This is a genomic window from Paenibacillus sp. VTT E-133291, from assembly GCF_002264395.1.
Taxonomy (GTDB): domain Bacteria; phylum Bacillota; class Bacilli; order Paenibacillales; family Paenibacillaceae; genus Paenibacillus_AQ; species Paenibacillus_AQ nitricinens.
In genome coordinates, this window is record NZ_NFVA01000012.1 from 1 (window position 1) to 57,388 (window position 57,388).

At 44.1% G+C, this 57,388-nt stretch carries 60 protein-coding genes, 1 other RNA gene and 1 pseudogene (1 of these 62 cut by a window edge); 23 read left to right on the forward strand and 39 right to left on the reverse strand.

What is annotated here, in order from left to right; translation table 11 throughout:
• Positions 1 to 213 precede the first annotated feature (213 nt).
• A complete protein-coding gene (locus CA598_RS07610; RefSeq protein ID WP_094876125.1) occupies positions 214 to 660 on the forward strand; it encodes a YhjD family protein in 447 nt (148 codons plus the stop codon).
• 73 nt (positions 661 to 733) lie between these two features.
• Here the strand turns inward: CA598_RS07610 and CA598_RS07615 are convergent, their stop codons facing one another.
• The 3 genes from CA598_RS07615 to CA598_RS07625 form a co-directional block, all read right to left on the reverse strand.
• The gene (locus CA598_RS07615; protein ID WP_094876126.1) at positions 734 to 952 is read right to left on the reverse strand and encodes a hypothetical protein; all 219 of its coding nucleotides are present in this window, start codon (positions 950 to 952) and stop codon (positions 734 to 736) included.
• Between the two features lie 117 nt (positions 953 to 1,069).
• Positions 1,070 to 1,387, reverse strand: a complete 318-nt coding sequence (locus CA598_RS07620; RefSeq protein WP_036689410.1) for a hypothetical protein — start codon at positions 1,385 to 1,387, stop codon at positions 1,070 to 1,072.
• 111 nt (positions 1,388 to 1,498) lie between these two features.
• Positions 1,499 to 2,071 (reverse strand): xanthine phosphoribosyltransferase, encoded by a 573-nt coding sequence (locus tag CA598_RS07625; RefSeq protein ID WP_076283133.1) that lies wholly within the window; start codon positions 2,069 to 2,071, stop codon positions 1,499 to 1,501.
• 174 nt (positions 2,072 to 2,245) lie between these two features.
• Between CA598_RS07625 and CA598_RS07630 the strand changes: the two genes are divergently transcribed.
• A complete protein-coding gene (locus tag CA598_RS07630; protein WP_094874797.1) occupies positions 2,246 to 3,358 on the forward strand; it encodes a YkvI family membrane protein in 1,113 nt (370 codons plus the stop codon).
• Here CA598_RS07630 and CA598_RS07635 read toward each other — a convergent pair.
• From CA598_RS07635 to CA598_RS07645, 3 genes are read right to left on the reverse strand one after another with little or no spacing between them, the layout of a single operon-like run.
• A complete protein-coding gene (locus CA598_RS07635; RefSeq protein ID WP_094876127.1) occupies positions 3,345 to 6,590 on the reverse strand; it encodes an ATP-binding protein in 3,246 nt (1,081 codons plus the stop codon). The genes CA598_RS07630 and CA598_RS07635 overlap by 14 nt on opposite strands.
• Positions 6,580 to 7,890: a metallophosphoesterase family protein gene (locus tag CA598_RS07640; RefSeq protein WP_094876128.1), complete on the reverse strand. Its 1,311-nt coding sequence runs from the start codon at positions 7,888 to 7,890 to the stop codon at positions 6,580 to 6,582. The genes CA598_RS07635 and CA598_RS07640 overlap by 11 nt, the downstream gene beginning before the upstream one ends.
• Before the next feature lie 6 nt (positions 7,891 to 7,896).
• Complete coding sequence (locus CA598_RS07645; protein WP_094872315.1) at positions 7,897 to 9,033, reverse strand: glycosyltransferase family 4 protein; 1,137 nt, start codon at positions 9,031 to 9,033, stop codon at positions 7,897 to 7,899.
• 157 nt (positions 9,034 to 9,190) lie between these two features.
• Here CA598_RS07645 and CA598_RS07650 point away from each other — a divergent pair, with 157 nt between their 5' ends.
• The gene (locus CA598_RS07650) at positions 9,191 to 10,594 is read left to right on the forward strand and encodes an RsmB/NOP family class I SAM-dependent RNA methyltransferase (protein WP_094876129.1); all 1,404 of its coding nucleotides are present in this window, start codon (positions 9,191 to 9,193) and stop codon (positions 10,592 to 10,594) included.
• A 111-nt stretch (positions 10,595 to 10,705) separates the two neighbouring features.
• A complete protein-coding gene (locus CA598_RS32700) occupies positions 10,706 to 10,798 on the forward strand; it encodes a YjcZ family sporulation protein (protein WP_218832587.1) in 93 nt (30 codons plus the stop codon).
• 70 nt (positions 10,799 to 10,868) lie between these two features.
• Here CA598_RS32700 and CA598_RS07655 read toward each other — a convergent pair.
• From CA598_RS07655 to CA598_RS07665, 3 genes and pseudogenes are all read right to left on the reverse strand, one after another.
• A pseudogene (locus CA598_RS07655) lies at positions 10,869 to 11,460 on the reverse strand (class I SAM-dependent methyltransferase).
• Positions 11,461 to 11,475: 15 nt separating this feature from the next.
• Positions 11,476 to 12,117, reverse strand: a complete 642-nt coding sequence (locus CA598_RS07660) for a histidine phosphatase family protein (protein WP_094876130.1) — start codon at positions 12,115 to 12,117, stop codon at positions 11,476 to 11,478.
• A gap of 162 nt (positions 12,118 to 12,279) precedes the next feature.
• The gene (locus CA598_RS07665) at positions 12,280 to 13,212 is read right to left on the reverse strand and encodes a ketopantoate reductase family protein (protein ID WP_094876131.1); all 933 of its coding nucleotides are present in this window, start codon (positions 13,210 to 13,212) and stop codon (positions 12,280 to 12,282) included.
• Positions 13,213 to 13,377: 165 nt separating this feature from the next.
• Here CA598_RS07665 and CA598_RS07670 point away from each other — a divergent pair, with 165 nt between their 5' ends.
• Positions 13,378 to 13,947: a TetR/AcrR family transcriptional regulator gene (locus CA598_RS07670; protein ID WP_094876132.1), complete on the forward strand. Its 570-nt coding sequence runs from the start codon at positions 13,378 to 13,380 to the stop codon at positions 13,945 to 13,947.
• Here the strand turns inward: CA598_RS07670 and CA598_RS07675 are convergent.
• The 12 genes from CA598_RS07675 to CA598_RS07730 form a co-directional block, all read right to left on the reverse strand.
• The gene (locus CA598_RS07675; RefSeq protein ID WP_256989927.1) at positions 13,916 to 14,932 is read right to left on the reverse strand and encodes an ABC transporter ATP-binding protein; all 1,017 of its coding nucleotides are present in this window, start codon (positions 14,930 to 14,932) and stop codon (positions 13,916 to 13,918) included. The genes CA598_RS07670 and CA598_RS07675 overlap by 32 nt on opposite strands.
• A 22-nt stretch (positions 14,933 to 14,954) precedes the next feature.
• Complete coding sequence (locus CA598_RS07680; protein ID WP_094876133.1) at positions 14,955 to 15,737, reverse strand: ABC transporter permease; 783 nt, start codon at positions 15,735 to 15,737, stop codon at positions 14,955 to 14,957.
• Positions 15,734 to 16,555, reverse strand: coding sequence for an ABC transporter permease (locus CA598_RS07685; protein WP_094872305.1), 822 nt, complete (start codon positions 16,553 to 16,555; stop codon positions 15,734 to 15,736). The genes CA598_RS07680 and CA598_RS07685 overlap by 4 nt, the downstream gene beginning before the upstream one ends.
• Positions 16,556 to 16,604: 49 nt before the next feature.
• Complete coding sequence (locus tag CA598_RS07690; RefSeq protein ID WP_179281673.1) at positions 16,605 to 17,777, reverse strand: serine hydrolase domain-containing protein; 1,173 nt, start codon at positions 17,775 to 17,777, stop codon at positions 16,605 to 16,607.
• Positions 17,778 to 18,102: 325 nt separating this feature from the next.
• The gene (locus tag CA598_RS07695; RefSeq protein WP_094876134.1) at positions 18,103 to 18,393 is read right to left on the reverse strand and encodes a hypothetical protein; all 291 of its coding nucleotides are present in this window, start codon (positions 18,391 to 18,393) and stop codon (positions 18,103 to 18,105) included.
• Between the two features lie 146 nt (positions 18,394 to 18,539).
• Positions 18,540 to 19,013, reverse strand: a complete 474-nt coding sequence (locus CA598_RS07700) for a hypothetical protein (protein ID WP_094876135.1) — start codon at positions 19,011 to 19,013, stop codon at positions 18,540 to 18,542.
• A gap of 267 nt (positions 19,014 to 19,280) precedes the next feature.
• Complete coding sequence (locus tag CA598_RS07705) at positions 19,281 to 20,081, reverse strand: Cof-type HAD-IIB family hydrolase (RefSeq protein WP_094872297.1); 801 nt, start codon at positions 20,079 to 20,081, stop codon at positions 19,281 to 19,283.
• Between the two features lie 31 nt (positions 20,082 to 20,112).
• Entirely contained in the window at positions 20,113 to 20,877 is a 765-nt protein-coding gene (locus CA598_RS07710) for a pseudouridine synthase (protein WP_094876136.1), read from the reverse strand.
• Between the two features lie 2 nt (positions 20,878 to 20,879).
• Complete coding sequence (locus tag CA598_RS07715) at positions 20,880 to 22,400, reverse strand: RsmB/NOP family class I SAM-dependent RNA methyltransferase (RefSeq protein WP_094876137.1); 1,521 nt, start codon at positions 22,398 to 22,400, stop codon at positions 20,880 to 20,882.
• A gap of 102 nt (positions 22,401 to 22,502) precedes the next feature.
• A complete protein-coding gene (locus CA598_RS07720) occupies positions 22,503 to 22,955 on the reverse strand; it encodes a DUF309 domain-containing protein (protein WP_094872292.1) in 453 nt (150 codons plus the stop codon).
• Positions 22,945 to 23,757, reverse strand: coding sequence for a GTP diphosphokinase (yjbM, locus tag CA598_RS07725; RefSeq protein ID WP_042126350.1), 813 nt, complete (start codon positions 23,755 to 23,757; stop codon positions 22,945 to 22,947). The genes CA598_RS07720 and yjbM overlap by 11 nt, the downstream gene beginning before the upstream one ends.
• A 30-nt stretch (positions 23,758 to 23,787) precedes the next feature.
• Positions 23,788 to 24,882, reverse strand: a complete 1,095-nt coding sequence (locus tag CA598_RS07730) for a quinone-dependent dihydroorotate dehydrogenase (RefSeq protein ID WP_094876138.1) — start codon at positions 24,880 to 24,882, stop codon at positions 23,788 to 23,790.
• Between the two features lie 211 nt (positions 24,883 to 25,093).
• On the opposite strand from CA598_RS07730, the gene CA598_RS32195 reads away from it, so the two are divergent.
• Entirely contained in the window at positions 25,094 to 25,231 is a 138-nt protein-coding gene (locus CA598_RS32195) for a hypothetical protein (RefSeq protein ID WP_167348489.1), read from the forward strand.
• Here CA598_RS32195 and CA598_RS07735 read toward each other — a convergent pair.
• The 3 genes from CA598_RS07735 to CA598_RS07745 form a co-directional block, all read right to left on the reverse strand.
• Positions 25,228 to 26,661, reverse strand: coding sequence for a L,D-transpeptidase family protein (locus CA598_RS07735; protein WP_094876139.1), 1,434 nt, complete (start codon positions 26,659 to 26,661; stop codon positions 25,228 to 25,230). The two genes, CA598_RS32195 and CA598_RS07735, sit on opposite strands and share 4 nt — an antisense overlap.
• A gap of 134 nt (positions 26,662 to 26,795) precedes the next feature.
• Positions 26,796 to 27,038 carry a ferredoxin gene (locus CA598_RS07740; protein WP_042186857.1) on the reverse strand — a complete coding sequence of 81 codons (243 nt, stop codon included), beginning with the start codon at positions 27,036 to 27,038 and terminating at the stop codon, positions 26,796 to 26,798.
• Positions 27,039 to 27,187: 149 nt separating this feature from the next.
• On the reverse strand, positions 27,188 to 28,519 hold the full coding sequence (locus CA598_RS07745) for a DNA polymerase IV (protein ID WP_373455811.1): 1,332 nt from the start codon (positions 28,517 to 28,519) through the stop codon (positions 27,188 to 27,190).
• A gap of 179 nt (positions 28,520 to 28,698) precedes the next feature.
• Here CA598_RS07745 and cimA point away from each other — a divergent pair, with 179 nt between their 5' ends.
• Positions 28,699 to 30,318, forward strand: a complete 1,620-nt coding sequence (gene cimA, locus CA598_RS07750) for a citramalate synthase (RefSeq protein ID WP_094872287.1) — start codon at positions 28,699 to 28,701, stop codon at positions 30,316 to 30,318.
• A 413-nt stretch (positions 30,319 to 30,731) separates the two neighbouring features.
• Here the strand turns inward: cimA and CA598_RS07755 are convergent, their stop codons facing one another.
• Positions 30,732 to 31,295 carry a TlpA family protein disulfide reductase gene (locus CA598_RS07755; RefSeq protein WP_094876140.1) on the reverse strand — a complete coding sequence of 188 codons (564 nt, stop codon included), beginning with the start codon at positions 31,293 to 31,295 and terminating at the stop codon, positions 30,732 to 30,734.
• 159 nt (positions 31,296 to 31,454) lie between these two features.
• Here CA598_RS07755 and CA598_RS07760 point away from each other — a divergent pair, with 159 nt between their 5' ends.
• A complete protein-coding gene (locus CA598_RS07760) occupies positions 31,455 to 31,931 on the forward strand; it encodes a M67 family metallopeptidase (protein ID WP_094876141.1) in 477 nt (158 codons plus the stop codon).
• Here CA598_RS07760 and CA598_RS07765 read toward each other — a convergent pair.
• The 3 genes from CA598_RS07765 to CA598_RS07775 are packed head-to-tail and all read right to left on the reverse strand — an operon-like array spanning position 31,913 to position 35,167.
• Positions 31,913 to 32,662 carry an exonuclease domain-containing protein gene (locus CA598_RS07765; RefSeq protein WP_094876142.1) on the reverse strand — a complete coding sequence of 250 codons (750 nt, stop codon included), beginning with the start codon at positions 32,660 to 32,662 and terminating at the stop codon, positions 31,913 to 31,915. The two genes, CA598_RS07760 and CA598_RS07765, sit on opposite strands and share 19 nt — an antisense overlap.
• Positions 32,659 to 33,732 carry a DUF294 nucleotidyltransferase-like domain-containing protein gene (locus tag CA598_RS07770; RefSeq protein WP_094876174.1) on the reverse strand — a complete coding sequence of 358 codons (1,074 nt, stop codon included), beginning with the start codon at positions 33,730 to 33,732 and terminating at the stop codon, positions 32,659 to 32,661. Before CA598_RS07770 ends, CA598_RS07765 begins: the two co-directional genes overlap by 4 nt.
• A 40-nt stretch (positions 33,733 to 33,772) precedes the next feature.
• Positions 33,773 to 35,167, reverse strand: coding sequence for an ammonium transporter (locus CA598_RS07775; RefSeq protein WP_094876143.1), 1,395 nt, complete (start codon positions 35,165 to 35,167; stop codon positions 33,773 to 33,775).
• Positions 35,168 to 35,713: 546 nt separating this feature from the next.
• Between CA598_RS07775 and CA598_RS07780 the strand changes: the two genes are divergently transcribed.
• Complete coding sequence (locus CA598_RS07780) at positions 35,714 to 36,148, forward strand: MerR family transcriptional regulator (RefSeq protein ID WP_042186848.1); 435 nt, start codon at positions 35,714 to 35,716, stop codon at positions 36,146 to 36,148.
• A 35-nt stretch (positions 36,149 to 36,183) separates the two neighbouring features.
• The gene (locus CA598_RS07785) at positions 36,184 to 36,855 is read left to right on the forward strand and encodes a zinc metallopeptidase (RefSeq protein WP_042186846.1); all 672 of its coding nucleotides are present in this window, start codon (positions 36,184 to 36,186) and stop codon (positions 36,853 to 36,855) included.
• Between the two features lie 34 nt (positions 36,856 to 36,889).
• Here the strand turns inward: CA598_RS07785 and gltC are convergent, their stop codons facing one another.
• Entirely contained in the window at positions 36,890 to 37,804 is a 915-nt protein-coding gene (gene gltC / locus CA598_RS07790; protein WP_094876144.1) for a glutamate biosynthesis transcriptional regulator GltC, read from the reverse strand.
• Between the two features lie 4 nt (positions 37,805 to 37,808).
• On the reverse strand, positions 37,809 to 38,444 hold the full coding sequence (locus CA598_RS07795) for a rhomboid family intramembrane serine protease (protein ID WP_094876175.1): 636 nt from the start codon (positions 38,442 to 38,444) through the stop codon (positions 37,809 to 37,811).
• A 116-nt stretch (positions 38,445 to 38,560) separates the two neighbouring features.
• Here CA598_RS07795 and tpx point away from each other — a divergent pair, with 116 nt between their 5' ends.
• Positions 38,561 to 39,079: a thiol peroxidase gene (gene tpx, locus CA598_RS07800; protein WP_094876145.1), complete on the forward strand. Its 519-nt coding sequence runs from the start codon at positions 38,561 to 38,563 to the stop codon at positions 39,077 to 39,079.
• A gap of 294 nt (positions 39,080 to 39,373) precedes the next feature.
• Here the strand turns inward: tpx and CA598_RS07805 are convergent, their stop codons facing one another.
• From CA598_RS07805 to CA598_RS07815, 3 genes are all read right to left on the reverse strand, one after another.
• On the reverse strand, positions 39,374 to 39,763 hold the full coding sequence (locus CA598_RS07805) for a DUF1499 domain-containing protein (protein ID WP_036689295.1): 390 nt from the start codon (positions 39,761 to 39,763) through the stop codon (positions 39,374 to 39,376).
• A gap of 160 nt (positions 39,764 to 39,923) precedes the next feature.
• Positions 39,924 to 40,115, reverse strand: a non-coding RNA gene (gene ssrS / locus CA598_RS07810) — 6S RNA.
• A gap of 104 nt (positions 40,116 to 40,219) precedes the next feature.
• Positions 40,220 to 41,044, reverse strand: coding sequence for a YesL family protein (locus CA598_RS07815; RefSeq protein ID WP_094872277.1), 825 nt, complete (start codon positions 41,042 to 41,044; stop codon positions 40,220 to 40,222).
• A 186-nt stretch (positions 41,045 to 41,230) separates the two neighbouring features.
• Between CA598_RS07815 and CA598_RS07820 the strand changes: the two genes are divergently transcribed.
• A complete protein-coding gene (locus tag CA598_RS07820; RefSeq protein WP_042186834.1) occupies positions 41,231 to 41,326 on the forward strand; it encodes a hypothetical protein in 96 nt (31 codons plus the stop codon).
• 119 nt (positions 41,327 to 41,445) lie between these two features.
• On the opposite strand, the gene cshA is transcribed toward CA598_RS07820, so the two are convergent.
• Positions 41,446 to 43,092, reverse strand: a complete 1,647-nt coding sequence (gene cshA, locus CA598_RS07825) for a degradosome RNA helicase CshA (RefSeq protein WP_094872276.1) — start codon at positions 43,090 to 43,092, stop codon at positions 41,446 to 41,448.
• Positions 43,093 to 43,424: 332 nt separating this feature from the next.
• On the opposite strand from cshA, the gene CA598_RS07830 reads away from it, so the two are divergent.
• The 4 genes from CA598_RS07830 (at position 43,425) to CA598_RS07845 (ending at position 47,553) form a co-directional block, all read left to right on the forward strand.
• Positions 43,425 to 44,246 carry a YitT family protein gene (locus CA598_RS07830; protein ID WP_094872274.1) on the forward strand — a complete coding sequence of 274 codons (822 nt, stop codon included), beginning with the start codon at positions 43,425 to 43,427 and terminating at the stop codon, positions 44,244 to 44,246.
• Between the two features lie 192 nt (positions 44,247 to 44,438).
• A complete protein-coding gene (locus CA598_RS07835) occupies positions 44,439 to 44,627 on the forward strand; it encodes a hypothetical protein (RefSeq protein WP_036689649.1) in 189 nt (62 codons plus the stop codon).
• A gap of 234 nt (positions 44,628 to 44,861) precedes the next feature.
• The gene (locus CA598_RS07840) at positions 44,862 to 46,070 is read left to right on the forward strand and encodes a putative glycoside hydrolase (RefSeq protein WP_094876146.1); all 1,209 of its coding nucleotides are present in this window, start codon (positions 44,862 to 44,864) and stop codon (positions 46,068 to 46,070) included.
• A 109-nt stretch (positions 46,071 to 46,179) separates the two neighbouring features.
• Positions 46,180 to 47,553 carry an MATE family efflux transporter gene (locus tag CA598_RS07845; RefSeq protein WP_094876147.1) on the forward strand — a complete coding sequence of 458 codons (1,374 nt, stop codon included), beginning with the start codon at positions 46,180 to 46,182 and terminating at the stop codon, positions 47,551 to 47,553.
• A 64-nt stretch (positions 47,554 to 47,617) separates the two neighbouring features.
• Here the strand turns inward: CA598_RS07845 and pfkA are convergent, their stop codons facing one another.
• Both pfkA and CA598_RS07855 read right to left on the reverse strand, forming a co-directional pair.
• Entirely contained in the window at positions 47,618 to 48,589 is a 972-nt protein-coding gene (gene pfkA, locus CA598_RS07850) for a 6-phosphofructokinase (protein ID WP_094872270.1), read from the reverse strand.
• Between the two features lie 66 nt (positions 48,590 to 48,655).
• Complete coding sequence (locus CA598_RS07855) at positions 48,656 to 49,738, reverse strand: tetraprenyl-beta-curcumene synthase family protein (protein WP_179281672.1); 1,083 nt, start codon at positions 49,736 to 49,738, stop codon at positions 48,656 to 48,658.
• Between the two features lie 201 nt (positions 49,739 to 49,939).
• On the opposite strand from CA598_RS07855, the gene CA598_RS07860 reads away from it, so the two are divergent.
• Positions 49,940 to 51,187, forward strand: coding sequence for an MFS transporter (locus CA598_RS07860; RefSeq protein WP_094876148.1), 1,248 nt, complete (start codon positions 49,940 to 49,942; stop codon positions 51,185 to 51,187).
• 212 nt (positions 51,188 to 51,399) lie between these two features.
• Here CA598_RS07860 and CA598_RS07865 read toward each other — a convergent pair whose 3' ends face one another.
• Positions 51,400 to 51,597: a cold shock domain-containing protein gene (locus tag CA598_RS07865; RefSeq protein WP_042126303.1), complete on the reverse strand. Its 198-nt coding sequence runs from the start codon at positions 51,595 to 51,597 to the stop codon at positions 51,400 to 51,402.
• Between the two features lie 175 nt (positions 51,598 to 51,772).
• Between CA598_RS07865 and CA598_RS07870 the strand changes: the two genes are divergently transcribed.
• The 6 genes from CA598_RS07870 to CA598_RS07890 all read left to right on the forward strand — a co-directional run bounded on the left by CA598_RS07870 (position 51,773) and on the right by CA598_RS07890 (position 56,450).
• Entirely contained in the window at positions 51,773 to 52,006 is a 234-nt protein-coding gene (locus CA598_RS07870) for a hypothetical protein (RefSeq protein ID WP_036689271.1), read from the forward strand.
• 6 nt (positions 52,007 to 52,012) lie between these two features.
• Positions 52,013 to 52,183 carry a hypothetical protein gene (locus tag CA598_RS32200; protein WP_167348490.1) on the forward strand — a complete coding sequence of 57 codons (171 nt, stop codon included), beginning with the start codon at positions 52,013 to 52,015 and terminating at the stop codon, positions 52,181 to 52,183.
• A gap of 220 nt (positions 52,184 to 52,403) precedes the next feature.
• On the forward strand, positions 52,404 to 54,194 hold the full coding sequence (gene pepF, locus CA598_RS07875; RefSeq protein WP_094876149.1) for an oligoendopeptidase F: 1,791 nt from the start codon (positions 52,404 to 52,406) through the stop codon (positions 54,192 to 54,194).
• 87 nt (positions 54,195 to 54,281) lie between these two features.
• Entirely contained in the window at positions 54,282 to 54,593 is a 312-nt protein-coding gene (locus tag CA598_RS07880) for a LapA family protein (RefSeq protein WP_042186819.1), read from the forward strand.
• A 2-nt stretch (positions 54,594 to 54,595) separates the two neighbouring features.
• Positions 54,596 to 55,636: a M42 family metallopeptidase gene (locus tag CA598_RS07885; RefSeq protein WP_094876176.1), complete on the forward strand. Its 1,041-nt coding sequence runs from the start codon at positions 54,596 to 54,598 to the stop codon at positions 55,634 to 55,636.
• Positions 55,620 to 56,450 (forward strand): hypothetical protein, encoded by an 831-nt coding sequence (locus CA598_RS07890; RefSeq protein WP_094876150.1) that lies wholly within the window; start codon positions 55,620 to 55,622, stop codon positions 56,448 to 56,450. Before CA598_RS07885 ends, CA598_RS07890 begins: the two co-directional genes overlap by 17 nt.
• A gap of 106 nt (positions 56,451 to 56,556) precedes the next feature.
• On the opposite strand, the gene CA598_RS07895 is transcribed toward CA598_RS07890, so the two are convergent.
• Positions 56,557 to 57,027 carry a tetratricopeptide repeat protein gene (locus CA598_RS07895; RefSeq protein WP_094876177.1) on the reverse strand — a complete coding sequence of 157 codons (471 nt, stop codon included), beginning with the start codon at positions 57,025 to 57,027 and terminating at the stop codon, positions 56,557 to 56,559.
• 54 nt (positions 57,028 to 57,081) lie between these two features.
• Positions 57,082 to 57,388, reverse strand: partial view of an ABC-F family ATP-binding cassette domain-containing protein gene (locus tag CA598_RS07900; RefSeq protein WP_094872263.1) — the final stretch only. Its footprint extends 1,631 nt past the window's final position; the window shows 307 of its 1,938 coding nt (coding positions 1,632-1,938); its start codon lies beyond the right edge, outside the window; the stop codon is at positions 57,082 to 57,084.

A 57,388-nucleotide genomic window follows, 5' to 3' on the forward strand; every position in this document is an offset into this window, starting at 1 on the left:
GCGTCTGCCAATTCCGCCACGACCGCACATCATAATGACTACATATCAATCTTGCGGTCACAAGAAGTATCATATCATGCTGAGATTAAAGCGTCAATATATTTTACAGATTTTCTTGTCGATCATTATTTTATGGATAATTATTGCTTTTACTTCCGATTATAAGGTATAATGAGAACAAAAGTTCGCATAATATAAATGAGGTGATTTATAATGGCGACTACGAAGTTAAAGACATCCATTGTTGATGAAGATATTACTAAAGAAGAACTGTCCCTTGTCAGAAGCTATTTGCTGCTAACGTTTATTCATAAAGTTTTCGAGCGTGACTGCCGTGTAATCAGCAAGAGCGGCCTGTTTAAGACCCCTCAGCTTTATATGGAGCTCGTGTCTGGTGCCACTAAGAAAACCTCATTAATGCTCCAAGAGGTTACGCGCGAATTGAGTTCGCATGATCTGAAGATCACAACCGTTCGCCAAGATCAACGAGGAGTTGAGGCCTTGTACTCCTGTAGAGGATATCAAGGTGAACTGAATATATTATGGCCAGGATTCCGTAGAGAGATGTTGCTGCGAATGCGTGCATATCTCGGACTGTCCACAGAGCTCTCTATACTCTCCAGAGAAGAAAGTGACACCCAGCTAGCTCTAAGTATATAATCCGTCAGAGGCATAGATGTTAGCAGAACAGCTCCCCACCCAATTTGGGTAAGGAGCTGTTCTGCTGCGGAAACTATATATTATCAAGTTCTTTCCTTGGTTCGCTGAAGGGTTGGAATAAATAATTCCGATCTAGCTTTACTACTCGTCTATTCTGACGACGTATCATTACCTGCGAATCATCCCAAGCCAGAACAATCCCTTTTACATCGTTACTTTCTATGCCATCCCGGACCACACGAATTTTCTCGCCGGAAATTCGGTACGCATCCAATTGTTCATCGCTAATCATCATGAATCCCTCCCTCTGTATAGCTTATCCTATTTTCATTAAGAAAAAAGACCCAAATGAAAAATCATCTGGGCCTCGTATAAATAATTGACCAATTGCATGTCTACTAAAGCATTCTTATATCAGCGCTTCATTCTTCTCGAACCAGAAATCAAGAACTTTAGCGGACATCACACGTTGCTCCAGATACTCCACTTGGTTTGTAGTGAATTTCTCCCTCCAAGGGAAGGAAAGTTCCTCACATAAACCTTTAATTGTCAGAAGCTCTGACCAAGCTACATAGCGTTTGTACCAAAAAAACTGAGGATGTTCAATCATATAGGGATACAGATCGTCGAATTCCGTGTGTTTGCAATCCAGCGCACGCTCGAAGTGATCCTTGGCCTCGGTTAATTTATCAATAAAAAATTGCTCAGTCACCGGTTCTTTCCCCATTGTGACGCCTCCTCCCTATGTCTGATTTTATTATAAAGGAAAATCTATAGGGTGAAAAGCAGTTGTTTGAAAAATAGGCCTGTTTAGGCCTGTTCTTATCTCTAAAACGGGTTATTCCCCAAATTCAATGGTGCCACCACTAAGAGAAGTAATTCTTACGAGTGACTCCAGTCGGATGCCTTGTTCTTTGATTGTCCGAGCTCCAGCCTGAAAGCTTTTTTCCACTACAACGCCAAGACCTACCAGCTCAGCGCCAGAGCGCTCGATGATCTTAATCAATCCACGTGCAGCATCACCATTAGCAATGATATCATCGATAAAGAGGATTTTATCCTCTGGAGAGATGAATTGCCGAGACAACATAATGTCGGTGACAATACCTTTCGTAAAAGAAGGAACTCTTTCACAAAGTGCGTCCGGATCTGCTAACAGTGTTTTTTTGCGACGTGCAAAAACTAACGGCACCTTTAACTCATATGCGGTGGCAAATGCCACGGCAATGCCCGAGGATTCCACGGTCACAATACGTGTAATTCCGCAGTCCGCAAACCTCCCGGCAAACTCCCGTCCCATTTCCATCGTAAGCTGTGGATCTACCTGATGATTCAACAGTGCATCCAGCTTCAGCACTTCATCTGAAACGACGACACCTTCCTCCAAAATCCGCTGTTTCAACACTTCCATGACTTTGAACCTCCAATACCCTTTATAATCGCAGACGTTCCGTACAAATGAATCACGGAAGTCATGTCCTACTGATCCTCATCATAACCTGTACTATACAGAGTACACAAGGCAATCCTGCATAGCACGCATTATGATTTTTCTTTTGTTCTTAAAACTATTAGGAGGGGAGCCATGAAATCACATGTCCGAACATTACAGATCGCATTCACTTACATTGGCACCATTGTAGGAGCCGGATTCGCCACCGGACAAGAAATATTAAAATTCTTCACTCGTTACGGACACTGGGCAGTCCTGACCATCCTGCTCTCTACTATACTGTTCATATGGCTGGGTACGAAAATGATGGTCATCGCTCGGCGCATAGAAGCAGAGTCTTATGAAGACTTTAACCGACACCTCTTCGGCGACCAAGTCGGAAGCACCATTAGTTTGTTCACGATGGTCATCTTAATCGGTGTCAACAGTATTATGCTTGCAGGCGCGGGCGCTATATTTCAAGAGCATCTTGGACTTCATTATCAAACAGGGCTAATACTGACGCTGGTTGGTTCTTATTTTCTGCTTAAACGGGGAATTTCCGGTATTCTGCAAATGAACAGTCTGATCGTCCCATTAATGCTTACGCTGTCACTCATCATTATTTTTAATACCTTTCAAATTCCAGGAGCTCAGCGGTTCTTATTCCTAGAAACAGATCGGACTATATTTGGCGCTTGGATGTCACCGCTGCTCTACACCGCCTTCAATCTAGGTATGGCTCAAGCCGTATTAGTGCCCATGGCGCGACATACTGATGAAGAAAAATCGCTTGTCTGGGGCGGTATTATTGGTGGTGCCGGAATCGGCTTTATGTTGATCGCCGCACATTTCGCGATGAGCTCACAGATGCCGGGTATTCTCCAATTTGAAATCCCTATGGGCAACATAGCTATCCGGTTGGGTACTGTAGTACAAACTATATATTTGCTTCTGATCTTTTGTGAGATCTTCAGTACGTTTGTAGCCGACATTTATGGTGTTACTATGCAGCTTAAACAACGAATTCCTGTTAAACCCACATTAATTACGCCGATTCTAATGTTGGTCTGTTATTTACTGAGCCAGTTTGGCTTTAGCTCACTTCTCTCCATCTTCTACCCGATCTTCGGAGCTTTGTCGATGGTCTGGGCTGTCATGCTACTACGTACGCCATGGTCTACCCCACCACGTAGCGATTCCTCATCGGGTTCGAACGGAAAAGGGAACAGCCTTGTATCCATAAAACCAGTTACACGGAAATAACTGCTGCTGTTGGAATGATTCGTGCTGCCGCTTCCGCCACATGCTTGTGACAGGTCATCATCACAATCTGGCGGGAGACCGACAGTTCACCAAGCAGTGAAAGCGCAGCATGAAGACGAGCTTCGTCAAAATTGACGAATAGATCATCGAACAGCAGTGGCAGCGTTACTTGCCGAGACATCGTCTCAGCAAGTGCCAAGCGGATGGAAAGGTACAACTGTTCTGCCGTCCCACGGCTGAGCAGACCGCTGTCCAGCAGTCCAGCATCTTTGTGTTCCGCTTTTAGTTCTTTATGACCTAGAGTCATAACTACTCTCTTGTATTCCCCTTCGGTCAGCTTGGAGAAATAGTCAGATGCAAGCAAAAGTACCTGCGGTTGCTTCTCCTGTTCATAAATACGGCGGGTTCTTCCGATTAATTCAGCAGTTAATGCAGCTACCGCATACTTATCAGCCACGATTCGCAGAGCAGCTCTCTGCTCTTCCAATTGCTGAATAACTGAGTCCTCCATACAGCGTTCTTTCAAATACTCCCTTTCCTGTAGCAGCTTCCCTCGTTGCTCCAGCAGGGTGTTCCACATTTCTTCCTCCCGTTCAGCTAGCTCTTCTGCTGCTGTTCGCTCTTTCTGGAGTGCTGAGGCATCATGATGAGCTAATAATACTTGCAGAGCGGTAACTCGCTCTTCCTCCCAGCCTCCAAACATAGCAAGCTCCCACTGGCGAATGGATTTATTCAGCTCACTACGCCGCTGTACACCAGCCGATCTGCGTAGGAAATCCTCACCACCAATTGCTCCGCCTTCATGCAGCAATTGGTCACGCTGTTCTCTAAGTTCATCTAATACCCTATGGCTCTCTTTAAGCTCTTCCAGTAGTTCTTGTAACCGGGAATGAATACCTTCCCGCCGAATCAGATCCTTTTTCAGCTCATCCCAAGCTCTTTTTCGAAGTTCCAGCCAGCTTAGTAAAGTTAGTGCAGATCGTCGCTGTCCATCCTGTGGATCCATCTCAAAGCTAGTTGCCGCCACGCCAGACTCGTCCAGAGGATCGGTACCTGAGTCATGAATAAGCGCAAGCAGTTCCTCCTCGAACACAGTACACTCCTCTTCAAGCTCCTTCAGTCGTAAAAAGAGCTTATGCTCTTGGCGCAGCAGTTCGTTCCCCTGCTCCACCATAGCGAAGATATCCGTCAGCCCTTCCGGGGACAAGCCTTCGGGCAATCTGCGCTCACGCAGCCATTCTTCATATTGCTCAGCGGTTTGCGTGAAAGCCAGCTCCGCTCGGCTCATTTCTTCCTCGAGCACCTTCTCTTGCGCCGCCAGCGTCTCCAGCTCCGTGCGGCAGGCATCCCGCTCGGCGGCATAGCGTTCAATGCGCTGCCGCCAAGCTGACCAAGCCTCCATGAGCCTGCGAAGCCCCCTCATGGAGGCCTCCAGCCCGCCTGCGTCAGGGCTGGACCCCGGGGCGGCCGATCGCCGCCCCGGCATAGTGCTCTCCGGCTCTGCACCGGAGAGCAGCTGCCCCCGCAGCCGCAGCATCTCGGCTGCGGCAGTGCCCACATCCCCGCCATGCCCTGGCGGGGATGCTTCCGGCCGGCGCGCTCCGCTGAGGCCGGCCCAAAGGGCCAGATCGGCCGCACCAAGCAGGCCGATCGCAAGCACGGCGCTGACCGGCGGTGCACCGGTCAGCCACAGCGCTGTGGGCAGCAGCACGGTTAGTGCTGCCCCAGCCCACAGCAGGCGCCGGTAGAGCGCGGCCATGCGCTGTGCGCCAGGGCCGTCACTTCCGGCGCCGGGGCCGCGCTGCGGCCCTGCGCTGAGCTGCGCTTCGCGCCAGCGCTCGGCCGCCTGCTGCAGCTCGTCCCACAGCTGCAGCAATTCTCTAGCGCTGCGCGGAGCCAGCTGCGCAAAGGATTCGGCGCCGGTGGCGTGTTCACGCGCCAGCGCCCGTTCCGCTGCCTGCAGCGAAGCTGAGGCAGCGGCCAAGCGGGATCGAAGCGTCTGCCGCGCTGCGCCCTCCGCTTCCATGCGGCGATCATAACTCGCGAACGCCGCCGCAAACCTCCGTGCAGCTTCACGATCCGCCGCTGCACCCGAAAATGAAGTCAGCTCTGCCGCGCTCCAGCTGGCATCAATCCCTCGCAGAATTCGCTGCAAATGCTCTTTCAGCGCGGTCAATTCACCTTCTAGCCGCTGTCTTTCCGCTCGCAGGTTCTCATAGCTGCTCCGATGACGGTCCAGCCGCTCCAGGGCAGGCCCTTGCGCTGTTAACAACGAATCCGGCGGATTCTGCGCCAGCTCAGCCGTAAGCTCACTTTGCAGACGTTCATCACGAGTTACTGCTCCCTGGGCATTCCGAATCTCACCTTCAAGTGCCTGATAGCGAATCGCTCCATCTTCAGGAAAGGTTGTAATCACTGGCAGGTCCTGCAGTTCGAGCTGCGCATCGCTCCATTTTAACCACAATTCACGAACATCTTGAGCTTTGCGAAGCATCACAAGCTTGTCTCCAGTAAGCTTACGTTGTTGTTCCAGTTGATCCAGCTCAGATTCCGTAACCTTTAAGGCAGCTATATTACCGTTATAGCGCGGAAGATAAGAGCGGCTCTCCGCCATCTGGCGCTCTAGTTTCTCAATAGCCTGAACGATTTTAGCAGCTTCCTGCAGCTTGCCCCGAGGTTTATACAGCTTCTCAGCTTCCTGTACCAATCGGCGTTCCGCCCGCATGATCGTTCCTCCACCGCCCATACCCGCGTGAAAGAGAAAGCTGCCCATCTCTTCTGATTGAAGCGCAGCAAGCTCCTGCAGCTCATCGAGAGAAACCGCGAACAATTGATGGAACATGCTCCGAGAGATACCACCAAGCAGAAGCCGCTCCATTTCAGCTTGCCCTAGCTCTTGCGTGGTTCCATTCGGATGGTTAACCGTGATGTTCAGCTTCTCATTTCTTCCTGAGCCCTCACCACCAGCTGTATGGCGACGAATGGTCCACAGGGCACCATTACTATCACGTGCCTTTAGTATTCCCCCATGTAATCCGCCTTGCATAGGTTCATATCTCTCCGTAGGGTTACCACGACTTGGAATTCCGAACAGCATGGAACGAATAAACTGTAACGTAGTGCTTTTTCCTGCTTCATTCCGTCCATAGAGTATAGTAACTCCTTCCGATAGATCAATCTCTCGGTTATACAAACGTCCGAAGCCATGGATTTGCAAATGTTCAATTCTCATCTTCGGGAGCACCCTCCATTCCACCGAGCAGGGTAATCCCCTGTTCCGCTGCACTACGAAGCCAACTTAACTTCTCCTCTTGACTTGTCCCCGAGAGCAGCTGTCGCAGCTCCTGGTTCTCCATGAGCGGCTTAAGCGCACTGTTTATTAATTCTTCAAGCGCTTCTGCTGAATGTTCCGTACGCTCTGTAATTCGCAGCATTTCTCCAAGAAAGCTATCCTCCTCTAATAACCTTTCCCGGTCAATAGCTAACCCGGACTCTACAGCAAATCCTTCCACCCAGACAAGTCCCTTATAATCCTTACGTTCCGCCCGAATCGTCTCACGGCGCTGGAGTTCAGACAGCAGATCCTCTGCCGCTCCTTTTTCTGCTAATACTTTATGTACGTCCCCCCGTCCGATCAGACGAAGTCTGACCACTGACATCAGCTCCGGGAGTTCCTCTCTGATATCGTCAATCACCTGCTCTACCCTTTGTATCCATTCTGCTTCATTACTCAATCCCTCAATGGACAGATCCCGTACCTGCCAGCGAACATAATCAAGCTCATGAAACTCTAACAGTGTACTTCCAGCTTCATCAACATCCACAACATAACAACCTTTTGCTCCGGTTTCCTTGATGCTGCGCCCTTGTATATTGCCTGGATACACAATCGCTGGTTTCTCATGCAATACACTTCGTTTATGGATATGTCCAAGTGCCCAATAATCAAACCCCCGTTCGATAAGGTCCCTACGACTGCATGGAGAATACGTCTCGTGCAGCAAATCACCGTCTACATTCCCATGCAGCATAGCAATATGAAACAGAAGGCTGCCAGGCTTTCGAGAAAAGGTCACTGCAGTGTTGTCCGTAACTTTCGCTGTCGGATAGGAGATTCCACTAACAATAGCCACTTCTTGTCCATCTTTTCGTCGGTAAGCCGTAGCGAGATCTGGCTTCTCTCCTCCAAACACGGTAACATGCTTTGGCATTTCTGTAGTCAGACGCAATCCGTCAAGTGGATCATGGTTGCCATGGATCAGAAACACGTGTATTCCTTGCTGACCCAGTTCCTTGAGTGCTTCCTGAAATCGTAGCTGACCCTGTAAGGAAGCGTCAGAAACATCGTACACATCTCCACTGATGACAATAAAATCAACGTTCTCTTGGATGGCAACGCGGACAAGCCGCCCGAGGGCGGCGAAGGTTGACTCACGTAAATAAGAACGAATGGCTGGCGAAATATGCGCCAGCCCAGCAAAACGGCTATCCAGATGTAAGTCAGCAGCATGTAGAAATCGAAATGGAATCATAGCTGCTCACCCTTTCGTTCCTGAGGGATACTGTAAGTATGTTTTTTTAAGTTCATTCGCGACACGAGTCAGCGAATACAAGCTTTTCGCTTTATCCCAAGCTGAACGAGAAAGCTCGTAACGATAAGCCGGATCGGAGATCACCTTCTCTAAAGCGTCAGCAAGAGCAATCTCATCATCCGGACTGACCAGCAGACCATTCACACCATCTTCAATCTGCTCTGGTATCCCACCGACATTCGTCCCCACTAAAGCCAGGCAGCTAAGCGCCGCTTCTGCAAACACCGATCCGAAGGCTTCGGCCCGAGAAGGCAGCACGAAAATATCAAAGAATGGCATAAATTCTTCTGGATGAAGGGTGTATCCATAAAAAATCGTTTCATTATAAATCCCTAATTGTTTAGCCATATTTTCCAAATCCGTACGGGAAGGCCCATCACCAATAATATGCAGGACATACTCATGGCCGCGATCTTTAAGCTCAGCACAGGCCTTAAGTAAAGTATCAATGCCTTTGGCTGGAACTAGGCGCGTCACAGTTACTAGCTGCGGTACAGCATTGTCATGCGGAACTGGCTTAAACCTTTTTTCATCAAAACCATTCGGTATTACTCCTATATTAGAAGGATCTAGAATATAAGGTGCCACATACTCTGCAAAAGCTTGTGACACGGTCATTAAGCGATCACTAACATGCTCAAGTTCACGATAAAGCGAAACAAGAAACTGATGCTCAAGCCCACCCTCAGAAATAGCTCCATTAAGAATCAGCTCTCGCTCATAACTCGAGTGTAAGGTTTGAATTAACGGAGTATCTGGAAATATTTTTTTCATCGCTAAACCAGCAATTGGATGATGGGAATGGATTAGATCATAGGCCTTGCTCATTCGCAGTTTAGTCCACCATAGATAATCACGATAGGTCTGAATATATTTCTGAACGATCTGACTTTCCCCAAACTGGGTCCAATCAAAGGTCTCGAATATGACTTCTTCATGTCCCTTGTTGCGAATCCGCTTAGGTAACCAAAACAAATCCATTTCCCAGCGGCTTGAACGGAACCTCTCCTGAAGATAAGGGATCATGGATGATACACCACCGGGTTGCTCCGGCGGGAAGAAGAGCGCTTGCAGCAAATTCATATGGTACATCCCCTTTACAATTGCCTTACGTACAGTAAGACTTGGCAATTATGATATAGTTGTGTATATGTAGAATTTCAGGTACGATTACGTTCCCCATACCTTGATTTTATCGGTATAAACATGAAACAGCAACTAAGAAAAAGGAGAATGAACTATGAAGGAAGAACAGCTGCCTGCCTCTTACACCGCATATATACAAGAAATGCTGGGGGAAGAGGCAAATGCTTTTCTAGAAAGTTATTCAGCACCACGAACGCAGGGACTTCGTTTTAATCCACTGAAAAGTATCTCTGATGCAGGTCAAGTTGCAGTAGAGCGCACAGTCTCACAATTTGATTTAAAACCTATCCCATGGTGCCCTGATGGTTATTATTATGAAGCACCCGCTCGCCCAGGTCGACACCCTTACCATGCTGCTGGACTATATTATATTCAGGAGCCTTCCGCAATGTCCGCAGCTGAAATGCTGGCACCTAAACCCGGTGAAACCGTTCTCGACCTTGCAGCAGCCCCTGGCGGTAAAACTACGCATATCGCTGGTTTAATGCAAGGACAAGGCCTCTTAATCTCTAATGAAATTCATCCAGAGCGCGCAAAAATCCTTGCAGAGAACGTAGAACGTTTAGGCATAATGAATACCCTCGTAACCTGTGCAACGCCAGAACAGCTGTCTTCGCGCTTCCCGCAAGTTTTTGATCGAATTATGTTAGACGCACCTTGCTCAGGAGAAGGCATGTTCCGAAAAGACCCAAAAGCCGTTCAAGAGTGGTCTCCGGATCATGTGGTTATGTGTGCAGCGAGACAATGGGACATTCTGCAAGACGCCTACCTGATGCTTAAGCCTGGGGGGACTCTAGCCTACTCTACTTGTACCTTTAACCGCCAAGAGAATGAAGAGACCATTTCCCGAATGACGGATCGATACCCCGATATGGAACTTCTTGCCCACAAGCGCCTTTGGCCACATTTAGAAAAAGGCGAAGGCCACTTTGTTGCACTCCTACGTAAACAAAGTGTCATCGAAAACGACGTTAATGATGATGCCAAACGCAGCACCAATAAACGTCGAGGCAAAAGCAACCTAAAAATTAATTCTTCCATTCGCGATGCGTATCAGTTATTCCAAGACTGGGCAGCGGTAGAACTGCCTGGTTTCTCATATCAAGGCGTCCCTCTGCTGTTCGGAGAATCCCTTTATTTGCTGCCTGAATCCTTTAAAGGCAACCTCCATACGGGGCTGCTGGATGGTTTGCGTATTCCACGAGCCGGGCTACATATTGCCCATTTGAAGAAAAATCGGATTGAGCCTGCTCACGCCCTTGCAATGGCGATTCAACACACACAAGTAACTCGTAGTTTTGATCTCAGTAGTGGGGGGCTGGAAATTCATGCTTGGCTCCGGGGCGAAAGCTTACCTGTGCCCGTGGAATTACATGGTTGGACACTTGTAACTTTAGATGGTTTGCCAATTAGTTGGGGCAAAGCGAGTGCAGGCCAACTTAAGAATCATCTTCCTAAAGGACTCCGCATCTTAAAAGCCCATATTGACGAGCAATAGGCCATTGACCAGTTCATCTAGTCCACTTTGGCATATGATGTCATTATCTCAGAAAGCTGCGACACCCGCTGCAGCAATGAGAATAAGTCATACGTTAAGGAGGAATATATCATGGGTGAATTTGGAGGAGGCTTCACTTCGACTGGTGCGATCTTGGTACTTTTTATCTTGCTTGTAATCATCTCCCGTTCGTTGTTCGTTTAATACCAACCCGACTAAATAGACGGTGAAATTAAAGCGGCTGTGTCGTCCTTTTTAGGGCGGTGCGGCCGCTTTATTTCTTTCCGATATAGCATCTCCATTTATTGTTCTCGTGAATATTCACCGTTTGAAAGCCGGATTGCCGAAATAACTGATCGATCTCATCATTTTTTGTATATTTTTTCATGTGATAATTGATTTTATAGATTTCGGAAATCATAACAAACGTTCCGCCTGCCTTCAGCACCCTAAACACTTCACTTATATCATGTTCAAGATCGGGCCAGAAATAATGCGTTTGAATAGCCGTAATCGTCCCGAAAAATCCATCGTTGAATGGTAACGCTGATACGTCTCCCCGACTAATCTTTACCCTACCCGCAGCTACAGCCTTATTGTTTTTTTGAATGGATGTCTCCACAGCTTGTTGTGAATAATCTATTCCGTAGATTTCCTGATGTTTATTTTGGTTTGAAAGCATATGTATAGTTTGACCGCCACCACAGCCTATGTCCAGAATAGGTGCGTTGTTTATAATCTGAAATTTTTTTAAGCCCCCACGCTGTTATGCTAGTATGCGCCTGGTTCATGATCTTGATCATGATATTCCCCACAAACCCTCTCGGGTTCTTAGCTTGATCGATCAGCGTATTCAATAATCCCATATCTGTACCTCCCTATCAATTGCCCATACCAGCAGCCTGATCACTTGATATATGTTCCGTAAGATTTTCAGCTGTAACTAACCACTTATCTACTTGATACTCTATTTTATGAATACTAGTATATGAAGTCGGGAAATGGGCATTCTTATTCGTCCATGTTAGCCCTTTTAAAATATGGTATATAACATTGATTACGCCACCATGAGTGACCACAATTACATTTTCATTTGGATCAGTACTCTCCAGTTCAATACATAAATTTGAGAGACTTGAACTTATTCGCGTAAAAAACTCCTGAGGACTTTCTCCTCCTGGAAATCTTTCATCCATTCTTAAAGCCGAGAAATAAAGACCCGGGTATCGTTCATTTGCGATTTCATGGGGCATTCCAGCGATTACACCATTGTTTGTTTCTCTCCAATTTGAACTGCTTTCAACAGGCAAGCTAAGCGCTCTGGCTATCTCATTTGCTGTATCTAACGCACGTTGCAAATCACTGCTAAGGATACGAGTGATGTTAAAGTTAGATTGATTCTCCTTAAGATAACAACCAAGCCGTTCGGCTTGTCTATACCCCTCTACTACAAGTCCGCGTTGACTCCACCCCCCACGAAAGCCCTCATCATCTATTCCATGCCTCATAAAATATATAGCCATTGAATGTATACCTCCAGATCAAAGATTGTTATACATTTCCATAACACACTTTATTAATCCTCCATTTTTGCTAAACATTTCTATCCTCCCAGCTAAAAAAGCCACCGTCTCATCGGTAGCCCTTTAAGCTGAGTATTTATTCCTACTGCCAATTCGTATAGACTATCCATTATACTTCGAGATCGCTTGTTTTTGAAGTTGATCCCAATGGGGCGTCGCAACCTTTGCTTGTTGCTTCAAAATATCGAACGAATCAAACATCGCAACAATTTCGCTGAAAGAACCATCTACTAATTTCATAAACGGTAATTTATGAATGATTTTTAGGCCATAGTATACAGCCTGTTTATGTTTTCGAATAACGTTAACTTGACCTGCAGGCGTGATCGTATACCCTAATGCCTCCATGATCTGAAATCCCTCATCCATGACTGAAATAGCTTGTTTTAATAACTTTTTGTCCTTGGATACTTTTTTCAAATCCCCGTCATGAAGATAACTAAGAGAGTTTAATGCCACGATCGGCACGATATGGCTTTTAAGCCAAGCATCCATATCCTCATGATAAGTTAGCTTATACTTAACATTGTTAAACGCATTTTCCAGTAAAGGCTTTATTGGAATCTCACCGTCTAGACTGCCAAGTACCATTTGCCCTCCTGCGTGTATTTTGATAACGCGACCGCTAGCTTCACGAATTCCTGCACTAAGCTGAAATCCGAAGACTATATTTTTCCTCACATTGCTCATTTCCTGTAAATCTTGTTGCATCCCATGGGCATCGCCATTATTCCCCACAAGAATTATATTCAGACTCTGATTATTAGCTAAAGTAGGTAAGACGGCTGGAAAATCATTGTATTTCATAACAACAAAAATTAGATCATAGCGATCATCCGTTTGAAGCTCAGAGATGACTTTTACAGCATCAACAGTGTTTTTATATTGAAAATAATGACGAAGTACAAGTCCGTCTTTCGTCAATTGTTCCGCACGCTTCCCTCTGGCAAGCACCGTAACATCGTTTCCCCCACGCACTAGGACATGCGCAAGATAGCTGCCTAAAACTCCCGCTCCAAAAACTAATACTCTCATAATAGTAACCCCTCTATCCCTTTTTAGACATTTGTTGATTTACAATCAACTGTTCGATAAAATCAGATTAGCACATCTCCAGTATGTATCAATCGCTAGATTTATCGGTTTTGTTGGTTTTTCAACAGATCACAACATATTGTTTAATAAAAAGGGAGTATTACCATGGATAGAAGAATTAAAAAAAACCAAACAGCCATCATGAATGCATTCATTCAACTGATGGCTGAAAAAGATTTTGAAAAAATAACAATTAACGAAATCGCAGAGCGCGCTGATGTAAACCGCGGAACGATTTATTCCCATTATGCGGATAAATACGATCTGATGGATAAATGCCTGGCGGCTCAGCTCCAACAACTAATCGAAAGCTGCTCCGCAGTGGAGGATGAAACCGAACCTAATCCCTCTAAGTCATCATTACTCCGCACGCTGGAACAATTGGAGGAGAATGCTCTCTTTTATAAGACTTTATTAAGAAACAAAACGCTGCTCTCCTTTAGAAACCAATTACAAGATATGATAAATAATCAGATCAAATTACAATTCTTAGAAAACAATTTAAACCTAGATGAGTTAAGTAAGGATATATCCGTGCAATTTTTGAGTTCGGCGACTGTCGGCGTAATTGAATGGTGGTTTACTCATAACAATCCTTGTTCTGCAAAAGAGATCACCGAAAAGTTATGGTCCATGCTTGAACTTAATCTGCAGATGATCCGTACTCAGTCTTGAGACTGTCATTGTCTATCTCATAAATAGAGCTAATAATCTTTTCAATCGGGATTTCCTTAATGGATATATCAAGAATCTCTACCTTTTCGCTAAGAATATGAAGAAACTCACCCATTTTACACTGCTCGGTATCGATTTCTAATTCCACTTCGTAATCCGATATTCTATCCGATATCAGAGTCCCAGGCAGGTCAATATCTCCAATCGTTGTAGCTGCAGAAAGCCTGACCACTTTTTTAGCGCCCAGATGAAGTCGAAGTTCGGAGAACTTATCGTCATAAACTTTTTTACCTTGATGAATAATTAGTACTCTTTGCACCAAACGCTCAACGTCTTCCAAATCATGTGTCGTTAGAATAAATGTGGTGCCTTCCTGATTCATTTGCTTAATGAATTCTCTGATTCTTTGTTTAGCTATAACATCCAGCCCGATCGTTGGCTCATCCAAAAAAACCACTGGCGGAGAATGAAGCATGGCCATAATAAACTCACATTTCATTCGTTCCCCCAGAGAGAGGGTTCGCGTAGGTTTAGTGATAATATCGCCAATTTCGAACATACTTACAAACCGGTCTAGTCTTGTACGAAAATCATTCATGGGAATATCATATATTTCCTTGTTCATATAAAAGCTATCCAAAGGAGGAATGTCCCAAATTAACTGCGATTTCTGTCCGAACAATACCCCGATTTGTTTTACATATTGATTTTTCTGCTTATGAGGGTTGTACCCAAGAACATTTATTTCTCCCGATGTGGGATAGAGAACGCCTGTCAGCATTTTAATCGTCGTTGATTTCCCCGCACCGTTTGGACCTAGAATGCCAATGATCTCTCCTTTTCCAACACTGAACGAAAGATCCTCTACAGAGGTAATTATCGATTTTTCACGGTGAAACAGACTTTTAAATACGCTTTTTGCATCTTGTCCACGGTGATAGGTTTCATATTGCTTAGTTAAGTTTTTGACGGTAATAATATCCAATGTAATTCTCCTTCATACAAATTCATCCTCCGGCACTTTTGTAACTACGAAGCATGTACGTATAGAGCCAAATTCCGAAGGCAGCAAATAACACACAAGGGATAATCGCTATAAAAAAATAGGCATCCCATCGTCCAATCAGAGTAGATGCTGGAAAGTAAGCAATCATGGAAACCGGAAATAGAAAAGAACTTACTGCTACGACTGCTTTAGGGAAAATCGTCCCTGGATACCGCCCAAAAGACTTAATACTTTCAAACATCTCCGGCAAGCGGGAATTCGCCACCCATTTGAAGGAAATCGCTGCAACGATAAGCGCCACGCCGAACATGACCAGCAGCCCAGCTCCAAACAACAACAGGAATAATAACCAAGAGCTGAAAGTCACCCCTTCGATTCCACTAAGAGCGTACGCGAACATAATTACCCCACCACCCAAAAGCCCGATACTTTCGAATTCAAAAGATCTAGCCAACAGTAAAAATAAGCTCGAGGTCGGTTTAATTAATACCACTTCCAGCGTACCCTCGACTACATGGGACATCGTATTCCACATAATTCCGTTAAAAAAAATCCCGGCACAAGCCGTAGACAGAATAAACACAGATTGAATTAATAGTGCCTCTTTAAAGGTCCATCCTTCAAATGAAGCATTCGAATTATAGATGAACACCGTTACTAAGGGAAACAACCCATTCCCTATGAGCATGATCAAACTATTAAGAATAAAATTAACACGATAGGTGATCGCAGAAGCAATATTCGCCTTCATACAAGTTTTGTAGATTAGATACATACGTTTCATGCGCCCACCCCCGTAAAATGCTTAAGCGATACCGCATACAGCACCCGGCAGACTATTCCGGCAATAATAACAGCTATGAACTGTAACAACAAAACTTGAGGAATAGGTAAGGTTATATCAGCTAAAGTATAGCTACCTGTATAGACCATTGCAGGCAGAAAGGTCGTATATTGAAACGGTAAGAAAAAGGAAGCCATCTGTAAGGATTTTGGGAAAAAGACTAATGGAATCAGTGATCCTGAGAATATCCCCTCACAAAGACTGAAAAAGTTACGAATACTGGAGGATTGCACCATCCAAAAGGCGACCATTCCAATACTATAATGAATGAAAAAATTCATCATGAACGCCATCGCTATAGAAAGAATTGCGTATAGTAAATTTGCGGGTATAACATCAATATGAAAAATAAAGAAGAAGATCATAAAGCAGGGTATAAATTCAAATAGAAGCCCAAGTACCCTATGCCCTGCCTTCTGAGACAATGCATAGAACATATGATTCATTGGTCTTAAAGAGAACGTAATGAACTTCCCGGTGCGAATGAGCATTTGTAAGTTCCAATCGGCAAAATCCATGGTCAAGTAGTTGATCAACATCGTGGCGCAAAAATAAGAGAGCATCTGAGAGAGCGACATCCCATTAATAGAGGATTCTCCGCTATAAACAGCGCTCCATATATAATACTGCACTAGAAAATATACCGGGCCTACAAAAATAGAAACCATCGAATGCGTTCTGTACGCACTCCATTCCTTATAAGTAACAAAAGCAACCGCTCTCATAACGTGAAAGCGGTGCTTTATCTTCTCAAACATAAGTCACATCCTGCCTATCTTTGATATCTCACAACATATAATCTTTTTCTTATTCGAGTCCGGACCAGATCACATTGTTTGAGCCGAAAATCCCTCTACCGTCCCATATATTTTTATGAAAAGGGATATACCAAACGGCAATCAGCTTTTCTACCGGATCAACGACCAAAGAACAAGACCCCCATCCTTCGTGAAAAAAAGTGCCTTCAGAATAAGATGTACTTTCATTATATCGAAGGTCTGGCCCAAGACCGTAGGGTCTATCTGCTCCTCCATCTCCCCATGCGTAATTTGGAAGCTTCTCAGAATTAAACCGCTTGGTCATTTTCTGAACAGCCATCCGGCTTAAGATATGACCACCTTCGTATTCCCCTTGGTTAAGCAGCATGATTCCGAACTTTTGTAGATCATTAACGGTTGAATACAGTCCCCCACCAGTCCCGGGAGTCTTGATTTCCTCATCAGACTTTCTTTCTTCATCGGTTAGATCGCCTGCTTGAAGTTTCTGAAGATATTCCTTAGCCTCTTCCGAACGAATGGCGATCCTACCAGCTTTCTCAGGCGGTATATCAAAGAAAGTATCTGTCATGCCTAACGGTTTTACAATGTTGTCCATTATGTAATCTTCTGCAAACACACCTGTTATTTTCTCGATAATTGCACCAAGAACCACGTATCCGAACGAGGAATACATCCATTGCGTGCCTACCGGAAAACGAATACCATAAGAAAGTCCGGCTTTTATCCAGTTTTCTTTTCCGAGCTCTGATTCATAAATATACCACCATGCACTTTTATAGTAGGTATCACTTATAGTGCCATGATCAGGTGCGATGCCGGAGGTATGCGTCAGTAAATGAGCAATCGTAATCGGCTTAAAAGGATCGGCATCAAACTCAGGAAGAATAGAACTAACTGGCTGCCCCATGAAAATCTTACCGTCATCTGCTAGCTGCCAGATCGCTGTTGCCGTAAAGAGCTTAGTAATTGAAGCGATCCGAAAGATTGTATCCGTTTTCATTCCTTGGGTGCTATCTTCTTCGTAACTGAAGCGTCCCCCCGCTCCATTAACAAATATTTTTCCATAACGACTAAGAGAATAAATATAACCATCAGCCACTTTCTGATCACAGAGATCCTCATAAAAATGATTAAGTGCCTCTAAACGGTCCTCCCTGTAATTCGCCTCATTCAGCTTGCTTAGCTCTGTGGATGATAACATGATTCGCACTCCCCCTATCATTCTACGAATTGCAATATCAATTCTCAAAAATGTAAATATGCACCTTACCAATAATACCCTTACACTACTATTCTTACAACAAAAGCCACCAAACTGGAAGGTCAACTTTATATTTAAATATTCTATACGGCCTCGCTTCCAGTTGGCTGCTGCCATGAATCGAGCTGAAAACGCTGTTCTACCTTAGTATTAACGAATAATTTCCATGTTACGCTTTTGGGTTGAACAGTCTCTCCATCAGCTAAGCCTTATGATCCATAAAACATCCTATGGTGCCTGGGGATAGTAATGGCGTATGTTACGCCTACCTGCTTAATTCAATTTTTTCTTTTTTCCCGTCCCATTCAATGCTTACATCTTTAGTACTTTCTTGATCGTGAATTGAACTAATTTGATCATCCGTGATTATTATTGAGCGGTTTAACAAACCATCTTCTTCTAAAATGAGCTCGTTCTTACCGACGGTTACAGTGTATTTACCAACATCTTTCCAATCATCTTTCTGATAGTTAAAGGTATATTTTCCACTCCTGCTATTTCCTGTAACACTAACTCTATAGTCACCTTTCCAACTTTCACTTTCCCCTTTTAGCATATATCCGTCATTATTACATCCCAACAGAAATATAAGGAGAATTAACGGGAGTACATGTATTAAAGAACTTCGAATAACATTTCACCCCTTTAAGCTTTACTATGGGTTCCAATAGCTTAATCCTAGACGGATGTGCATTCATAAAATTACTGAACCTGATTAGCTAAGTCTATTAAATCAGAATCATTCAATTTGTAATCACCTAACGGATCAAGATACCCGTTGATATAATAAACAAAGCGGGCCAAGAAACCATCTTTACTTTCCCACCAAATGGATTGACTATTCTCATCCTCCTCGTAATAGGCTTGCTTACCATTTTTTAGTGTAAAAGGTGACTTACCTACCTCTGATATATTCTCTGGATCATCAAAAACCTTACTAAGAATTAACTTTATTTCCTGTGTAGTCTGCTTATTTTTATAATGAAATACATATTGTTGGAGTGCATATGGATCATCCATTTCTACTTCCGTACGAACTTCATTCACTTCAAATGGAAATCTAAACGGTTCAGCGAAATCATAATTCATTGTTAAATTTCTATCTGGATTACCACCGCTACATCCACTTATTAGAATAATCAAAATTAATAACACATAATAAGAAGTACGCCTCATCCTTTCCCTCCTTCGTATTCATATCAGTAAAAGCTAACAACTTATCGGAGTCCGTATCCCATCATGTTACTAATTACATATCAACTAAATATTGGAATTAATATCTATCAATTATATCAAATATGATTAGAGATTGAAGGAGAAAATGAAATTTGCAAATCAAAGAGTAGTGGAACAACCGACTTTTTCAATAACAAAAAAGCATAAAACGGATTTAAGCCCGCTTTATGCTTTGCATCTAAACTTATTCTTCAAATTCAAAAGAACTTAGGATAAACAGTATTTAACCAGTGCATCACGCACACCATGCTCGTTGTTCGAACCCGTAACAGCATTCGCTGCCGCTTTTACCTCTATAGGAGAATTATCCATCGCCACGCCCATCCCCGCATAAGTAAGCATAGAAATATCATTAAAATAATTACCGATAGAGAGGACTTCTTCTTGCGGAATTCCCAGCTTCACAGCGAGATTTCTTAATGCGTTGCCCTTAGAAGATTCGGGATGCATCAAATCAACGAAAAATTCACCACTCCGCAAAATATTGTACTCAGGAGCCCAAGTACGCCATTCACGTTCAGCTTCGTCAAGGATTTCTGGCTGTGTAAATACAGTAAACTTAACAACCGGTTCACGGAAATCTTCCCAGGCTGGTAGCGTCGCTGGCACAATGCGGAAGTGCTCATACATATAATTAGCTTCTTTAGTCAGATTCTCTACATTATCAACATACATATCAAAAGCAGTATTCACATCATAATGAATATTGTGCTTACGGCAATAGTCAATATAGGGGTCAAGACCACGTGCATCCATACCATATTGATGCAGCACTTCTCGATCTTCCACTCGTACCGTCGCTGCTCCATTGTGACCAAGCACGTAACCGGTCAGCCCCATTTCCTCCATGAAAGGAATCGAGTTCTGTGGACTGCGTCCCGTACACAATACGATTTGACCGCCAAGACGTGTAACCTCAGCAATAGCTTCCTTATTCTCAGAGCTTAAGTGGTGATCATCATTTAATAGCGTACCGTCCACATCTAGTGCAATCAGTTTGTATCTCATACTCCACCATCCTTGTCTTTCTTTTTCTATATTATCCTTGAGATGATTCTGTACCTAAGAGTGCCAGTTCCTCTAACGTCAGTTCCCGACAAGCTCCCAGCGGCAGACTTTCATCCAGCTTCAATTCTCCCATAGATACACGTTTCAGAAAAGTGACTTTTTTGCCAACCGCCTGAAACATACGCTTCACCTGATGAAATTTCCCCTCAGTGATGATAAGTGAAATATGAGAAATCACTTTGCCGCCACGCTCTCTACCAAGAATGGTTAAGTGTGCAGGTAAAGTAACGTAGCCATCTTCTAGCTCCACCCCTGCTGCAAAAGCCGCGACATCATCCGCGTCTACATCGCCCTCGATGGTTGCCTCGTACGTTTTCGGGACATGCTTACGTGGCGACAGCAATTCATGGGCAAGCTTCCCATCATTAGTGATCAGCAGCAGTCCTACAGTATCCTTATCTAGCCTTCCTACTGGAAACGGCTCAAACTGTGCATATTCGTGCTTTAATAGATCCAAAACTGTCCGATCCCGCTTGTCCTCCGTAGCTGACAGGACACCCGGGGGTTTGTTCATCATAAGATATACGAATTCACGGTAGGTAACAACCTCTCCCCCTACCTCTATTTTATCGGCATAAGGATCCACATGAAACCCACTATCTTTTACCACTGTCCCGTTCACCAATATTAAGCCTTGTTTAGCTTGTTTACGGATATCACTGCGCGACCCCACTCCAATATGGGACAACACTTTATCTAATCGTTGTTTTTTGGCGGGCTTACCTGATTGGCTCATTGTTACATCCACCTCCAGCCTGCGGGATATTCGTTCTTGAGTATGCCATCCTGCCACTTACCCCAGCCTGCGCTGTAGCCATCAATGCAGACCAGAACATATCCCTTTTGGGCACTTCCTATTCTAATAGAGAGACGTTCTTGAGAAATCGACAACGTCTCTCCTTTAAGATAGGAAATAGCTTCATGATTCGTACTGGAGAGTGAGACACTTCGGCAGCTTTCTTCCGGATGCAAAGCTGTAGCCATCGGATGTCCCGGGATAAATCTTCCGTTACGGATTTGTCCTACATACCATCCTGGACGAATCGTCTTTAATCCATTTAGTCTTTCCTTAGGAAGTGGAGAAATGTACAGATGGTCACCGAACAGAACCGGATATCCTTTAGGTTCCCACCCAAGCTGATCTCGTACAAAATTCCCATACAGAGCCAAAGCTTGCTCCTCAACAGAGCCTTGCCGACCACTGTCAGCTCCCCCAGTAGGTTTGTGAGAAGGTCTCCCTTCTTTCCCCCGTCTTCCTTCTGATTTATTGGATGATTTAACATGTGCTACACCTTTTGGAGTAGTAGTTCTTGCAGATTCCTTAAACTTGACCTCTAAGTGATCACGTTCCTCCATTGAAAGCTTCGTTCCTCCATGTTGCAGTACAGCCATGAAATGTCCTTCGCCTTTCACCTTATGCGGCCACAGTCTAGCTGTACCTGAGAGTGCTCCAAAGCCAGGAGCGAATGAGCCTGTACCTCCTACCGTTACCACTGAGAATTGTGGATGTTCAGAAATAAACTCCGCTATAATTTCTTCATTTTCTTCTGTGGCAAACGTACAGGTGGAATAGACAAGGGTACCTCCCGGTGCCAATGCTGTTGCAGCAGAACGTAAAATATCCCGCTGCATGGAAGCATATTTGGCAGGTGTACCTGAATCCCACTGCTTCACCATGTCTTCATCTTTACGGAACATCCCTTCACCAGAGCAAGGAGCATCAATCAAGATCTTGTCAAAAAAAAGCGGGAATGCAGCCGCGATATGATCTGGACTTTCGTTCAGTACAATACCATTACGAACCCCGTAAAGCTCCAGATTTTTGGCTAGGGCTTTAGTCCGTTCTGGATGAAGGTCATTACTAACCAGGAATCCTTCACCTAACAGCTTGGCAGAAATCTGCGTAGATTTACCTCCAGGAGCGGCACATAAATCAAGTACACGATCACCTGGTTCAATATTAAGCAATTCCACAGGTGCCATCGCACTCGGCTCTTGAATGTAATACAAACCTGCGTGGTAGTGAGGATGTTTACCAGGTCTAGCCCCGTTCTCTGTATAAAATCCTGTCGGACACCAAGGAATGGGTTCCAGTCCTAAAGTAGAAAGAGCCTTTAAGCTCTCCACGGAAATCTTCAAGGTGTTAACACGGACGCCTCCGTATGGGGTTTCCTTATAAGAATCCGCAAATTGATTATAATCTGTTCCCAGCATGGCCATCATACGCTCGCTGAAAGAACTGGGCAATTGTGCCGCCATGATGCCGTCCTCCTGATAGTATTGCAAAAATTTAGGTGTTTAAAGATTCAAGGAACACCCTTACGGGTGTCCCTTATACAATACTCATATATAGAGGATCTTTTACTTACGATGAAAGGATGTCGGTCTCTGAGGACCACGTCGTTGAGGGTTATTTGGTGTGATAGCTACAGCTGCATTCTCCACTTGGTCCGCTAGACTTGGATCAATAATCTCTATGGTTAGATCGTAATAAGAAAATGGCCGCTCATCATATGATGCTAAGCGCCGAACATAATCTTTCACTTCCTCCACGAGTTTCGCCAGATTAATCCCGAGTGTCGCTGCTGGATATTCTTCCAGTTTGGCAGAAGCACCACTCAGCATAATAGCTGCACCGCGCACATTCTGATTGCGAAAATGGTATAACCCTACCGCTACTTGGAGAAGTGCTTTGTACAAAGGATCTCGTTCCTGGGCAAGCCACAGTTCTTCGAGTACCTCGTGACATTCGAAATAATCCCTGTCACGATTAAAGTACACTAGGTATTCCAAGTACAATGGTTCATAAGCCATCCGGCAAACTATCCTTTTTAGCTGCGGAAAGAAGTCCCCGCACATGATCTAGAAGTTCCTTCATCGCTTCCATATCCTGAACCTGCCATATTTCGTTAAAGCGAGCCTGCGTATCTATAGCCTCATTCACCAAGTGATAGAAATACAATTGATGAATAGCCTTGAGAATCTGAGTGGTCATATTCGAGTTTTCCTCAAATGTCTTCTGTGCTTCCAGAATCTCTTCCCGAATACTGGACATTTCACTGTCGAGGATCGATGCTGCTTCGGCTGCCGTCTTTAGTCGAACACGCATTTCATCGGGCAGACTCTCACGATATTTATAGTTCAGGGAATGCTCTATGGTAGCCCAGAAATTCATAGCTAGCGTACGAATTTGGATCTCCGCGAGCACAATTTTCTGGCCAAGCGCTGTTTGCACAGGATATTTAATAATCATATGGAAGCTGCGGTAGCCGCTTTCTTTATAATTAGTGATGTAATCCTTCTCATAGAGTACTTCAAGGTCCTTACGGGCCCGGATATATTCGGCCACTCTGCGGATATCCTCCACGAATTGGCACATGATCCGAATTCCTGCAATGTCTTCAATCCCCGTCTCCAGATCTTCCATCTTCACATTCAGCCGTTTCGCCTTTTCCAGAATGCTTGACAGCCGCTTTACACGCCCTGTTACGAATTCTATCGGCGTGTATTCCTCTCTTTTCTTCAACTCCGAACGCATTGTTTTGAATTTAACTTTCAATTCTTCCACAGTCTGTTCATATGGAAGCAAAAAAGTTCCCCAGTCCCTGCCGTCCATCGCCTTCGTCCTCCTGTCCTTTCGTCTCCTTCAGTGATGATCAGCACCCACTGCTTCAGAGATATGACTGAATCCATCCCGCCGTAATAGCTGCCGTAATCCGGCATGCAATTTGCGGTTAACCTCCGGTCCTTCGTAGATGAGAGCTGTATAAATTTCGACCAGACTCGCACCTGCTCTTATCTTGTCATACGCATCCTGACTGGTGAAAATGCCGCCTGATCCTATGATCGGCATCTTCCCTTCCGTCTGGCTATAAATACTGCGAATGATCTCCGTTGAGCGGTCCCGCAGCGGTTTGCCGCTTAAGCCCCCCGTCTCATTAGCCTTTTCATGACTAAGTCCATCACGGTTCAATGTAGTATTCGTAGCAATAATACCATCCATACCAGCTTCTGTCAGCGTCTGAACCATATACTCCAGCTCTCCATCACTTACGTCTGGTGCTATTTTAACCAACAAGCTTTTGGTAATCCCGGTCGCTTTACGCTGAATCTCCATTTCTTCCTTCACTTGCGCCAGCAGGAACGATAATTCACTGCCATGCTGGAGATTGCGAAGACCAGGTGTATTCGGCGAGCTGATATTGACCACAAAAAAATCACCGTACGGATAAAGCGTACGGATGCACTGACGATAGTCTTCATGAGCCGCTTCATTACTAGTTATCTTATTCCGGCCAATATTAACTGCTATAGGAATTCTCCGATTCTTTAATTTCTTCAGACGCTGTGCCATAGCATCAGCCCCTTCATTATTGAAGCCCATTCGATTAATCAGCGCTTCATCCGAAGGAAGACGGAACAATCGAGGGCTATCATTACCCGGTTGACCCTTAGGGGTAACCGTGCCCACTTCCATAAATCCAAACCCGATCGAAGAGAATCCGACTACCGCATCGGCATTTTTATCTAAACCTGCAGCAAGACCAACTGGCGTCGGGAAATGCGTGCCAAACAGATCAACCGCTAAATCCGCCGTTTCAGGAACTCCGTACATTAAACGTAGCGCCGCGCTTCCACCTGGCACGGATGACGATTTATCCAATCCACCTATGACGAGATGGTGAGCCTTCTCGGGATCAATCTTGAAAAAAATTGGTTTACCAAAATTACGATACAACACCGTTCTCGCTCCTTAAGGGGTACTTCACTAATCCACGTGTCTACCCGTTTCTGTAGGTTTCTTCTTAATTTTAGCCTTTTCTTGAACAAAAGAAAAGTATTTTACAGTGCGAGTATGTTGCGTACATAACGCAGAGTATAGTAATTTTCTTGTAAACGCATTACAATATAGGTGTAATCAGCGATTAAGAGAGAAAGAAGGTATGCCCAGTATGTCTACTAAACGTAAACCACCAACTTTGCAGCAAAAGAAAGAAGAAGTTAACCGTAAAGCGCTAATGTGGATCGGCGTCAGTTTAACTTTACTAATTCTTCTAATCATCGTTCTGTTTATCGTTGCAGGAAACTAATTCAGCCAGTGGTATACTTTATGGGGGTTGGTCTGATCATGCTTAGCAGTAGAGCTGAAGCGTTTAGCCGGCACAAGCTGCTTTTCAGGCAGAACCCCTTTACTAATCACTACTGTTGTACCTTTAGGAATCAGCGCGAAGAGCTCCTCCACATCTCCTCTGCCCATTCGAATACATCCAAGGGATTCATCCTTACCCACACTGTCAGGCTCATTCGTGCCATGAATAGCATAATTACTGTCTGAAAGCTGAAGCCCTCTGCTACCGAAATCCCCATCATCTCGGCCATTTGGATTGACTACTTTATCTGTAATCACGAAATTGCCCTCTGGTGTCTTATCTCCGCCAAGTCCTACCTCATAATTTCGTAGAATAATAGAACCGCTGACTACCGCCAATCGGTGATTTTGTTTATCTACAACGACCCTTAGCGGCTGATCAAAAAAAGGAACGTCACTCGCAACACTTCCACTCACACTTAATGCTGTCGGTATAATCCTCACACCATCGTTAGATGAGCTTGAAGGCTGCGCTATGTCTTCTGTTCCCGGTGCCATCTTGTTCTTAGCCACCGCTTTAAGAGGGCTGAATTCCCGCTTCATGACGGTTGTCGTCCCACCTATCCAGTTCTCAGGAAAAGATCCCGTCAAATCCGCTAATGTATCTGGAAGCTTCCCTTTAGCATCTTGATAAGCCCGGATTGCACTCCATAGTGTGGCAAGCTCCTCTTGTTCACCCTGCCATTCTGCTCCATCCTTGGCGAGTTGCCCTTGCTCTGGCGGCTCACATGCACATACCTTAGGATCGTAAGACTGATATACCATCCGGCCCTTTCCATTCTTTTGCAGTGTGAAATTTAGCGGAAGCTTTTCTTTCCAGAGTAGCCACTTTCCCTCTCGCTCCATCCCTAACGCAGCAGCTTCAAAAGGTTCTTTACGTATTAGCATTTTCGCCATTAACTTCCCTTGCGAAGCCTCAGTTGCATTTTCCTGCGCTGTATACATCACTTTTTTCGCCTCAATAACTGGCTCTTGGACGGAGTCTTTTGGATCTGACAGATCTTTGACTTCTGGAGCCGCCGTGTCTTGAAGGACTTCTTGCTCTTCTGTAACACCAATACCCGGAGCCACTGCTGAAGGTACCATTAACAGTATAAGAAGCATTAGCGCCAGTGATATGTATCTCAATCTTTGTTGGCCGCGCTCACGCTGGCGACTCGCTTGCAGCAATCCATCTTCGTATTCGCGCAGCATTTCAGCAGGTACCTTACTATGCTCGAAAGCCTCATACACTTCACCAGCCTGATTGAAGCAATAATTAGCTTTTCCATGTTGACCGTTCTTATAGTATTCCTTCCCCAGCAAGTACCATGCCATTTTGTTATCTGGGTGCATCTGTACATATGCTTTGAGGTGCTGTGAGTTCTTCATCGGAACCTCCGAGAGTTTATAATTCCTACTTTATTAATATCGGTCAGACACAGCAAAAAAGACATCCCTAGCCGAACAAAATGTTCGCAGAAGATGTCTTTATCTGGTGTCGCACGTTACTCTTTATCGAGTAATTAACCTTCTTTGTTAAAAGGTTCGTCCGCAATTTTAATGGAGTCGGTTGGGCAACCATCACAGGAATCTTGGAGATCATCAAACAAATCGTCCGGAATCGCTGTCACACCGCAGTTTCTGTCATTTTCGTAAATAACTTCTGCCAAACCTTCATCATCGTAATCAAAAATATCAGGAGCCGTTGCGCCACATGCACCACAAGCGATACAAGTGTCTTTTTCGACCCAAGTGTACTTAGCCATTTTTTCTCTGCCTCCCGTTAAGCAATGCTGCGCTGTTGAACCAGCGTCTTATTTTTCTCATATTAATATAAAAAGAATACAATTTCAATTGATTTTCAATACGTTTGCATTTCTGACGCATTCTATAGTATCAATTTCGACACGTTTTTTCAATCTTTATCTGACTCAACAGACAACAGATTATCCTTTTGCAGTGAGGTGCCTCGTTCCTTATGATTACGGAGTCTTGCAGAATGGGTGTCACTTAACATCCCAGCGGTCAAAACTGCATTTTCACCAAATTTATTGCGAAGCATATCCATAGCCTTGGTCAGTGACTCTTTCTTAGGCTGCTGTTCGTAATCGAACAAATCCAGCTGAATGGCAGAATCCTCTTTTGCGATTAATCCTTGCAAGGTCACACCAAGCAGTCGGACTGGTTTCTCGCCATTCCAATGTCGAACATAAAGATCACAGACAGACTTGTAAATATCTTCTCCACTCTCTGAAGGTGCCTCAAGCTGACGCGAACGAGTAATGGTCTTCATATCCGGCGTCCGAATGGTAAGCTGCACACCTGAAGCCACAAGCCCTTGCTTTCGCAAGCGCCGCGCTACCTGATCACTTAGATTCAGCAAAATGGGGCGTACCTCAGCGAGGCCAATAACATCCCGAGGCAGTGTAGTGGTGTGTCCGATCGACTTACTTTGTTCTCGCTCAGGATTTACTATCCCATGATCGATGCCGTTCCCTGCACGCTTTAGCCATGAGCCCATAACTCCAAAGTTCTCAACCAGCATTTTCTCATCAGACGCCGCTAATTGACCAATGCTGTAAATTCCCAGCTTACGGAGCTTCTCTGCCGTTTTTCCACCGATACCGAACATTTCATTACATGGCTTGTTCCATAAAATCTTAGGTACATCACGCAGCCGCAGCACCGAAATACCATTTGGCTTTTTTAAATCCGAAGCCATCTTCGCCAGAAGCTTATTTGGAGCAATACCAATGGAGCATGGCAAGCCCAATTCTTCCATTATACGGCGCTGAATAGTTTCCGCAATTTCCATAGGCGTACCGAATTGTCGAGAGCCAGTTATATCTAAGTAACATTCATCTATCGACACTGCCTCCAATAATGGTGTATAGCTATAAGCAATCTGCATAAACGCATTAGAATATTTGCGGTATAAATGGAAGTCCGGCTTAATAACGATAAGCGATGGACAAATACGAAGCGCCTTCTGAACCTGCATACCCGTCGAGATCCCCAATCTGCGGGCGACATAGGAACAAGTAACAATAATCCCTTTCCGCAATTCAACGCTACCCGCAACCGCAGTAGCCTTACCTCTGAATTGGTCAGGATCCTCTGCCTCATGTACCGAGCAATAAAAAGCATTCATATCCACATGCAGGATGACCCTGCCACTCGTTGGATAATACTGATCAACATTCTGCACAATATCTACCTTCTTATCCTCAGGGTCTCTATTGTCCAATTTAGAATACCTCTCCGCTGCGGTTAGGTCAACTTAAGAGGCTGTAAAGTTCTTTGTTACATTCCCGCGTAAAAATGCTATAATATATAAATTCATTTCCCTTGCCAATGCTTCCGATGTGAGTTTTGCACGAAGTGAATCCGGAAGACGAAGCTTACAAAACTTTTAGGAGGACACTCATGTCTAAGTCCATCTCCATCTTCGATACTACATTACGCGACGGCACCCAAGGTGAAGGCATCAGTCTGTCGGCTGACGACAAGCTGAAGATTGCCAAGAAGCTCGATGATCTGGGTGTGCACTATATTGAAGGTGGCATCCCGGGAAGCAACAATAAAGACATTGAATTTTTCAAAAGAGTCAAGGAGCTTCATCTGAACGCCAAAATCACAGCGTTCGGCAGCACTCGGCGGAAGAATTCCTTGGCCGAAAACGATGACAATTTAAAACGTATGATTGATGCAGGGGTTCCTGCTGCTACACTCGTCGGAAAATCTTGGGATTTTCATGTACACACTGCATTACAGACTACGCTTGAGGAGAATCTCGCCATGATTGGCGACTCCATATCCTACTTGAAACGCCAAGGCCTTGAAGTGATTTTTGATGCCGAGCATTTCTTCGACGGATACAAGAACAATCCTGAGTATGCAGCAGCCGTCCTGTCCAAAGCCCGGGAAGCCGGAGCAGATTGGCTTGTCATGTGCGACACCAATGGTGGAACATTGCCTTTTGAAATTCATGAGATTGTTACCGCTCTGGCTGGGCAGCTACCTGGAGCAAACCTCGGAATTCACACTCACAATGACTGTGAGCTGGCGGTAGCTAATACCCTTAGCGCCATCGGTGCTGGAGCACGGCAAGTTCAAGGTACCATTAATGGTTACGGCGAACGATGCGGCAATGCCAACCTATGTTCCATCATCCCTACCCTTCAGCTTAAAATGGGATACCACTGTATTCCTGATGATTCTTTACCGCAGCTTACGAACACAGCACGTTATATTAGTGAAGTTGCCAATGTTAATCTGCCGGTAAATCAACCTTATGTCGGAAATGCAGCTTTCGCACACAAAGGTGGAATCCATGTCTCCGCTATCATGCGTGATTCACGGACCTATGAGCACATTGCTCCTGAGCTTGTCGGGAATAAACAACGTGTGCTGGTCTCTGAACTGGCTGGACAGAGCAATGTGCTCTCCAAGGCGCAAGATATGGGTTTGAATTTGGATCCAAGCAGCGAGCAAGCTCGCCGGGTGATCGAGAAGATCAAAACGATGGAGCATCAGGGGTATCAATTCGAAGGTGCCGATGCCTCGCTGGAGCTATTGCTTCGGGAAGCTACAGGCGAGATGAATGAAACCTTTACCTTTGAATCCTTCAAGATGTTAGTCGAAAAAACCGCAGAGCATCCAGTTGTATCTGAAGCCTTCGTTAAACTGAAGGTTGGCAATGAGAACCTTTATACCGCTGCTGAAGGTAACGGTCCGGTCAATGCACTCGACAACGCGCTGCGTAAAGCGCTGCAGACCTACTTCCCGCAACTGAAGGAAATGCATCTGTCCGACTATAAAGTCCGTGTTATAGACGAACAGGATCAGACTGCTGCCAAAGTACGGGTATTGATTGAATCCAAGAACTTCACAGACACTTGGAGTACGGTTGGCGTCTCCGGTAACGTCATTGAAGCCAGCTGGGAAGCGCTTGTGGACAGTATGCGTTACGCACTTCTCAATGAGCTCTCGTTGGAGAATGAGAAGACGACCAGCAACGAGCCAAGAGGCCTGGTCAATCATTAATTAATCCCTTATAGACTTTTGTAAGACAAAAAAGAAGCTTCCCAAAAGTAGTATTCTACGTATGGGGTGGCTTCTTTTTTTATCAAATAGGCTGTATAACGACGTCTGACTTAAAGCCATAGATTATGTACGGTGGGCGTTAAAGCGATCAGGGAAAAACTCCCTAAAAATAGCTGATTTTCGCTCTAAATGAACAGAAACAGGGAATTTCTCCCTAAAAGTCAGGGTGATTTCGTTATTTTCAACCAAAACAACTAAATTATAGGGATGTTTTCCCTAATTATGAGTTGGATGACGAAGAATCTCTGTATTTTAGGGAGAATTTCCCTGATTATTTTATTTTAGCCTCCATCAACCCTTGTACAACACAACCATTTTGTTAACCTTTGCGATTTTGATAGCGTGAATCAATTTTACGATTCGGTAAGCTTGATAATTTTCTCCTCCAGCTCTTCCGGACTAAGAACGCCCAGAATGATCTCAGAGATCACTCCATTCTTGTCAATAAGTACGTTGGTAGGAAATACAGCTCCGTTATATTTGCTATACACCTCATCTTTCATATCAAACATCACCGGGAACACAAGACCGTATTTCTTGATAAAACGTTCTGCATTGGGTTTATAATCTTGACTACTCACATTAATACCGTAAATATCTAGAACATCCTTATACTTAGTAGCCATGGCGTTGAGCTCTGGAGCTTCCAGCTTGCAGGGATCACACCAAGATGCCCAGAAATTAACAATGACTGCTTTCTCTCTTGGCCCATCTACTACATAGGTAGTCCCATCCGTACCTTGGAGTGAAAATGAAGGCGCGAGCAGTCCAGCTTTAGGTCCTACTTTCATCGGCGACTCATCTTGTTGTCCAAAAACTGCTTCAGCCTTCGGCTCACGATTATGCCATACAGCAAAACCTGCAATACACACAACTAAGAGTAATACGGTTATATTTAATTTGTTGCTTGGTTTCATAGCGCTCTGTTCCTTTGCAATTGGAATAGTTTTCTACTATTGTACCCTCATCAGGTTAAATTTCAAACCATCCAATTTTTATGGAAAAATATATGGATTATAATAAAAAAGAGAGTTTCGTCAGCGACGAAACCCTAATGAAGAGAGAGGGGTGAACAAATGGCAGCATTACAGGGAAATGTCCAGCCTATAAGACTGAAATATTCCGTACAGCAAGCACTGGGGAAGCACCTGCTGTCCAGTTATCCACATGAAGCATGTGGAGTCCTGCTGGGTGCTGCCGCAGCGGGTGGCATGCTCATCGATACTTACGTACCTATGCGCAACGTAGCGCCAGACCCGCTGCACACATTTATTCCCCACCCTGAAGAGTGGATTCATGTGCTTTATAATGAGCCGACACTCATCGGTTTATTTCATTCCCATCCTAATTCAGAACCTATCCCTTCGGTCGCTGATTATATAGGACTAGCAGCACTAGGATCTGAATTTAAGGTCTACCTTATTGGTTCTCCGAGAACTGAAGATGATTGTTCTCCATTGCTGAATGGATTTTATATTGAGCGGTCGCTAAATGAACAAGGAATACCATTCCCTCAACTATCTCATACCCCGCTTCACGTTCTACTTAAATAAGCATATAAATCACCTAAGGTATCTACTTGGCCCCGTTCCGAAATTTCCCGAAGGTAAGCTACCCACAGCTGGGCTGTCATTTTGGCATCTTCTAACGCATGGTGACGGCCTTGAATTGGAATTTCATGAACTAATAGCAGTTCATCGAGCGAATAGTTACTTCGCTGTGGCTCGAGCCAACGTGCAAGCATCATCGTGTCCAGCACCCTGTGTGTAAGCTGAACTTTAGAAGTTTTCCATAGCGCCGCATTAAGGAAAGCTTTATCGTGTGAGCTTGCATGTGCTACCAGCACATTTTGTCCCACAAAAGACATGAAATTATGAAGACCATCTATTAAGGAGGGGGCAGACCCCGTCATTTCTTCCGTTATTCCTGTTAATCTTGTAATATCATCCGGAATTGCTGTCTGACAATTCACCAAGGTATAAAAGCATTCCTCTTCCTTAATTTCCTCTCCAACCACCTTAATTGCACCAAACGACATGATTTCATCCCCATGCTGATAGGAGAATCCAGTTGTCTCTAAATCAAAGATAACCGTCTCCAGTTCACACAGCGGAGTACGTAGCACCTCAGGACGACGCTTCTCTCGCATAAGTGAGCGGATATAGGCCATTTGCTGCGCAGTTTGATGAGCCGTTTCTCCACCTTTCATTGAAGCAAATGCCGAAGGCATTCCGCCTTGTCTCAGATTATTCCAAAAGCCTCCGTTCTTGTTCGGCTCCCTCATGTTCGCCACCTTTCCGCTGAACGGAGCTGACGCTGCAACATCCGATGAAGGCGTCTAACCAGCAGCAGACTTTCACGCAGCTCAGACAACAGCTGCTTATTCTTCAGTTCACTCTCCGTAACATAATCACTACTGACTAACAATCCATCCTGCACACTAATAGGCGTGTTCACTCGCATCCGTATAGCCAACAAGAAAGCTTGCCGAATAGCATTCAAATGTTGATACTCATTTAGCCGGTCAAGCGCTTCAATTCGCGCTAAGGTCGAGCTAGCTTTAATGCCATGTAATAACGACAAGCGTCTGACAATGTTCACTAGCGGGATATAGACTCCATACTTAATGTCGAATCCACCTGCATAATCCCCAAAGCGCTCTGTCAACACCTTCCCCAAAAGATTTAAAGTCGCTTTATGGCGGACTGTATTGCGAAGAACAGCCACAGACAACTCCTCATTGTCAATAAAACCCTCATAGAAAGCCGCTTGCCACAATGCTGATAACTCCCTATTTCCCGCAACATGGCGCATATCTGAAGAAATGATAAGATACCGAATAGGCTCCCATTCCAACTGGTTTCTCCATTCCTTCAGCTGCTCCTTCCATTCCGTTAACGTCCTCCTCCACATCCCTTGGGAGCACATTACCTTTCCTGCACATTTCTCATATCCTACTTCTTCAAGCAGATCGGATAACATCATTCCAAAAGATTCAAAGTATCTATTCTTCACCCCATCCGGTTCACCTTCAACGATCAAACCATTATCCTGATCGCTCCACAGAGTGGCTTCTTGCCTTCCACAACTACCAAACACAATAAAGGAGTAAGCACAGGGAGGCGGGCCATAGCCCGCCTCTTTCATCTGCGCCTCACATATTAGTACTGCAGTCTTTGCAATAAGATCATGCATTGTATTCACACGAAACATCCATTCCTCAATAGGAATTACATTCAACTGTTCCAGAAGAATACTTTGGCAGGCAATTCGCCTCTCTCTAAGTTCCTGTGGCGAACCGGCTAAAACGATGGTCCTAAAGCTTTCTTCATTATACCCATCTGTTAACTCCATCGAAGCCACACGGTCCGCCTCCCTATTCTCAGGATTAATATTATTGTTTAAGGGTTTTGGATTCCGATTCTGCAATTAATTTCATTTGTTCAGGGTATCCATAAGTACCATGCTCACTGATATCCAGACCCATCAATTCTTCTTCTTCCGTAACACGAAGTCCTGTTGTTACCTTCATTACATATAGAATAATGAAAGAAAGCACGGCTACGAAAGCAAATGTTCCTACTACCCCAAGCACTTGAACACCCAATTGGTGGAAACCTCCACCGTAGAACAATCCGGCTTCCCCTACCAAAGCGCCTTTAGTGATAAGATCCGGTGCAGCGAACAGACCCGTGGAAACCGCGCCCCACATCCCCGCAATACCATGTACTGAGAAAGCATAGATTGGATCATCAAGTCCAGCACGTTCCAGCCATTGGGAAGTCATGAATGTGAACGCACCCGCTACTAAACCAATAATGATTGCTGCCCATGGTTCAACGTAAGCACATGCACCAGTGATCGCAACTAATGCAGCTAAAACACCATTCAGCATTGCTGGAATATCAGATTTACCAAAATACAACCAAGAAGCAATTAATGCCGCCAAGCCGCCTGCTGCTGCTGCGATATTCGTAGTTAATGCTACGTGACCAAAGAAACCTCCCATTGGGGACAAAGCACTACCTGGATTGAATCCGAACCAACCAAACCAGAGGATAATCACACCGAGTACAGTAAATACTTGATTATGACCTGGAATAATAACAGGTTTACCTTCTTTATTAAACTTACCAAGTCGTGGCTTAAGCAATATGGTTGCCACTACCGCTGCAGTGGCACCTGTAAGATGGACAACCGTGGAACCTGCATAATCTTGCATTCCCAGCTCAGCCAACCAGCCGCCGCCCCATACCCAGTGTGCTACGACAGGATAAATTACGATTGAGAATAGAATTCCGAATATAATGTACACACTTATCTTTGCACGTTCTGCCATGCCTCCAGATACGATAGCTAAGGAAACTGCTGCAAATGCCATTTGGAACAAGAATTTAACATTTAAAGTAACATCAGAAAATGCAAGTGATTCAAATGAAGATGCTGTTGAATCTCCGCCATACAAGAAGCCTGTAGTACCGAAGAAGCCGTTACCGTTACCGAAGCCAAGTCCAAAGCCAATGGCCCAGAAACATACACTCGCAATGGCTAGTGTCAGTACTGTCTTACCGGCTACGTGACCTGCATTCTTCATTCGAACTGATCCTGCTTCAAGCATTGCGAACCCTGCTTGCATAAAGAAAACTAAGATGAATGCCAGGAAGGTAAACGCGGTATCCAATCCGACCTGCAAATCTGCATTTGTTGGACCTTCCGCCGCAAAAGCACTCACCGGATACACCATCAGTGTAATCATGGCCAGTAACATCATCAACCATTTCTTTTTCATTTTTACCCCACTCCCCAATGTTATATTTTCTAACAAAGCGTGAAACTCTTAATGTCATTATAATCAGAAGTCAGGTAAATTGACAAGACTATTTTTGGGAATGTTTTTATTTTATTTTCATCAAACCCGCAAATTTCCCACAGTACGCTTGGATTATATCAGAATATTAGGACCATACAACCATGAAATTCATTGAAATAACTACGTGAACACCCGCTCTAATATTACTTTTTATCGAATTCTTCTTATTGATTATTCTATAAACATAACATTAAATGTAATGTTTATAGTCGAGCTATTTTAATGAGCATAATCGGTTCAAATTTGATATCATATGGAGTTTGAGTGTATTGTATATAAACAACGCATTTTCATTTCATGAATTAACCTCTTATTAATGCATATACTTTATGAAAGTATGACGTTTGACTGTATGGTTTCCAGTTTGTTATCATTACAGATAGCATAATAGAAACCACCAATATAGGAGCGACTCCCCTCAGTGGGCAGTCGAATTCGATTAGTGAGGCGAGGTAGCATGGGGATATGATTCTATATCGAATCGGAGAATTAGCTAAGGCTGCTCATATCAGTGAGCGTACTATTGATTATTACACGAAGCTGGGATTAATCTCCCCAGAGTCAAGAAGCACCAAGAATTACCGACTTTACAGTCATGAAACCTTGGTCGACTTAGAACGTATTAATCAATTAAAGCATGACAAGTATTCATTGGAAGAAATCAAATCCATGATGAGCAAATGGAGCGAGGCTACTCCTGAAACTGACGTATCTGATAAATTAGTCGAGCTTGAGCAGCATATGCAGCGACTAGAACGTGAAGTAAAGGCACTTGAACCAATTATAAGCGGTCTGAAGCCGGGACAGGCCAGACGCGCGCTCTCTAACCTACTCCCACAAGGAGTGGCCTGCATGGAGGCGATTCGGCTTCTATTGCTTACGCAAGGACCGCCAATGTAAATACCATATTTACAATACAGTGGAGGAATGCAGCTATGGGAATGTATCTATTAGTAATTATCGCTTTTATTTTTTCATTATGGGCCCAGTTCAGAGTTAAAGGGACATTCAGCAAATGGTCCAAGGTGGCCAACTTAAACGGTCTGACAGGATATGAAGCAGCTAGACGTATGCTCGACGCAAATGGACTTCACGATGTTCCGATTGAGCCTGTAAGAGGTACACTTTCTGACCACTATGATCCGATTCACAGAGTTGTACGCTTATCAGAACCCGTATATTATGAGAGTTCTATCGCAGCAGTCTCAGTCGCTTGTCACGAAGTGGGTCACGCCATTCAGCATAAAGTAAGTTATCCTATGTTAACACTACGTCACCGGATGTTCCCAGTAGTTAATTTCGCATCAGGTATAGCACCATTCATGCTTATGGCAGGATTTATATTCGGTTACTTTAATCTTGTAGGCCTTGGAATCATTTTCTTCTCGGCCGCTGTTGCCTTCCAGCTTGTGACACTACCTGTTGAATTCAATGCCAGCAACCGGGCACGTCAAGTCATGGTAGAGCAAGGCTACATTCGTAACGAAGAGGAACGCGGAGTAGCCAAAGTCCTAAACGCAGCTGCATTAACGTACGTTGCCGCCGCGCTAGTTTCCTTACTCGAGCTGCTTCGTTTGATTACCGTCTTTTTAGGTAACCGCGACTAATACAAAATACAGCGCAAAAAGAAACCCCGGTAGGCTAAGAGCCAACCGGGGTATTATTTTGTTTTGCTTTAAAGTAGGATATCAAAAAAGTCCGAAACGAACGTGCAACCAGCGGTAACTTACTATCTGTTCGGTAAATCAAACCAACCGTCCTCGTCACAGCAGGCTCCACAACCCTTACTTGAGCCGGTTGGAGAGGGTTCGTCTGATAGAACGCCATCTCCGGAAGAAGGCTTACACCCATTCCTGCCGCCACTAAACCACGAATGGTATCAGTCTCCCCACCTTCAAATGCAATCTGCGGCTGAAAACCCGCTTGCAAGCACGCTTGCCAAACGATCGGTCTCAAAGAATAACCTTGACTGAATAGCACAAACTTTTCATTTTGAAGCTGTTCCAGTCGGATCTCAGATTCTCCTGCCAGCTGATGATTCTGAGGAAGTATTGCAAATAACTCTTCAGTCATAACAATATCTCCAGAGACATGCTCATCATTTTCCGGAAAAGGCGAAATAAATGTTAAATCCACCTCTCCAGATAATACGTCCTTTATCAACGAAGGGTAAGAGCCCTGTTTAAAGCGAAACTTGACATGGGGATAGTGCTGGCGGAATTCTGCAACGATAGTCGGGATAAGATGCGTTCCAAGACTGTGAGGAAACCCTATACGAATCTCTCCACGTTCCGGATCTAGAAATTCATGCACTTCATTTACCGAATGTTCCAATTCCTTAAGAATACTATCCACCCGCTTGCAAAAGAGCTGTCCAACCGGCGTAAGCTGCAAATTACGCCCTTTTTGCATGAACAAGTCAACCCCTAGCTCTTGCTCCAATTGATGAATCTGACGGCTTACCGCAGACTGCGCTACATGAAGTTCCTCCGCCGCTCTTGTTACATGTTCTTTTTGGGCTACCTTTAGAAAATATTGCAGCTGTCTTAGCTCCACTCCATCATCGCCCCTGTCTTAGGCTTTTATTGAATATACGAATAATAAGTCCATATAGGAAAAAGCCAGAAACCAAGCCTCCGATATGTGCAACCCAATTCACTTTTGGTGTTGCAAACGACATAATGATCCCAATTACAAGCAAACCGTATAACGTCTTTCGAGAGCCTTCGTCCATCATCGCCCGTTGAATAACAGCAATGTATAAAAATGCGCCATAGACGGCGTAGATTGCTCCAGAAGCACCTACCGAGACCGTACCTACCTCTAATACTGAGCGACTGCTGATTGCAACCGTTAGAATATTCGCAATAACTCCACCTACCACATAAAGAATTGCATATCGCCACCAGCCAAGCAAGCGCTCCAGAGGCGGTGCAAATACCAGTAGAGCGAAGCTATTAAAGAATAGATGGGAAAACCCATTATGTAAAAAAATTGCCGCCACATAACGCCACAGTTCCTCTTTATACGGGCTAACATCAACTATTGCACCAAAATCAACAAGTGTTTGTATATTGGTGGATCCACCATTGAACGCCATGAGCATAAACATAATCACGTTAGCTACAATGAGAAGACATGTTACCGGGTAATACCGGAGATAACTTTTCCAATTTTCATACCGAATAAATATCATTACACCCATCCCTTTACATTTATATCTTGCCCTGTTGGACATCTCCCTGTAAATAAGATTATAATTTATTGTGGCAGTAAGAGCCAATATTACAATTCGAGGAGGAAAACAAGGATATGACGCAAGAAAGAACAGGCGTAGCTACTTTCAAAAGCAGCCCCATCACTCTCGTAGGACCCAAGCTTACAGCTGGTGATCCCGCTCCTGATTTTGTTCTCAGTAAGAATCTACTGGAAGAAGTTTCTCTTAGTGATTATGCCGGTAAAATCAAGCTGATCAGTGTTGTACCTTCTCTAGATACCGGTGTATGTGATGCACAGACCCGCCGGTTCAATAGCGAAGCTGCAGAGCTAGGTGACAATGTAGTTATTCTCACGGTAAGTATGGACCTACCATTTGCTCAAGCCCGCTGGTGTGGCGCTGCAGGGATCGATCGTGTAATCACACTATCCGACCACAAAGCAGCCTCATTCGGACAAGCTTATGGCGTACTAATCAAAGAATTCCGGTTAGATATGCGTTCAATTTTTGTACTAGACAAGAACAACACACTCACCTATGTTGAATATTTGAGTGAAATGACTGAGCACCCTAATTACGAAGACGCTATAGCTGCTGTGAAGAGTTTGCTCTAATTCTCTAGAACAGTAAGTCAGCGGCCATTTTCGACAATACTTACTTATCACTGCAAGCATAATTCCTTTGTCGTCCTTATAAGGACGACAAGCGTTTATGCGAGAAATATAAGACCTAAAGTATAGGTGTAGAACTTTGCTTTCTTATATTTTGAAAAAAGCGGAAGAAGGTCCATCCTTCTCCCGCTTTTTTTGTAATAGAAAGATTTATCGATAACGTCCAGAGCAGCCACATTTGCGTAAACGCATTCATACAATCCCTAAGTAAGAAGGTTTAGTAAGAATCTCTGAAAATTAGTCTGCTTTGTATTTTCCTAATTTTTTGTCCAAAGACGCATACAACCGCTGAATGACACGGTAATTAGCACCCAAATCACCTAGCGAACCTCTAGATGCAGAGTACATATCTACGCCACAACGTACAGGTGTGGTATTGAGCACAGAGACAGTAATGTCCAGTGTACGGCCGAATGCCGTTCTCTTCTCCAGAGTGATCTCACCTACTGACTCCACTTCATGGAGCACCTTGAATCCAGGAACCTTCTTAAGCGTTGATGAAACTTCCTCCCAAGCTTTGTCTTTCGTAAGATTGTAATAACGCGTTTTTAATGTCGGATCTTTTGCGCGGTCGCTTGTTCCATCATGACTACGGAATAAACCGACCAAGGTTCTTTTTAACGACAAAATTCTTCCCCCTCTACAAATCCCAAGTTCATTATTCTAAGTGTAACACTCTTGTCTCAGGAACAAAAGGGTATTACTCACTTTCTCCTTGTTCCAGACACACAAAAAAGCGCCCGTTCCCCAACTTTCACGGGATACAGGGCGCTTTGGCCTAAACAATAGAAAACCCGCTTATGCCGTCCGGCTACAGTGTCTTCTGAACCTGCTAGAGCAGGTGGGTGATCGCAGAAAACGTTTTTGAATTCCCCAAGTCATATAGACAGGGCTGTTCAGCTGCGCTTCGTGTAGATCTCCCAAGACATTATCATTGGTTCAAAACAACGAGCAACCGTAACGAACATCGCAGGATTTGTTATTATTATATTGCGTTTTAACGAAAAAGTAAACCTGTATGCGCTTTATTTTACACTGGAATTAAATTACTGACGATTTCCGAGTGCTTAATACTCGTCTTTGTTAAATACGTTTTACATCTTTATCCTCAACATCATCTTCATAATCATCATCGTCATCGTCGTCATCCTCTTGATTGTTCAAAGCAGCTTCTCTCTCTTCTTCCTCTTTCAGTTTCTTCTGCTCCACCTGCAATTGCAGTTTATTATAGGTAGCATAGAAGTTAAAGAAAGCAGCCATCGCAATCAACGTTGGAATACAGATGAAATACAGTGCTGGATATCTAAGACCAATATAAGCTAGCACTGCAGCTGCAATCAAAGTTGAGAACACGCGAATTGGACGTGCTATAGTCAGCAATATTGAGTTACTCATCACTTGTTTAAAGCTCATTTGATAATGAACGACAATAGAAAAGAAGTTAAACATAGACACCGATAAAATAATCATGAGCACTAACATCAAAATACCAACAATTCTGAAGTTAGGCATTTGTGTCATGTAAACCGTTACATCGACGTACATAATAACGAACATCAATGTGTAGATAATTCCACCGAGCATACTTTTTAAATAATTCTCTTTATACCCCTGAAAAAACGTACGAAAAGTTCCTACATCCGTGTTCCCCATAACCCATTTGCGCACAACGGTAAATAAGGCCGCCGAAGCAGGAAATACAGTAAATGGCGCCAGAATCCCCATAGCCCAGTTTAATGTGAGCTGCTCATTTACTCCACCTGAGCTTGTCCCAAGCATCATCAATTTCATCAATCCAAAAAATAAAAACGGGGCGGAACATAGTGCCCATAAGATATTACTAGCTGCGATACGTGTAATCCATTCTGTGATGCGGTATAAACCACCCATTGCTCCTTTAAACTCCAATTCCCTTCCTCCTCTGTCTCTTGCATACTGCTTATCTTAACTATACCTCATTTGACCTACTCTTTTCCATAGCCCAACTTTCTGAATTCTAGGTCATTGTCTATACATCAAGCCTATAAAGTCCATATATTGGAATTGTAATCATAAGAATTTCCAAAATCACCACATTCTAAAGGAGGTTATTGTATGTCCTCACCTGTTGGCTACGGCGGCTGGACTTCCACTGGTACGATCCTCGTATTGTTTATCCTGCTCGTTATCATCACTCGTACTTTCATTTAAATAAGCTGCTAATTCAATAAATACCCTATATTTAAGCAAAAAGAAGACGAGAACCGCTATTCGGCATCTCGTCTTCTTTGTATTTTGATAAATCATCCCCCGCGGGTTCTGATCACGTATTAATTATCAAAATCTTCGCGTTTTGCTGGACGTGTGCTTGTGCTGCTTGGGCGAGTAGATGGTTTGCGGTCCGCACTGCGGTTCGCTCCACCATCACGGCTAGCTGCGCCATCACGGTTGCCTTTATAGCCACCGCCATAACCGCCACTGCCACTACCATAGTTACCACTACCGCTGCTGTAGCCACCACGACTTCCGCCACCGTTGTTATCACGGTTTCCACGGTATCCACCAGTGCTGCCACCAGAAGTACCACGGTTGCCACCATAACCGCCGTTAGGTTTGCGGCCACTGCGAATGTCGTTCTTACCACCACGACGTTTAGCACGAATTGGATCTTCTGGAGTCAATTCAATTGCAGAATCCTTCTTATCACCAGTCAGAAGCTTCATTGCAGCTGACAGCAATTGAACGGAATCATATTGCTCAAGCAATTGAATAGAAATACCTTTGTACTCATTCAATTCACCGCTCTCAACCATTTCAAGCAAGCGCTCTGCTGTTACGCGTTGTTTACCTTCAATAGCCTCAGCCATAGTTGGCAATGGTTTACGAGTAATACGGTGACGAGTAACGCGTTCGATCAAATGCAGGTGATCCATTTCGCGTGGGGTAACGAAAGACCAAGCTGTACCCTCTTTACCAGCGCGACCAGTACGACCGATACGGTGTACATAGCTTTCTGGATCTTGCGGCAAGTCAAAGTTAATTACGTGAGTAACACCAGATACATCCAAACCACGAGCTGCTACGTCAGTAGCTACCAGCACATCAATGCTGCCATCACGGAATTTACGCATTACAGCATCACGTTGATTCTGAGACAGGTCACCATGTAATCCATCAGCAGAGTATCCACGTTTCTGCAAAGCTTCTGCAAGCTCATCTACCCGGCGCTTCGTGCGTCCGAACACAATCGCAAGCTCAGGTGATTCCATATCGATCAAACGGCTAAGCGCTTCGAACTTTTGACGTTCAGGTACTTCAACATATGCTTGATCAATCAGCGGAGCACTGATTTGTTTCGGAATAACGGAGACGTGTTGCGGGTTGTTCAAGAATTGCTGTGCAAGACGTTGAATGTTTGGAGGCATTGTAGCCGAGAACAACATCGTTTGACGCTCTTCAGGAACGAGCTTGAGGATCGTCTGAATATCTTCCATAAAGCCCATATCCAGCATTTCATCTGCTTCATCCAATACAACAGTTTGAACATCATCCAAACGGATGGTTTTACGGTTGATATGGTCAAGCAAACGTCCTGGTGTACCAATAATAATTTGTGGTTTCTTCTTAAGACCACGGATTTGGCGACCAATATCTTGTCCGCCATAAATTGCCAACGAACGAAGACCTTTAAAACGGCTTAGCTTACCGATTTCTTCTGATACTTGAATGGCCAACTCACGTGTCGGTGCCATAATAAGCGCCAGAATTTTTTCGTCTTCGCGATTAATCTTCGAAATGAGGGGGATACCAAAAGCAGCAGTCTTACCTGTACCAGTCTGTGCTTGACCGATCAGATCCGACCCAGTCAATGCCAATGGAATTGACTGCTCCTGTATCGGTGTTGCCTCCTCAAATCCTAACTCTGTGATTGCTTGTAGCACTTTTGGCTCCAAGCCAAATTCTGCGAATGTTTTCAAATTATTCATGCTCCTTCTATACAGTGGACATTCCACATGCTTGTCTGTATTCTTAAGTAGCGGTAAACACATTTATATGCTGTCCAATCATGCTCTTTTTTCTGCATGATATAGCGCTTTTGGGACGAAAAGCCTCCCTTTCATCAGGTACTTCATTGTACCTGAGCAACTGTAGCTTTACATCCGATGCAATGCAAAAATACCATTGTAACGTCCTACTCAAGAATATCCTGTACATTATATCACAACTCTAAGTAGGAATACCAGTGGGTTCCTTTCTTTTCATTGCATACATGGTTTATTTTTAAATTTATTTATAGAGGTGGATTTGCTTGTTAAGACAGATTTGGAATTGTATTGCAGTTATTTTCGGAGCAGCGTTGATTGCCAGTGGATTTAATCTTTTTCTAATCCCTCATCGCTTACTCAGCGGAGGAGTATCCGGGCTTTCGATGTTAGTGGGTTACTTTACACCACTAAACATAAGCCTCTTATACTTGCTCTTTAATATCCCATTGCTTGTAGCTGGTTGGTTCCAGTTAGGCCGGAGATTTATTATGCTAAGCATGTTATCCGTTGTGGCAACAACCTGGTTTTTGACGGTCATCCCCGAATATTTGGTAGCTACTGATATGCTGCTTTCTTCTGTATTTGGTGGAGTGTTGGTCGGTATTGGCTGTGGCTTCAGCTTCCGTGCAGGTGGTTCATCCGGAGGTTTTGATATCCTGGGATCCATCATCACTAAATTCCGCGATTTCCCAGTTGGAAACGTGGTGGTGAGCTTAAACGGACTCGTTATTCTTGCCGCGGCATATTTTGATAACAACTGGAATTTGGCTCTTGCATCGATGGTATCTATATACGTAACGGGTAAGGTACTGGACATGATTCACATCAGCCATTTAAAGGTAACCGTATATATAGTAACGAATCGTACAGATGAGCTCCTTCAGCATCTAATGGGACTCCAGCGAGGTGTCACAAAGATTAAAACAGAAGGCGCTTATTCTCATGTTGAAAAGGACATGCTAATGACAGTAACAACCCGCTACGAACTTGCAGAACTGCAACGTATTATTCGCACGACAGATCCTCAGGCGTTTGTAAATATTGTGGAGACAGTTGGTGTTATGGGCTCCTTCCGAAAAAGATAAAAACCGGCAGCGAAAAGTATTAATTTGGAAAATGCACCAATCACAGAATTGTGATATATTATAATCACGCAGAACCCTAACAATTTCATAAAGATTGAGATTTACCCCTCTTTTTTCCAAGCACTTCGTTTTCCGATGATTACTGAATTCCATTCAGACCTATCGAAAAAGGAAAGGGTGATTTTTGTGGAAATGGAAACGGTAAAGCTGTCAGCAATCGTCATGAGGTGGTATCCTGATATGATGCCGTTTCTCAAGCAGGACGAATTAAATTCCGTAATCGTTCTGCGTGACGGGCTTAGTATTCTGGAACCTGCAGATGCCATGGATATCATCCATTACAGTATCTGTGAACATCAGAATTCTGCGTATCTTCAATGAGTAAGCCGCAAGAGAAGTCTTGATAGTTGCCGCCTTAAGTTCGGCCATGTTGCCGTGTTGAGGCGGCATTTACTTTTTAACAAAAGGTTTAGAATGTGTGCGTCCCGGTTATATACAACAAGGATGGTTTTCCAGACCCGATCTGAGCCAACATTATTATTACAACACTGTTCTTTTTAGAAGCAACCGTTCCTATATAATTTAGGAAATGTACATAAAGGGGAGAGAATACGAATGAACATCACCTGGGCTCTACTGATGATGGCCTTGGGAAGTGTAGGCGTGCAACAGAATCAACATGACGCTGAAGTGGCAATTGCATTGAAGTCTGCCATGAATCCCCCCATCATCGCTACGCAAAATAATAATTCAAATGTTGCAACTCCAGCTCCAAATGCTACAACAGAGACAAGCGACTCACAAAGTATGCTACACGCAGATCCTCAGCCTGATGCTCCAAAAGTAAAAGGCATCTATGTTACCGCATACAGTGCCGGTGGAGAACGAATGGAAAAGCTTCTTTCTTTACTTGATCAGACGGAACTAAATTCTATGGTCATCGACATTAAGGATGATGCAGGTTACATCACGTACAAAACTGATAACCCAGAACTTCAGAAACTCGGTAATCCGCAGCCATTTATTGGCGACATCAACAAACTGATGGAAAGATTGAATAAACATGATGTTTATCCCATCGCTCGCATTGTTGTCTTTAAAGACTCTATACTTGCCAAAAAGAACCCGCAATTATCCTTTGTTAATACAGACGGCACAGTATGGAAGAATAAAGGCGGCGATAGCTTTGTTAATCCTTATAATGAAGATGTCTGGAAGTACAATGTCGATATCGCCAAAGAAGCTGTCAAACTCGGCTTTAAAGAAATTCAATTCGACTATGTGCGTTTTCCTGAAGGTTTCGAAAAACGTGCAGACACACTTAAATACACTAAAACCAGTGATTCTCGCGTAGATATCATTTCTAATTTTGTAAAATACGCAAAAGCAGAGCTTGCTCCGCTTGGTGTTCGTGTATCCGTAGATATTTTTGGATATGCCGCATCTGCTCCTGCTGAGGGCATAGGGCAAGACTTCGTTAAAATATCCAAAAATGTGGATGTTATCAGCCCGATGGTTTATCCGAGTCACTATTCAACGGGATGGTTTGGAGTGAAAGAGCCTGACTTAGATCCGTATGCTACCATTAAAGGCTCCATGGTTGATACCCATAAAAAGCTCGATCCTCTTGGCAGCTACAAACCTGTTATTCGTCCTTGGATTCAGGATTTTACAGCAAGCTGGCTCGGAAAAGGTCATTATATTAAATACGGTAAAAAACAGGTGGAGGATCAAATCCGCGCTTTAAAAGATGAAAATGTAGAGGAGTTTCTGCTCTGGAACGCCAATAACCGATATACCTCCGATGTCGATTATGAGAAATAATGTATATAGCCCTTATTATTTATAATTGAAATCAGGTATGATATATAAAGATAAAGACCCGGCATCTGCCGGGTCTTTTAATGGAGAAAAAGGAGCATTTTACTGAACGATGATACAAACCACCTCTTTAAAACAAAAAGCAATACAATTTTTTCATATTTTATTTCCAATTCTGGTTACACAGATTGCTTTGTCAGCGATAACCTTCTTTGATACGAACATGTCAGGTAAATTTGGTACAGCCGATCTGGCAGGTGTGGCGATAGGAACCAGTCTCTGGATTCCAATTCAAACGGGCTTAAGTGGAATTCTTATGGGGATTACCCCCATCGTCTCTCAACTCATCGGAAGCAAAAAAGAAAAGGATGTAGCCTATCAAGTCACACAGGGAATCTGGTTATCACTGATCGTCTCTGTAATTGTCTTATTAATCGGGAGCCTCGCCTTGGCACCTATCCTTAATTTCATGAATCTGGAGCCTACTGTAAGAGATGTTGCATTTCGTTTCCTTAGTGCGATCTCCTTCGGAATTATCCCGCTGTTTGGATATACAGTTCTCCGTAGTTGTATAGACGCTCTGGGACAAACACGAGTGTCCATGTTGATCACACTCATAGCCCTACCCGTGAATGTTGGTTTAAACTACTTGCTAATCTTCGGGAAATTCGGGTTTCCTCGACTTGGTGGTGTTGGAGCTGGAGTGGCATCAGCTATCACCTACTGGGTAATCTTTTCGGTTGCCCTGCTGTTCATTTATCGGGCAGAACCCTTTGCAAGCCTTAGAATCTTCCGAAAGTTCTACTTTATATCGCTAAAAAGCTTCAAAGATCTACTAAAGATCGGTGTACCTATTGGCTTCTCGATTTTTTTTGAAACTGCAGTCTTCTCCGCTGTAACCTTGTTGATGAGTCGGTTCGATACTGTAACGATTGCAGCTCATCAAGCAGCCATTAATTTTGCAACAACGTTATATATGATTCCGCTCAGTATCTGTATGAGCCTTACCATTCTCGTCGGCTTCGAGACTGGATCCGGCAGGCAAAAGGATGCCCGTCAATATGCCATTATGGGAATTGGACTTGCGACCATCCTCTCCCTGGCAACTGCACTCCTGCTCTTATTTGCTGGCCATCATGTAGCTGGTCTATACACTGATGAACCTGATGTCATTTCATTAATTCAGCATTTCTTAATCTATGCGATCTTTTTCCAGATTTCCGATGCGATTGCAACACCTACACAAGGAGCACTTCGTGGATATAAGGATGTTAATCCAGCCTTCATTATTTGCTTTATAGCTTATTGGGTTATAGGGCTTCCTACAGGCTATGTACTTGCTACTTATACGGATCTAGGAGCTTATGGTTATTGGATCGGCTTGATCACCGGTCTTGCGATTGGGGCCACACTGCTCTTAACTCGGCTTGTTAAAGTCCAACGCCGTTATACCACGCAATATACAGACGCTCAAACACATCATTAATAATCTAAAGAACACAAAAAAGGAACAGTGCGAAGTTCGCAGCTGTTCCTTTTTTGTGTGTTAATTATTGAGAAAGACGGGATGCAAGCTCGTACAACTCCACGTCAAAGTCTTTCTTCGTATTCACTACAAGATCGATATCTGTAAGGGTTAGTTCTCCCTTGATGATACCGCAACCTTTATCAGACTCACCTTCAATTAGTTTACGAACGGCAAAGTCACCAAGACGGCTAGCAAGATTCCGGTCTCCAGGGGTTGGTGTTCCTCCGCGCTGAATATGTCCAAGTACAGTAACCCGTGCATCCAGAGAAGCATGACGATCCTTCAACGCTTGGGCTACATCTTCGCCTTTACCCACACCTTCTGCAACGATGACGATACTGTGACGTTTACCTCTGACAAAGTTGTCACGCATACGATCCGCAACTTCATTCAAGTCATATGGCATTTCTGGCACAAGAATGGTTTCTGCTCCAGAAGCCAGACCTGCATGCAGCGCGATATCTCCACAATGACGTCCCATAACTTCTACAATGGAAGAACGCTCATGGGAGGACATTGTGTCACGCAGTTTGTTAATAGCATCTACAACGACACCAACGGCTGTATCAAACCCTATGGTGTAATCCGTGTAGGAAATATCATTATCAATAGTTCCCGGTAATGCCATCGTCTTGATACCGAGTTTACTTAGTTTATTAGCGCCTTTATATGAACCATCTCCACCTATAACTACTAGGCCATCGATACCCATTTCATTAAGAATATCTGCACCCTTTTGCTGACCTTCTGGTTTTGTGAACTCCAGACATCTTGCAGATTGCAGAATGGTTCCCCCGCGTTGAATAATGTCACCTACGCTGCGAAGATCCATAGGGAAGATATCGCGATTCAGAAGACCTTGATATCCACGTTGAACTCCAAAAACTTCAATGCCGTAATAAAGTGCGCTTCTTACAACCGCACGAACAGCGGCGTTCATACCTTGTGAATCTCCACCACTAGTCAGTACTGCAATTTTTTTGATTTTTGTCATTCTGTTGTTCCTCCTTAAAGTTATGCAATGCCCCATCCGTTGTATAGGTGAAGCTTCGCAGCCTTGTTACAAAAAACGATTGCGTATCCAGCGGCTATTAGCGAAGAAGAACAGCCTTGTAAGCGGACTTCCTCTCATTAGGCTTTTAGACACACTGCGAACTTCCCGCTGTTCGCTAACTTTCGGATCAGATAAATAAAGTGCCAGCAATCCCTCAATCACCATACGATGCATAGATGATTCCGGTAGTTCACGTACATCCTTACGGGCCCACTCAACCATGGAAGCGATCCGACTTAACATGGTATCCGTGTCGTCATAATAATTGCAGAAATTAAGATCACCGCCTGCTCGGTCCTCTTCCTGATCAATCAAATAATCCAGCATAATGTGCAATCCACACACATGTGGAAAGTATGCAGCTCGAATCGATTCCGAAGAAGACTTATTTAGCTTCGGATCACATGCAGATAGAAAAAGCATGAATACGCCTAAAGTAGAGCCTGTCGCAGCCGCAAACTCGTTCCAGTGCAGATGCGGAGCACGGCTACCCTGCTGCTCCCACCATTCCTTCAGGGCTGTTTCCCTGAGTTCCGGGCGGATATGCTTATATACCTGCAAATCTGTATACAGCACAGCCAAATCACGAATCTCCGCTGCAGCAGCGGAATAACCTGGCAGCAAAGAGATCATCTCCTGGCATTTTCGAACTAGCCTATACAAGTATCCGCCGTCATTCTGTTCATCGCGAAGCGCATAATAATTGACAGGTTCAGCGTTTGGATCAATGGCATCCAGCATAGATTGATGCAGCAGCCTGAAATCTGCAGGATCAAGCGAAGTACTGCGATCACATAAGTTATCTAGATAATCACTGATAGTTTGATAAGCAACAATAAGCGGAATAAGTATATGTCTCATCGATAAATTGCCGGCGGCATAAATACCTCCACCTATGCAATGAAACTCTTTCGTCTCAATGCTGGCAAGTGCTTGCTTCCGGAGCTCGGGATCGGGAATCCCATTCGCATCTTGGCGCCAGAAGTTTAGACTTTCTCTCACTTCGGGCAGCACGTACTTATAGACCCTGTTCATAAGCCCAATAGGGCCACGCGGGCTAAGGTAACGGCCTTGCTCTAATTCACTCAATGATAGTGCCTCCACATTGTTGTCTCCTTATCCAAATCACCACTTATTATAATATGATCAGACGTATTTGTACAAACAACAAAATCACTTTCGTAAAATTATGAAAGATTCAGAAATAACGCAATTCAAGAATAAAACACATAACCCTCCATTGCTTTATGCTATACTAGCCATATTTCAATCTCAGAGGAGTGCACTTTCATGTTTTCAAAACGGACCGGAAGCCCTTACAGTGATCAGAATTGGCTTCGTTCCTTTCTTTTTACGATTTATGGCACAAGCGTTCTTGTAGTATCCTACTTTCCTTTATTCTACACACATTTAGGGTTTAGCAGTTCTCAGGTGGGCTACTTGTATTCCCTCGGTCCCCTCATCTCCATCCTATCCAATCTCTTCTGGAGTATGATGAGCGATAAGCTGGGTACCATTCGAAAAATCATGTTTATTTTACTCGCGGGGCAATTAGTTACCGGACTTTTATTAGCCAGAGCGACCGAATTTTCTTCCGTTATGCTTATTTTGTCCTTTTTCTACTTCTTCTATTACCCAGTTTTTCCGCTTGCTGATACAATGGCCATCAAAATTGCGGAGCGACACGGACGAAACTTCATCACAATTCGTGTATTTGGCTCCTTAGGCTATTCTTTCTTTGCTTTAACCGTTGGTTATGCGCTTAGAGCTTTAGGTGCTACTTGGAGTCTTACCTTATGTATTATCATCATTATAATCGCACTTCTAATTACAATTGGCCTAAAGGATGTCAAAAAAACTGTTCCAGAGCTCTCCAATCAGAAAGCTGTTACTACCAAACCAGACAAGAAAGAGCATGGGCTTAAAGATATTCTTTTGCAAAAAGAAGTGCTGTGGTTCTTCGGATGTGTCTTTGTACTCGCACTGGGCCATAGAATGAACGAAGCTTTTCTCACCATCAGTTTAAAGAATCTGGGCGCTGGTGAGGAAGTAATCGGCTGGGCACTACTTGCCTCAGCACTAAGTGAAATCCCTGTATTATTTATACTCGGCAAATACGGCGACAAATTTAAAGAACTGCCCTTATTAGTTTTAGCCAGTCTCATGTATGCCCTTCGTTTTCTACTCATGGCGCTCGCCGAGCATCCAGGCTCTATAATCGCGATTCAAGCCTTGCATAGCCTGACATTTGGCGTCTTTTTTGTAACATGTGTCCGTTATATCACTCGGATTATTCCTGATCGTCTCCGAGCAACCGGTCTTGCCATCTACACGGTTGTTTGGTCAAGTGCAGCTGGACTTCTAAGTGGTACATTTGGTGGAATGATCTATCAAGAAGCTGGGCGCTTCACCTTTTATATGGTAGCGGTTGGCTTCAGCCTTCTTGCCTTTGTAGGCTTTTTAGGACAGCATTTATTGGATACCCATCGAGATTCAATGCGCTATTTTAAGAAAAAAAACAAAAAAGCTTCTCTATAATAGAACACTTCTGATATTCAAAAATATTAAAAGGTCTTTGCTATCCCTTCACTTGGGAGTGCGAAGACCTTTCATCTAAATTGATGTCTATTAGACGTAAAAAAACACAGTTCCCGAAAGAACTGTGTTTTATAGTTGGTAACCACTCTTGCAAGGGCTTGCCAAGTAAATTATATATTTATAGCAGACAGCTTAGCTGCCTTTGCCGTTTCTTATAATTTTACTACGTTTTCAGCTTGCGGTCCACGGTTACCATCAGTGATATCGAATTCAACTTCTTGACCTTCGTCTAAAGTTTTGAATCCTTCACCTTGAATTGCTGAGAAGTGTACGAATACATCTTCGCCGCCTTCTACTTGAAGAAAGCCATAACCTTTTTCTGCGTTAAACCATTTTACTGTACCTTTCAATTGAACAACCTCCTAAAAAATAACCGCCATATATGGCGTATAACTATATTATACTGCAATCTTCTGCTCAAATCAATCTATCTCAACCTATAAATATGTGATTTAATTTGCTTTTCCCTTCACCAGTGCGTTATCATTGAGCCAAAAGCCAAAAATCGCCAGGGTGGTATTGATAATGATCAAAAAACATGAAATATACAAAACAGACAAATGGAATATGATGACGGTAGAAGTTCAAGGACGTTATATTGTACTTCGCGAAATCTCCGATCAATGGGGAGAAGAAACACATACTTTCCTTAGTCGTCCAGCTATGATGCAGTGGGTGAACAACCGATTCAACAAAGAATCTTATAAAGATAATGAAGAAGAGTACAAAAATATCATCGCAGCTTTCAAACAGGTATAACAGAATATGAACACAGAAAATATCGCGATTTATGTTGTCCTAGTCTTATGTCTAGGCGCAGTTCTAATTATGACCAAGGATCGTGTCCCGCCGCAGTTTAAGCGGGGCATGGCCTTAACTGCAGTCATTATGATTCTGTTCGCCTTCATCTTTGTTATTTATAGTTTATTGGCATAACTTATCCTTTCATATATTTAAAGAAGACTAAATATTAATAATCAGGACTTAACAGGGCATAATAAGCCGACTCTACTTTCAAGAGGAGGACGTTATGCCTATTTCACCCAAGTCCATCCCTCTTCTACTTGTGCTCAGCTTGCTACCGGGTGATTTATCATCTACAGTATTGCCGAGGGAGATTATGCCTACTACATCTCATCATTCTAGGAGGGTTTCTATGGAACAATTATTGAAAAGAAGCGAAGTACCTGCTGAGAATCGTTGGAAGCTTGAAGATGTGTTTGCTTCTCAGAAGGATTGGGATGCAGAATTTGCTGAAGCAAAATCCCTAATCAAAAAAGCTGCGGATTTTCAGGGTACACTAGATTCCGCAGATGCTCTAAAAAAATGTTTTGAGCTGGATGACAAGTTGTCCATCTTAACTGAACGACTCTTCGTGTATGCACATATGCGTCAAGATGAAGACACAGCTAATCCTGAATATCAAGCTTTGTCCTCTAAAGCTAAAAAGCTTGGTATTGAAGCAGGTGAAGCCTTATCTTTTGTAACCCCAGAAATTCTGGCGTTGCCAATTGAGAAGCTCAACCAATTCATCGCTGATCCGAACCTATCCGCTTATAAATTCACCTTAACTGAAATGAAACGTGAAAAAGCCCATGTGCTTTCTAAGGCTGAAGAAGCACTGCTCGCTCAGGTCGGAAATTTAGCTCAAGCACCTCAGAATATTTTCAGTATGCTGAACAATGCGGATCTGAAATTCCCTAAGATCAAAGATGAGGATGGCAAAGAAGTTGAACTGACTCATGGCAACTATATCAAGTTTCTCGAAAGTAGCGACCGTGAGGTTCGCCGAAATGCTTTTAAGGCAGTCTATGATACCTACCGGAAGCAGAAGAACACGATCGCAGCAACGCTTAGCGCCAATGTGAATAAAAATGTCTTTTACTCACGGATTCGCAAATATCCTTCTGTAATGGAAATGTCACTCTATGGAGATAACATTCCTAAAGAGGTTTACACCAACTTGATTGATACGATTCACGAAAGCCTTCCATTGATGCACCGTTATATGAAACTGCGTCAGAAGCTGCTGGGTGTCGATGAGTTACATATGTATGATCTGTTTGCACCGCTTGTTGATGAATATAAATTAGATATCACCTATGAAGAAGCCAAAAAAATCACTAAAGAGGGTCTCAAACCGCTTGGTGAAGATTATCTGAATGTGCTGCAAAAAGGCTACGACAACGGTTGGATCGATGTGTATGAGAACGAGAATAAACGGTCCGGGGCTTACAGCTGGGGGCCATATGGTACGCATCCTTTCGTACTGCTGAACCATAATGATAATTTAAACAGTATGTTTACACTGGCACATGAGATGGGCCATGCATTACACTCGTATTTTTCGGATAGCGCTCTGAATTATCGGGATGCGCAATATACGATTTTCCTAGCAGAGGTTGCTTCTACTACTAACGAGGCGTTGCTAATGGATTATTTACTCAAAAAGTCTACAGATCCTAAAGAAAAAATGTATTTGCTCACCTACTATGCTGATCAGTTCCGGACAACGATTTTCCGGCAGACGATGTTTGCTGAGTTCGAGAAAATCATTCATCAGCGTGTTGAAGAAGGTGAATCGCTTACTCCACAAGATCTTTCGAGCATCTACTACGACCTGAATGTTAAATACTATGGTAAAGAAATGGTTGTAGATCAAGATATCGAGATGGAATGGGCGCGGATTCCGCATTTCTATAACAGCTTCTATGTTTATAAATACGCAACCGGCTTCTCAGCAGCGACTAGCTTTGCCAAACAAATTCTTGAAGAAGGCAAACCTGCGGTGGATCGTTACCTCGGCTTCCTGAAGAGTGGCGGCAGTGACTACTCCATTAATATTCTGTCTAAAGCTGGTGTTGATATGTCTTCTCCTGAGCCGATTCGCGAAGCAATGAGTGTCTTCGAAGATGTTATCGCTCAAATGGAACAGTTGACCAAATAAGGCAGAGAGCTTAGTATTGCATTAATCCCTTGCCCTATTTGGGCAAGGGATTTTATTCTGTTATATCCCCTGAGGAGGAAGAATTCAATGAGAATTCAATGGTCTTTAATTGCAGGTCTAATCTTCGCGCTGCTAACAGCCATATTTGCAGTCATCAACGTGGATCCCGTTCAAGTCAATTTCGGTTTTGATGTAGTTAATATACCGCTGATCCTAGTTATTCTGGGCTGCGCGTTAATTGGTGGAATCATCGTGGGTTCTTACGGTATTTTTCGCCAGTACAAGCTACAAAAACAAATTAAAAGCTTAAATGCTGAGCTAACCAAACTTCGTGATGCCGACACTTCTTTAGATTCTTTTAACACAGACAATGATGGCCTAACAGGAGGACTTAACTAATGATTACTATTCAACCAAACGAAGATTACATACTCTCAATCCTAAAAAAATTACTTGATACACCGAGCCCCAGCGGCTTCACAGCACAAGTAATGAACCTTGTTGCCGAAGAAGCGGCAGCATTAAATGTACCGCTAAGCTGGAATGAAAAAGGCGGCGTAATTCTAACCGTCCCAGGCCTAGATCCTTCCCGTACAATCGGCATCAGCGCTCACGTGGATACACTTGGAGGCATGGTTCGCTCTATTAAATCTGATGGTACACTGCGACTAACCTCTGTTGGTGGCTTCACAATGCACAGCATCGAGAATGAATATTGTGTGATCCATACCCGCAGCGGCAGAACCTATACTGGAACCATCTTAACCAGCCATCCATCCGTTCACGTATATCCTGATGCTCGTGATTTCAAACGTTCAGAAGAGAACATGGAAGTACGGATTGATGAGCTAGTATCTAACAAAGAAGATGTACTTAAGCTAGGCATCTCTGTTGGTGATTTCATTTCCTTCGATGCACGTGCGGTGATTACACCTAGCGGGTATATTAAATCCCGGCATCTGGATGACAAAGCTAGCGTGGCTGCCCTTCTTGGCCTGCTGGAAAGCATGAAGCGCGAAGGCTGGAAACCGCTCCACAACCTTTCTTTCCTCATCTCCAACTATGAGGAAGTGGGACATGGCACATCTTGGATTCCTGGCGAGATTAATGAAATGATCGCAGTCGATATGGGTGCTATGGGCGATGATCTTAGCTGTAAAGAAACCGATGTGTCCATCTGTGCAAAGGATTCTTCCGGCCCTTATGATTATGTTATGACTGGCCGTTTGATTGAGCTGGCAGAAGCACTTGCTATTCCTTATGCCGTTGATATCTATCCCATGTACGGCTCTGATGCTTCCGCTGCCCTTCGAGGCGGCAATAATATTCGTGCCGCACTGATCGGCCCAGGCGTACACGCCTCCCACTCCATGGAACGTACACATAAGCAAGCTGTAGTAAACACTGCTAAGCTTCTCGCTGCTTATGTGGGCACTAACTGAGTCAAGCACTGGCAAGCTAACGCAGCTCTGGAGACGTAGACAATGGCTGATCGTTTCACTTCTGCTGCTCTTGGTAGCAGCGTCAGTGCTCTCAATGATCCTGTTATCCAGAAATCACACGGAAGATCCCTTTGCTGATCTTCCCCACGCCTACACCTATTCAGAGGCTGTAAGTCCAGAAAATGTTCAACTCTATATGATGTCACTTTCGCCAGATGATGTTCAACTCAGAGCCGCTGGTGCACCTCTTCAGCAAGTTATGGCTTATGGGATTAATGGAGGCTTCTTCTATGAAGACGCACTCCTCTCTATTGCTATAATAAATGATGTCCCCACTAACGGGGTTAAAAAGGCATACGGCTCCGGCTGGTTTAACGCTAAATATGCACGCGGAACCCTGGTCTGGGATGGTGCCAGTCGTAGCTTTTCGGTACATGTCGTCTCATCGGGAGAAGAATTGAACGTTACGGATCGCCAGCATTATTTTGCGCAAGGCGGCATTAGTATGAATCTTAAGCATGAAGATGTCTGGGAAGCTGTGATCGCGAAAGAACATCTTCCTTATGCTGATGAGCAACGAATGCGCTCAGGCATGCTGTATGATGATAATGGCAAGCTGTGGCTGATTGTTACGCCAACACTCTCGACGGCGGCAGAGTTCCGCACAGCCATCCTACAGAGCGTGCCTGCTGAAGGTCTCGAAGGTATCTTTCTTGATGGAGATGGCTCCTCACAGATGAATGCTGATGAAATCATCTTACCTGGCGACTCTCGTGCTGTGGTGCAAATGATTGCGGTGGACGGAACGAAATAAAGGATGCTGGAATAGTCTCTTGCAATTAAAAACAGAGTAGGAATTCTCCAATAATTGGAGCACCCTACTCTGTTTTTTTGTTGACTGGCAGTAACTGTGTCCGGGATCAATCCCAGACTTGCTCCAGCTTATCTGAGTAATATGAAATGGCCTTACTATAGCTTCTTATTCCTTCATCCGCTGAGGTTTCAGCCAGCAATTTAAGCAAAATCCCCATAGCCAGACTATGATCTCCAAGATTGTGCAAGGTCATCGCAAGGAACACCGGAAACTCCTTATTCTCTGGGTATTCATGAACGGCCTGCTCCAATATTAATTTGGAGTTTTCATATTCTCCGAGTGTTCGGTAGGTGCTGCCCAGTCCCAATAAAGCGCCGACTCTCTGCTCCGAAGATAAGCCTAGTGTTAGGCTTTTCACATAATAGGGTACTGCCCCGCGTTCCAGGCCGAGCACATCATGCGTCCATGCCAATTGATATAGAAGTTCTGCATCATCACTATTCTGCTCATATAGCTCTAACAGCATCACTCTGGCTTCTTCAGCTTTACCTTCGTTTCGCAGGGCTACAGCTAACATAAGTTGATTCTTCAAACTGAGCCCTCCCTTATCGTCACACCAAGACAATCCGTTTTATGCTTTACCAGCGATTTTCTCTGCAAGCTCATTCAGATAGGTCCAGCGCTCCATTAGACGCTCCAGCTCGGCTTCGGCAAGCCGCTGCTCTTCCATTAACTCCTGCAGTCTCCCAGAGTCAGCAAACGCTGCTTCCATCTTGGCACTAATATCCGTCAAGCGCTGCTCTGCAAGCTCGATCTGCTCGTCAATTCCCTCATATTCACGCTGTTCCTTAAAGCTGAATTTGAGTTTGGTCTTAGGCGCTGATGATGGCGCTGTATTATTACTAGCATCTGTAGTCTCTTTACGCTTTGCATTTCCG

Excerpts from the sequence above, each read along its gene's own strand:
- CA598_RS07795 (WP_094876175.1), bottom strand. The coding sequence starts at position 38,444 with ATGATATTTATTCGGTATGAAAATTGGAAAAGTTATCTCCGGTATTAC.
- CA598_RS07760 (WP_094876141.1), top strand. The coding sequence starts at position 31,455 with ATGGCAGCATTACAGGGAAATGTCCAGCCTATAAGACTGAAATATTCC.
- CA598_RS07685 (WP_094872305.1), bottom strand. The coding sequence starts at position 16,555 with ATGTTTGAGAAGATAAAGCACCGCTTTCACGTTATGAGAGCGGTTGCT.
- CA598_RS07785 (WP_042186846.1), top strand. The coding sequence starts at position 36,184 with ATGGGAATGTATCTATTAGTAATTATCGCTTTTATTTTTTCATTATGG.
- CA598_RS07630 (WP_094874797.1), top strand. The coding sequence starts at position 2,246 with ATGAAATCACATGTCCGAACATTACAGATCGCATTCACTTACATTGGC.
- CA598_RS07620 (WP_036689410.1), bottom strand. The coding sequence starts at position 1,387 with ATGGGGAAAGAACCGGTGACTGAGCAATTTTTTATTGATAAATTAACC.
- CA598_RS07645 (WP_094872315.1), bottom strand. The coding sequence starts at position 9,033 with ATGAATTTGCTGCAAGCGCTCTTCTTCCCGCCGGAGCAACCCGGTGGT.
- CA598_RS07720 (WP_094872292.1), bottom strand. The coding sequence starts at position 22,955 with ATGGCTTATGAACCATTGTACTTGGAATACCTAGTGTACTTTAATCGT.
- yjbM (WP_042126350.1), bottom strand. The coding sequence starts at position 23,757 with ATGGACGGCAGGGACTGGGGAACTTTTTTGCTTCCATATGAACAGACT.
- CA598_RS07670 (WP_094876132.1), top strand. The coding sequence starts at position 13,378 with ATGGATAGAAGAATTAAAAAAAACCAAACAGCCATCATGAATGCATTC.
- CA598_RS07775 (WP_094876143.1), bottom strand. The coding sequence starts at position 35,167 with ATGAAAAAGAAATGGTTGATGATGTTACTGGCCATGATTACACTGATG.
- CA598_RS07780 (WP_042186848.1), top strand. The coding sequence starts at position 35,714 with ATGATTCTATATCGAATCGGAGAATTAGCTAAGGCTGCTCATATCAGT.
- CA598_RS07610 (WP_094876125.1), top strand. The coding sequence starts at position 214 with ATGGCGACTACGAAGTTAAAGACATCCATTGTTGATGAAGATATTACT.
- cimA (WP_094872287.1), top strand. The coding sequence starts at position 28,699 with ATGTCTAAGTCCATCTCCATCTTCGATACTACATTACGCGACGGCACC.
- CA598_RS07845 (WP_094876147.1), top strand. The coding sequence starts at position 46,180 with ATGATACAAACCACCTCTTTAAAACAAAAAGCAATACAATTTTTTCAT.
- CA598_RS07650 (WP_094876129.1), top strand. The coding sequence starts at position 9,191 with ATGAAGGAAGAACAGCTGCCTGCCTCTTACACCGCATATATACAAGAA.
- CA598_RS07615 (WP_094876126.1), bottom strand. The coding sequence starts at position 952 with ATGATTAGCGATGAACAATTGGATGCGTACCGAATTTCCGGCGAGAAA.
- CA598_RS07660 (WP_094876130.1), bottom strand. The coding sequence starts at position 12,117 with ATGGCTATATATTTTATGAGGCATGGAATAGATGATGAGGGCTTTCGT.
- CA598_RS07880 (WP_042186819.1), top strand. The coding sequence starts at position 54,282 with ATGAGAATTCAATGGTCTTTAATTGCAGGTCTAATCTTCGCGCTGCTA.
- CA598_RS07695 (WP_094876134.1), bottom strand. The coding sequence starts at position 18,393 with ATGCTAAAAGGGGAAAGTGAAAGTTGGAAAGGTGACTATAGAGTTAGT.
- CA598_RS07755 (WP_094876140.1), bottom strand. The coding sequence starts at position 31,295 with ATGAAACCAAGCAACAAATTAAATATAACCGTATTACTCTTAGTTGTG.
- CA598_RS32700 (WP_218832587.1), top strand. The coding sequence starts at position 10,706 with ATGGGTGAATTTGGAGGAGGCTTCACTTCGACTGGTGCGATCTTGGTA.
- CA598_RS07840 (WP_094876146.1), top strand. The coding sequence starts at position 44,862 with ATGAACATCACCTGGGCTCTACTGATGATGGCCTTGGGAAGTGTAGGC.
- CA598_RS07665 (WP_094876131.1), bottom strand. The coding sequence starts at position 13,212 with ATGAGAGTATTAGTTTTTGGAGCGGGAGTTTTAGGCAGCTATCTTGCG.
- CA598_RS07710 (WP_094876136.1), bottom strand. The coding sequence starts at position 20,877 with ATGAGCCAATCAGGTAAGCCCGCCAAAAAACAACGATTAGATAAAGTG.
- CA598_RS07735 (WP_094876139.1), bottom strand. The coding sequence starts at position 26,661 with ATGAAGAACTCACAGCACCTCAAAGCATATGTACAGATGCACCCAGAT.
- CA598_RS07895 (WP_094876177.1), bottom strand. The coding sequence starts at position 57,027 with ATGTTAGCTGTAGCCCTGCGAAACGAAGGTAAAGCTGAAGAAGCCAGA.
- CA598_RS07770 (WP_094876174.1), bottom strand. The coding sequence starts at position 33,732 with ATGGAGTTAACAGATGGGTATAATGAAGAAAGCTTTAGGACCATCGTT.
- CA598_RS07890 (WP_094876150.1), top strand. The coding sequence starts at position 55,620 with ATGTGGGCACTAACTGAGTCAAGCACTGGCAAGCTAACGCAGCTCTGG.
- CA598_RS07625 (WP_076283133.1), bottom strand. The coding sequence starts at position 2,071 with ATGGAAGTGTTGAAACAGCGGATTTTGGAGGAAGGTGTCGTCGTTTCA.
- CA598_RS07765 (WP_094876142.1), bottom strand. The coding sequence starts at position 32,662 with ATGAGGGAGCCGAACAAGAACGGAGGCTTTTGGAATAATCTGAGACAA.
- CA598_RS07740 (WP_042186857.1), bottom strand. The coding sequence starts at position 27,038 with ATGGCTAAGTACACTTGGGTCGAAAAAGACACTTGTATCGCTTGTGGT.
- CA598_RS07870 (WP_036689271.1), top strand. The coding sequence starts at position 51,773 with ATGATCAAAAAACATGAAATATACAAAACAGACAAATGGAATATGATG.
- CA598_RS07705 (WP_094872297.1), bottom strand. The coding sequence starts at position 20,081 with ATGAGATACAAACTGATTGCACTAGATGTGGACGGTACGCTATTAAAT.
- CA598_RS07690 (WP_179281673.1), bottom strand. The coding sequence starts at position 17,777 with ATGTTATCATCCACAGAGCTAAGCAAGCTGAATGAGGCGAATTACAGG.
- CA598_RS07700 (WP_094876135.1), bottom strand. The coding sequence starts at position 19,013 with ATGAGGCGTACTTCTTATTATGTGTTATTAATTTTGATTATTCTAATA.
- CA598_RS07860 (WP_094876148.1), top strand. The coding sequence starts at position 49,940 with ATGTTTTCAAAACGGACCGGAAGCCCTTACAGTGATCAGAATTGGCTT.
- pepF (WP_094876149.1), top strand. The coding sequence starts at position 52,404 with ATGGAACAATTATTGAAAAGAAGCGAAGTACCTGCTGAGAATCGTTGG.
- CA598_RS32200 (WP_167348490.1), top strand. The coding sequence starts at position 52,013 with ATGAACACAGAAAATATCGCGATTTATGTTGTCCTAGTCTTATGTCTA.
- CA598_RS07640 (WP_094876128.1), bottom strand. The coding sequence starts at position 7,890 with ATGATTCCATTTCGATTTCTACATGCTGCTGACTTACATCTGGATAGC.
- CA598_RS07715 (WP_094876137.1), bottom strand. The coding sequence starts at position 22,400 with ATGGCGGCACAATTGCCCAGTTCTTTCAGCGAGCGTATGATGGCCATG.
- CA598_RS07635 (WP_094876127.1), bottom strand. The coding sequence starts at position 6,590 with ATGAGAATTGAACATTTGCAAATCCATGGCTTCGGACGTTTGTATAAC.
- tpx (WP_094876145.1), top strand. The coding sequence starts at position 38,561 with ATGACGCAAGAAAGAACAGGCGTAGCTACTTTCAAAAGCAGCCCCATC.
- CA598_RS07680 (WP_094876133.1), bottom strand. The coding sequence starts at position 15,737 with ATGAAACGTATGTATCTAATCTACAAAACTTGTATGAAGGCGAATATT.
- pfkA (WP_094872270.1), bottom strand. The coding sequence starts at position 48,589 with ATGACAAAAATCAAAAAAATTGCAGTACTGACTAGTGGTGGAGATTCA.
- CA598_RS07835 (WP_036689649.1), top strand. The coding sequence starts at position 44,439 with ATGGAAACGGTAAAGCTGTCAGCAATCGTCATGAGGTGGTATCCTGAT.
- CA598_RS32195 (WP_167348489.1), top strand. The coding sequence starts at position 25,094 with ATGTCTACTAAACGTAAACCACCAACTTTGCAGCAAAAGAAAGAAGAA.
- CA598_RS07820 (WP_042186834.1), top strand. The coding sequence starts at position 41,231 with ATGTCCTCACCTGTTGGCTACGGCGGCTGGACTTCCACTGGTACGATC.